Source organism: Suilimivivens sp. (assembly GCF_037359455.1).
Classification (GTDB): domain Bacteria; phylum Bacillota; class Clostridia; order Lachnospirales; family Lachnospiraceae; genus Suilimivivens; species Suilimivivens aceti.
In genome coordinates, this window is the sequence record NZ_JAXXXI010000059.1 from 57,672 (window position 1) to 115,072 (window position 57,401).

The 57,401-nt window shown below is 44.8% G+C and carries 54 protein-coding genes and 1 tRNA gene (1 of these 55 only partly in view); 49 read left to right on the plus strand and 6 right to left on the minus strand.

All coding sequences use genetic code 11. The features are described 5' to 3' along the window. The 3 genes from WJQ40_RS13630 to thiI form a co-directional block, all read left to right on the plus strand. Positions 1-95, plus strand: the end of a protein-coding gene (locus WJQ40_RS13630; RefSeq protein WP_337540862.1) for a 16S rRNA (uracil(1498)-N(3))-methyltransferase. It extends 646 nt beyond the left edge of the window; 95 of the gene's 741 nt are visible here — the last part of the coding sequence; the start codon falls outside the window, past its left edge; its stop codon occupies positions 93-95. A gap of 79 nt (positions 96-174) precedes the next feature. After that, positions 175-1,329 carry a cysteine desulfurase family protein gene (locus WJQ40_RS13635; RefSeq protein WP_337404759.1) on the plus strand — a complete coding sequence of 385 codons (1,155 nt, stop codon included), beginning with the start codon at positions 175-177 and terminating at the stop codon, positions 1,327-1,329. Between the two features lie 47 nt (positions 1,330-1,376). Beyond that, positions 1,377-2,561, plus strand: coding sequence for a tRNA uracil 4-sulfurtransferase ThiI (gene thiI / locus WJQ40_RS13640; RefSeq protein WP_337404757.1), 1,185 nt, complete (start codon positions 1,377-1,379; stop codon positions 2,559-2,561). A gap of 90 nt (positions 2,562-2,651) precedes the next feature. Here thiI and WJQ40_RS13645 read toward each other — a convergent pair whose 3' ends face one another. Beyond that, entirely contained in the window at positions 2,652-2,882 is a 231-nt protein-coding gene (locus tag WJQ40_RS13645; RefSeq protein ID WP_262574467.1) for an HPr family phosphocarrier protein, read from the minus strand. Between the two features lie 102 nt (positions 2,883-2,984). Between WJQ40_RS13645 and mtaB the strand changes: the two genes are divergently transcribed. From mtaB to WJQ40_RS13695, 10 genes are all read left to right on the plus strand, one after another. Beyond that, positions 2,985-4,358 carry a tRNA (N(6)-L-threonylcarbamoyladenosine(37)-C(2))-methylthiotransferase MtaB gene (gene mtaB / locus WJQ40_RS13650; RefSeq protein WP_337540864.1) on the plus strand — a complete coding sequence of 458 codons (1,374 nt, stop codon included), beginning with the start codon at positions 2,985-2,987 and terminating at the stop codon, positions 4,356-4,358. A gap of 76 nt (positions 4,359-4,434) precedes the next feature. Then, positions 4,435-4,695: an IreB family regulatory phosphoprotein gene (locus WJQ40_RS13655; RefSeq protein ID WP_118799008.1), complete on the plus strand. Its 261-nt coding sequence runs from the start codon at positions 4,435-4,437 to the stop codon at positions 4,693-4,695. A 5-nt stretch (positions 4,696-4,700) separates the two neighbouring features. After that, complete coding sequence (gene ruvX / locus WJQ40_RS13660) at positions 4,701-5,141, plus strand: Holliday junction resolvase RuvX (RefSeq protein ID WP_262574471.1); 441 nt, start codon at positions 4,701-4,703, stop codon at positions 5,139-5,141. 2 nt (positions 5,142-5,143) lie between these two features. Further along, positions 5,144-5,401 (plus strand): DUF1292 domain-containing protein, encoded by a 258-nt coding sequence (locus WJQ40_RS13665; RefSeq protein WP_118799006.1) that lies wholly within the window; start codon positions 5,144-5,146, stop codon positions 5,399-5,401. 172 nt (positions 5,402-5,573) lie between these two features. Beyond that, positions 5,574-7,247, plus strand: a complete 1,674-nt coding sequence (locus WJQ40_RS13670; RefSeq protein ID WP_262574473.1) for a ribonuclease J — start codon at positions 5,574-5,576, stop codon at positions 7,245-7,247. A 19-nt stretch (positions 7,248-7,266) separates the two neighbouring features. Further along, complete coding sequence (locus tag WJQ40_RS13675) at positions 7,267-7,608, plus strand: YlbF family regulator (RefSeq protein ID WP_337540867.1); 342 nt, start codon at positions 7,267-7,269, stop codon at positions 7,606-7,608. 18 nt (positions 7,609-7,626) lie between these two features. Further along, the gene (locus WJQ40_RS13680) at positions 7,627-8,115 is read left to right on the plus strand and encodes a solute-binding protein (protein WP_337540869.1); all 489 of its coding nucleotides are present in this window, start codon (positions 7,627-7,629) and stop codon (positions 8,113-8,115) included. Positions 8,116-8,130: 15 nt separating this feature from the next. Then, positions 8,131-8,772, plus strand: coding sequence for an O-methyltransferase (locus WJQ40_RS13685; protein ID WP_118799002.1), 642 nt, complete (start codon positions 8,131-8,133; stop codon positions 8,770-8,772). Between the two features lie 27 nt (positions 8,773-8,799). Continuing rightward, on the plus strand, positions 8,800-10,038 hold the full coding sequence (locus WJQ40_RS13690) for a U32 family peptidase (RefSeq protein WP_118799001.1): 1,239 nt from the start codon (positions 8,800-8,802) through the stop codon (positions 10,036-10,038). A 221-nt stretch (positions 10,039-10,259) separates the two neighbouring features. Then, entirely contained in the window at positions 10,260-12,371 is a 2,112-nt protein-coding gene (locus WJQ40_RS13695; RefSeq protein WP_262574480.1) for a glutamine synthetase III, read from the plus strand. A 92-nt stretch (positions 12,372-12,463) separates the two neighbouring features. On the opposite strand, the gene WJQ40_RS13700 is transcribed toward WJQ40_RS13695, so the two are convergent. Further along, a complete protein-coding gene (locus WJQ40_RS13700; RefSeq protein ID WP_337540874.1) occupies positions 12,464-13,771 on the minus strand; it encodes a diguanylate cyclase in 1,308 nt (435 codons plus the stop codon). Positions 13,772-13,852: 81 nt separating this feature from the next. Beyond that, positions 13,853-14,524: a hypothetical protein gene (locus tag WJQ40_RS13705; RefSeq protein WP_337540876.1), complete on the minus strand. Its 672-nt coding sequence runs from the start codon at positions 14,522-14,524 to the stop codon at positions 13,853-13,855. Positions 14,525-14,780: 256 nt separating this feature from the next. Here WJQ40_RS13705 and WJQ40_RS13710 point away from each other — a divergent pair. From WJQ40_RS13710 to WJQ40_RS13725, 4 genes are all read left to right on the plus strand, one after another. Then, positions 14,781-14,852 (plus strand) — tRNA-Gln (locus WJQ40_RS13710). A gap of 87 nt (positions 14,853-14,939) precedes the next feature. Further along, positions 14,940-15,752: an acyl-ACP thioesterase domain-containing protein gene (locus WJQ40_RS13715; protein ID WP_262574483.1), complete on the plus strand. Its 813-nt coding sequence runs from the start codon at positions 14,940-14,942 to the stop codon at positions 15,750-15,752. Beyond that, entirely contained in the window at positions 15,752-16,603 is an 852-nt protein-coding gene (locus tag WJQ40_RS13720) for a S1-like domain-containing RNA-binding protein (protein ID WP_262574496.1), read from the plus strand. Before WJQ40_RS13715 ends, WJQ40_RS13720 begins: the two co-directional genes overlap by 1 nt. Then, on the plus strand, positions 16,593-17,510 hold the full coding sequence (locus WJQ40_RS13725) for a type II CAAX endopeptidase family protein (RefSeq protein WP_337540878.1): 918 nt from the start codon (positions 16,593-16,595) through the stop codon (positions 17,508-17,510). The genes WJQ40_RS13720 and WJQ40_RS13725 overlap by 11 nt, the downstream gene beginning before the upstream one ends. Positions 17,511-17,551: 41 nt before the next feature. Here the strand turns inward: WJQ40_RS13725 and WJQ40_RS13730 are convergent, their stop codons facing one another. Then, on the minus strand, positions 17,552-17,740 hold the full coding sequence (locus WJQ40_RS13730) for a YjfB family protein (RefSeq protein ID WP_118798996.1): 189 nt from the start codon (positions 17,738-17,740) through the stop codon (positions 17,552-17,554). A 295-nt stretch (positions 17,741-18,035) separates the two neighbouring features. Between WJQ40_RS13730 and WJQ40_RS13735 the strand changes: the two genes are divergently transcribed. From WJQ40_RS13735 to WJQ40_RS13830, 20 genes are all read left to right on the plus strand, one after another. Next, positions 18,036-19,121 (plus strand): helix-turn-helix domain-containing protein, encoded by a 1,086-nt coding sequence (locus WJQ40_RS13735; protein ID WP_337540880.1) that lies wholly within the window; start codon positions 18,036-18,038, stop codon positions 19,119-19,121. A 70-nt stretch (positions 19,122-19,191) separates the two neighbouring features. Continuing rightward, positions 19,192-19,881: a cell division ATP-binding protein FtsE gene (gene ftsE / locus WJQ40_RS13740; RefSeq protein ID WP_118799026.1), complete on the plus strand. Its 690-nt coding sequence runs from the start codon at positions 19,192-19,194 to the stop codon at positions 19,879-19,881. Then, positions 19,871-20,767: a permease-like cell division protein FtsX gene (gene ftsX, locus WJQ40_RS13745; protein ID WP_118798994.1), complete on the plus strand. Its 897-nt coding sequence runs from the start codon at positions 19,871-19,873 to the stop codon at positions 20,765-20,767. The genes ftsE and ftsX overlap by 11 nt, the downstream gene beginning before the upstream one ends. Positions 20,768-20,775: 8 nt before the next feature. Further along, positions 20,776-21,996 (plus strand): peptidoglycan DD-metalloendopeptidase family protein, encoded by a 1,221-nt coding sequence (locus WJQ40_RS13750; RefSeq protein ID WP_337540882.1) that lies wholly within the window; start codon positions 20,776-20,778, stop codon positions 21,994-21,996. Positions 21,997-22,017: 21 nt separating this feature from the next. Next, positions 22,018-23,316: a S41 family peptidase gene (locus WJQ40_RS13755; RefSeq protein ID WP_337540884.1), complete on the plus strand. Its 1,299-nt coding sequence runs from the start codon at positions 22,018-22,020 to the stop codon at positions 23,314-23,316. 202 nt (positions 23,317-23,518) lie between these two features. After that, on the plus strand, positions 23,519-25,510 hold the full coding sequence (gene uvrB / locus WJQ40_RS13760) for an excinuclease ABC subunit UvrB (RefSeq protein WP_337540886.1): 1,992 nt from the start codon (positions 23,519-23,521) through the stop codon (positions 25,508-25,510). Between the two features lie 24 nt (positions 25,511-25,534). Beyond that, positions 25,535-28,432, plus strand: coding sequence for an excinuclease ABC subunit UvrA (uvrA, locus tag WJQ40_RS13765; RefSeq protein WP_337540888.1), 2,898 nt, complete (start codon positions 25,535-25,537; stop codon positions 28,430-28,432). Between the two features lie 163 nt (positions 28,433-28,595). Beyond that, the gene (locus WJQ40_RS13770; RefSeq protein ID WP_118798992.1) at positions 28,596-29,591 is read left to right on the plus strand and encodes a rod shape-determining protein; all 996 of its coding nucleotides are present in this window, start codon (positions 28,596-28,598) and stop codon (positions 29,589-29,591) included. Between the two features lie 13 nt (positions 29,592-29,604). Further along, positions 29,605-30,381 (plus strand): flagellar basal-body rod protein FlgF, encoded by a 777-nt coding sequence (gene flgF / locus WJQ40_RS13775; protein ID WP_118798991.1) that lies wholly within the window; start codon positions 29,605-29,607, stop codon positions 30,379-30,381. A gap of 15 nt (positions 30,382-30,396) precedes the next feature. Beyond that, the gene (locus WJQ40_RS13780; protein WP_118798990.1) at positions 30,397-31,215 is read left to right on the plus strand and encodes a flagellar hook-basal body protein; all 819 of its coding nucleotides are present in this window, start codon (positions 30,397-30,399) and stop codon (positions 31,213-31,215) included. Between the two features lie 20 nt (positions 31,216-31,235). Then, positions 31,236-31,586: a rod-binding protein gene (locus tag WJQ40_RS13785; protein WP_118798989.1), complete on the plus strand. Its 351-nt coding sequence runs from the start codon at positions 31,236-31,238 to the stop codon at positions 31,584-31,586. Between the two features lie 139 nt (positions 31,587-31,725). Further along, positions 31,726-33,972, plus strand: a complete 2,247-nt coding sequence (locus WJQ40_RS13790; protein WP_337540891.1) for an ATP-dependent RecD-like DNA helicase — start codon at positions 31,726-31,728, stop codon at positions 33,970-33,972. Further along, complete coding sequence (locus WJQ40_RS13795) at positions 33,926-34,732, plus strand: ComF family protein (protein WP_337540893.1); 807 nt, start codon at positions 33,926-33,928, stop codon at positions 34,730-34,732. The genes WJQ40_RS13790 and WJQ40_RS13795 overlap by 47 nt, the downstream gene beginning before the upstream one ends. A 14-nt stretch (positions 34,733-34,746) precedes the next feature. Beyond that, positions 34,747-35,157, plus strand: coding sequence for a flagellar protein (locus WJQ40_RS13800; RefSeq protein WP_337540894.1), 411 nt, complete (start codon positions 34,747-34,749; stop codon positions 35,155-35,157). A gap of 22 nt (positions 35,158-35,179) precedes the next feature. Then, entirely contained in the window at positions 35,180-35,566 is a 387-nt protein-coding gene (locus WJQ40_RS13805) for a hypothetical protein (protein WP_118798985.1), read from the plus strand. Positions 35,567-35,583: 17 nt separating this feature from the next. Continuing rightward, the gene (locus tag WJQ40_RS13810; protein WP_337540895.1) at positions 35,584-36,543 is read left to right on the plus strand and encodes a hypothetical protein; all 960 of its coding nucleotides are present in this window, start codon (positions 35,584-35,586) and stop codon (positions 36,541-36,543) included. A 30-nt stretch (positions 36,544-36,573) separates the two neighbouring features. After that, entirely contained in the window at positions 36,574-37,443 is an 870-nt protein-coding gene (gene cdaA / locus WJQ40_RS13815) for a diadenylate cyclase CdaA (protein WP_337540897.1), read from the plus strand. After that, on the plus strand, positions 37,433-38,710 hold the full coding sequence (locus WJQ40_RS13820; protein WP_337540898.1) for a CdaR family protein: 1,278 nt from the start codon (positions 37,433-37,435) through the stop codon (positions 38,708-38,710). Before cdaA ends, WJQ40_RS13820 begins: the two co-directional genes overlap by 11 nt. 2 nt (positions 38,711-38,712) lie before the next feature. Then, positions 38,713-40,062 carry a phosphoglucosamine mutase gene (glmM, locus tag WJQ40_RS13825; protein ID WP_262575494.1) on the plus strand — a complete coding sequence of 450 codons (1,350 nt, stop codon included), beginning with the start codon at positions 38,713-38,715 and terminating at the stop codon, positions 40,060-40,062. A gap of 41 nt (positions 40,063-40,103) precedes the next feature. Beyond that, on the plus strand, positions 40,104-40,367 hold the full coding sequence (locus WJQ40_RS13830) for an HPr family phosphocarrier protein (RefSeq protein WP_118798980.1): 264 nt from the start codon (positions 40,104-40,106) through the stop codon (positions 40,365-40,367). A gap of 43 nt (positions 40,368-40,410) precedes the next feature. On the opposite strand, the gene WJQ40_RS13835 is transcribed toward WJQ40_RS13830, so the two are convergent. After that, the gene (locus tag WJQ40_RS13835) at positions 40,411-41,568 is read right to left on the minus strand and encodes a DUF3048 domain-containing protein (protein WP_337540899.1); all 1,158 of its coding nucleotides are present in this window, start codon (positions 41,566-41,568) and stop codon (positions 40,411-40,413) included. Positions 41,569-41,790: 222 nt separating this feature from the next. On the opposite strand from WJQ40_RS13835, the gene rfbD reads away from it, so the two are divergent. The 12 genes from rfbD to WJQ40_RS13895 all read left to right on the plus strand — a co-directional run bounded on the left by rfbD (position 41,791) and on the right by WJQ40_RS13895 (position 56,887). After that, positions 41,791-42,633: a dTDP-4-dehydrorhamnose reductase gene (gene rfbD, locus WJQ40_RS13840; protein WP_337404721.1), complete on the plus strand. Its 843-nt coding sequence runs from the start codon at positions 41,791-41,793 to the stop codon at positions 42,631-42,633. 18 nt (positions 42,634-42,651) lie between these two features. After that, a complete protein-coding gene (locus WJQ40_RS13845; RefSeq protein WP_118798977.1) occupies positions 42,652-43,107 on the plus strand; it encodes a divergent PAP2 family protein in 456 nt (151 codons plus the stop codon). Positions 43,108-43,138: 31 nt separating this feature from the next. Then, entirely contained in the window at positions 43,139-44,215 is a 1,077-nt protein-coding gene (gene gmd, locus WJQ40_RS13850) for a GDP-mannose 4,6-dehydratase (RefSeq protein WP_337540902.1), read from the plus strand. 31 nt (positions 44,216-44,246) lie between these two features. Beyond that, entirely contained in the window at positions 44,247-45,920 is a 1,674-nt protein-coding gene (locus WJQ40_RS13855; RefSeq protein ID WP_337540903.1) for a hypothetical protein, read from the plus strand. A gap of 54 nt (positions 45,921-45,974) precedes the next feature. Beyond that, positions 45,975-46,919 carry a GDP-L-fucose synthase gene (locus WJQ40_RS13860; protein WP_118798974.1) on the plus strand — a complete coding sequence of 315 codons (945 nt, stop codon included), beginning with the start codon at positions 45,975-45,977 and terminating at the stop codon, positions 46,917-46,919. Positions 46,920-47,059: 140 nt separating this feature from the next. Then, a complete protein-coding gene (locus WJQ40_RS13865; protein WP_337540905.1) occupies positions 47,060-48,601 on the plus strand; it encodes a response regulator in 1,542 nt (513 codons plus the stop codon). A 12-nt stretch (positions 48,602-48,613) separates the two neighbouring features. Further along, a complete protein-coding gene (locus WJQ40_RS13870; RefSeq protein ID WP_337540907.1) occupies positions 48,614-50,359 on the plus strand; it encodes a histidine kinase in 1,746 nt (581 codons plus the stop codon). Between the two features lie 174 nt (positions 50,360-50,533). Next, on the plus strand, positions 50,534-51,901 hold the full coding sequence (locus WJQ40_RS13875) for an extracellular solute-binding protein (protein WP_262575507.1): 1,368 nt from the start codon (positions 50,534-50,536) through the stop codon (positions 51,899-51,901). Next, positions 51,894-52,820 (plus strand): sugar ABC transporter permease, encoded by a 927-nt coding sequence (locus WJQ40_RS13880; protein WP_262575508.1) that lies wholly within the window; start codon positions 51,894-51,896, stop codon positions 52,818-52,820. The genes WJQ40_RS13875 and WJQ40_RS13880 overlap by 8 nt, the downstream gene beginning before the upstream one ends. After that, on the plus strand, positions 52,813-53,643 hold the full coding sequence (locus WJQ40_RS13885; protein ID WP_262575510.1) for a carbohydrate ABC transporter permease: 831 nt from the start codon (positions 52,813-52,815) through the stop codon (positions 53,641-53,643). Before WJQ40_RS13880 ends, WJQ40_RS13885 begins: the two co-directional genes overlap by 8 nt. Positions 53,644-53,674: 31 nt before the next feature. Then, on the plus strand, positions 53,675-55,423 hold the full coding sequence (locus WJQ40_RS13890; protein WP_337540909.1) for an FAD-dependent oxidoreductase: 1,749 nt from the start codon (positions 53,675-53,677) through the stop codon (positions 55,421-55,423). 198 nt (positions 55,424-55,621) lie between these two features. Next, positions 55,622-56,887 (plus strand): DUF5067 domain-containing protein, encoded by a 1,266-nt coding sequence (locus WJQ40_RS13895; protein ID WP_262575512.1) that lies wholly within the window; start codon positions 55,622-55,624, stop codon positions 56,885-56,887. A gap of 126 nt (positions 56,888-57,013) precedes the next feature. Here WJQ40_RS13895 and WJQ40_RS13900 read toward each other — a convergent pair whose 3' ends face one another. After that, positions 57,014-57,190 carry a hypothetical protein gene (locus WJQ40_RS13900; protein ID WP_337540911.1) on the minus strand — a complete coding sequence of 59 codons (177 nt, stop codon included), beginning with the start codon at positions 57,188-57,190 and terminating at the stop codon, positions 57,014-57,016. Positions 57,191-57,401: the final 211 nt, after the last annotated feature.

The window sequence follows — 57,401 nt, forward strand, 5'->3', positions numbered from 1 at the left end:
AGATTAAGCCGGTCACGCTTGGAAAAAGGATCCTGCGCACAGAGACAGCCGGGATGACAGTGCTTGCTTTTCTGCTGTATCAGCTTGAGCAGTAATTATATGGCGGAGCCGCACGACTTCCCCGTGTAACACATAAAATATAGTAGTATTACAATAAGAAAGACTGGTGATACCATGGAGGTTTATCTGGACAATTCAGCCACCACGAGATGCTTTGATGAGGTGGCACAGCTAATGACAAAGGTGATGTGCGAGGATTATGGAAATCCATCCAGTCTGCATAGAAAAGGTGTGCAGGCGGAGCAGTACATCCGTTATGCAAAGGAAACCATAGCCAAAAACCTGAAGGTGAATGAAAAGGAGATCTTCTTTACTTCAGGAGGGACAGAATCGGATAATCTGGCGATCCGGGGCTGTGCATACGCCAACAGCCGCAGGGGAAAGCACCTGATCACGACACAGATCGAGCATCCGGCGATTCTGCAGACCATGAGGCAGCTTGAGGAAGAGGGCTACCGGGTAACTTATCTTCCTGTAGATGAAAAGGGCTGTATCCGCCTGGAGGATCTGGAACGTGCCATTACAGGGGAAACCATTCTGGTGTCCATTATGCACACCAATAATGAGGTCGGTTCCCTGCAGCCCATAGAAGAGGCCGGAGCCCTGATCAAAAGAATGGACAGCCGGATCCTGTTCCACGTGGATGCGGTACAGGGATACGGTAAGTTCCGGATCCATCCGAAGAAAATGAATATTGATCTGTTGTCGGTCAGTGGACACAAGATCCATGGACCCAAGGGCATCGGATTTCTGTATATTAATGATAAGGTAAAGATCAAACCGATCCTGTTTGGTGGCGGACAGCAGAATGGTATGCGTTCCGGTACCGAAAATGTGCCCGGTATTGCGGGCATGGCAAAGGCCATTGAGATCATTTACAGCGGGCTGGATAAGGATGTGGAAAGGCTTTACTGTATGAAGGAAGCCTTTGTCAGGGGCATACAGGAATTGCCGGATGTGACTGTAAACGGACATCCGGGAAGAGATGGGGCACCCCATGTAGTCAGCGTATCCTTTGCCGGTGTCAGGAGCGAGGTGATCCTGCATGCACTGGAGGATAAGGGCATCTATGTGTCGGCCGGAAGCGCCTGCTCTGCGCATAAGCCACAGCCCTCTGCAACGCTGCAGGCCATGGGGATCCACGGAGACCAGCTTGGTTCAACGATCCGTTTCAGCTTTTCTGTAGAAAACACGATGGAGGAAGTGGACTATACTTTGCAGACTTTGTATGATATAATTCCTGTGCTCAGGAAGTTCACACGAAAATAAAAGGAAGACCGGCCTGGGGATCCGGGCCGGAGCATAAGAGGAAGCATATGTTTACAGCATTTTTAATTAAATACGCTGAGATCGGCGTAAAAGGAAAAAACCGCTATCTGTTTGAAGAAGCCCTGGTAAAGCAGATCAGATATGCACTGAAGAGATGCGAGGGAGAGTTTTCTGTAACCCGTACACCGGGAAGAATCTATGTGGAAGCGGCCTCTGATTTTGATTATGATGAAACCATAGATAATCTGAAGACAGTATTTGGTATTTCCGGCATCTGTCCCATGGTTCATGTGGAGGATGAGGGCTTTGAGAAGCTGGGAGAAGCGGTAGTAAAGTATATGGATGACGTATATCCGGACAAGCACTTCTCTTTTAAGGTACAGGCAAGAAGAGCCAGAAAGAATTATCCATTGAATTCCATGGAGCTGAATGTGGAGCTCGGCGCTGTGATCCTGGATGCATTTCCGGAGCTGACCGTGGATGTGCATAAGCCGGATGTGATGCTGAATGTGGAGATCCGTGAAAAGATCTATCTGTATTCAGAGGTGATCCCGGGACCCGGCGGTATGCCAGTGGGAAGCAATGGTAAGGCTATGCTGCTCTTATCCGGTGGTATTGATTCCCCAGTAGCCGGTTACATGATTGCAAAGAGAGGTGTGAAGATTGATGCAGTTTATTTCCATGCACCGCCGTATACCAGCGACAGGGCAAAGCAGAAGGTGGTGGATCTGGCAAAACAGGTATCCCGTTATGCGGGTCCGATTTACCTTCATGTCATCAATTTTACAGATATCCAGCTTTATATTTATGAAAAGTGTCCTCATGATGAACTGACGATCATTATGAGAAGATATATGATGAAGATCGCAGAGCAGATCGCCAGGGAAACAGAGTGTCTGGCATTGATCACCGGTGAAAGCATCGGACAGGTGGCCTCCCAGACAGTGCAGTCCCTTGGTGTGACCAATGAGGTCTGTACACTTCCGGTATTCCGCCCGCTGATCGGCTTCGACAAAATGGAGATCGTAGATGTATCCGAGAAGATCGGTACCTATGAAACATCCATACTGCCCTATGAGGACTGCTGTACGATCTTTGTGGCAAAGCATCCGGTGACCAAGCCGAATCTGAATATTATCAAACGTCATGAGCAGAATCTGGAAGAGAAGATTGATGAACTTATGAAGACAGCACTGGAAACGGATGAAGTGATCATTGTAAAAGAAGAGTGAAACAAAAAACGACACATTCGATGAATGTGTCGTTTAAAAATCTTCTGGTCTGAGTGGAAGAATGCATGCATCCTTCCGTGGCTCATTAAACTATACCATGTAAGGCTTTAATACTGCAAGAACCTCTTCAGCATTGTCTTCTGCATGGATATTTAAGTCGATCGGCTTGGATAAGTCTAAGGAGAAGATACCCATAATAGACTTAGCGTCGATTACGTATCTGCCAGAAACTAAATCGAAGTCATAATCAAACTTTGTAATATCGTTTACAAAAGATTTTACCTTGTCGATAGAATTTAATGAAATCTGAATTGTTTTCATTGTAATTACCTCCTTAATTTTTTCATACCTTCATGCTATTATAGTAAGGGTTGAAAAGGAAAAAGTCAATGATAAAACAACACAAAAAAAGTGGAGAATAACATGAAAAGTGTAGCATTACACAATCTTGGCTGTAAAGTAAACGGCTACGAAATGGATTATATGCAACAAATGTTACAAGAAAAAGGATATAAAATTGTACCTTTTGATGAGAAAGCAGACATTTATATTATCAATACATGTACGGTAACAAATATTGCAGACAGAAAGAGCAGACAGATGCTGCACCGTGCCAAAAAGAAGAACCCGGATGCTGTAGTGGTGGCGGTTGGCTGTTATGTACAGACCGGTGGGGAACAGGCTCTTCTGGATGAGGGCATTGACCTGGCAGTTGGTAATAATAAGAAAAAAGACCTGATCCCGATTCTGGAGGAGTTCCTTGCAGCAAGAGAAGAGGGCACTGCAGATATGGATAAAACGCTGGAAGGCCGGACTGTGATCGATATCAGCCATACCTGTGAGTATGAATCCATGCAGTTGAAGCGGACGGCAGAGCATAAGCGTGCCTATATCAAGATTCAGGATGGCTGCAACCAGTTCTGTTCCTATTGTATTATTCCCTATGCAAGGGGAAGAGTCAGAAGCCGACAGATGGAAGAGATCCTTGAGGAGGTCAGGACACTTGCCGGAAACGGCTATAAGGAAGTGGTGCTGACCGGGATCCATATCAGCTCCTATGGTCTTGATCTGGATGGCAGGACCAATGTGGGAAAGGGAGAGGATTTTCCCTGCGACAGACTGCTTGCCCTGATCAGTGAGATCCAGAAGACAGAAGGGATCGAGCGGATCCGCCTTGGCTCGCTGGAGCCCAGGATCATTACCGGGAAGCTTGCAGAGGGGCTTGCAAAGATGGACAAATTTTGTCCCCATTTTCATCTTTCCCTGCAGAGCGGCTGTGACAGTGTGCTGGAGCGCATGAATAGGAAATATACGGCAGGGGAATACTATGAGCGTGTAGAGATCCTGCGCCGTTTCTTTGAAGATCCGGCCATCACCACAGATGTGATCGTTGGCTTCCCGGGGGAAACAGAGGAGGAGTTTGCAGAAACAGAACGTTTTCTTGAGAAGGTCGGATTCTATGAAATGCATGTGTTTAAATATTCCATGCGTCAGGGAACCGTGGCAGCAGCAAGGAAGGATCAGGTGCCGGAGGATGTCAAGGCTGCAAGAAGTGACAGATTGCTTGCCCTTGAGCAGAAGCAGTCCGCAGCATACCGGGAGAGACATTTACATAAGGAAACCAGTATTCTTTTTGAAGAAGAGAAGGAAATTGACGGAAAGCGATATCAGGTAGGACACAGCAAGGAGTATATCCGTGCTGCGTTTGAGACAGTGGAGGAGGTCAGCGGACAGATCCTGAAGGGACAGTTTACGCAGATGCTGAAACCAGATATTCTGCTTTTCACGAAGATGTGAAAACAAGCACCATTGAATTTTAGGGGAAAATAGAGTAATATAGTAAAATACAGGGTTTACTATAAGGGGTGAAACTATGCAGGATTTAGGAAATACACAGTTTTTCAGAGTAGAGACAGACAATAACAGTGTGAAGATGATCCTTGATGAGGTTTATCATGCACTGACAGAAAAGGGCTATAATCCGGTTAATCAGATCGTAGGATATATCATGTCCGGAGATCCCACATATATCACCAGCTACCACAATGCAAGAAGTCTTATCATGAAGGTGGAGAGAGATGAGCTTGTAGAGGAGCTTCTGACAGAATATATTAAGAATAACGGCTGGGAATAACGGGTATGAGAATTATGGGACTGGATTTCGGAGCGAAAACAGTCGGGGTTGCCATCAGTGACCCGCTGCTGATTACCGCTCAGGGAATAGAGATCATCAGAAGAAAAGAAGAGAATAAGCTGCGCAGGACGCTGGCAAGGATTGAGGAACTGATCGAGGTATATCAGATCGGAGAGATTGTTCTTGGCCTTCCGAAGCATATGAATGATACAGAAGGTACAAGAGTGGAGCTGACGAAGGAGTTCGCAGAGAAGCTGGAGAGACGGACTGGTCTTCCGGTACATCTCTGGGATGAGAGACTGACCACGGTGGCGGCAGATAAAACGATGATGGAAGCCGGTATCCGGAGAGAACACCGTAAGGAATATGTGGATAAGATTGCTGCAACACTCATTCTGCAGGGATATCTTGATCTGCAGCAGAGAAAAGCACAGGAAGAGGTTTAGATTTGGAAAAAATAGCATTTACTCTGGAAGGAGAAGGCACTGCCTGGTTTTATGTCCTGGAGCAGACCATGATCGGAGGCAGGCATTATCTTCTGGTAACAGAGGAAGAAGAGGGAGACTGTGATGCACTCATTTTAAAGGAGATCCCTCAGGAAGAAGATACGGATAGCATCTACGAGATCGTAGAGGAAGATACGGAGCTGGCTGCGGTTGCGTCAGTTTTCGAAAGCATGCTTGAAGATATAGAAATTGAACCCTGAAATAGCAGGTAACAGTGAGACCGGGCGGGCATAGACCGGATGACAGATAAGGGATCAGCAGCAGGAAACATACCATGCAGGCGGAGGAAACAGAGGTATGGGACGTGCTGATACTGCTTTCTGCCACAGGAGAATGCATCAGCCGGTGGACGGAGTATGGAGGTAAGTATATTTGAAAAAAAAGGAACAAAATAAGGGTTCCAGACTGAAAGTGATCCCACTTGGCGGTCTGGAACAGATTGGTATGAACATTACTGCCTTTGAATATGAGGACAGTATTGTTGTGGTAGACTGCGGTCTTTCCTTCCCGGAGGATGACATGCTGGGAATTGATCTTGTCATTCCGGATATTACCTATTTGAAGAACAATATCGAAAAGGTAAAGGGATTTGTGATCACGCATGGACATGAGGATCATATCGGTGCACTTCCTTATGTATTAAAGGAGATCAATGTACCGGTTTATGCGACCAGACTGACGATGGGTCTGATTGAGAATAAGCTGAAGGAGCACAACCTGACCGGACAGGTAAAGAGGAAGGTTGTGAAGTTCGGACAGTCCATCAACCTTGGGCAGTTCCGGATTGAATTTATCAAGACCAATCACAGTATTGTAGATGCAGCAGCGCTGGCTATTTATTCTCCGGCCGGTATTGTTGTGCACACCGGCGATTTCAAGGTGGATTACACACCGGTATTTGGAGATGCCATCGATCTGCAGAGATTTGCAGAGCTTGGAAAGAAGGGAGTCCTTGCCCTTATGTGCGACTCCACGAATGCAGAGCGTCCTGGCTTTACCCCTTCTGAAAGAACCCTTGGCAAGACATTTGATGCCCTGTTTGAGGAACATAAGAATACAAGGATCCTGATCGCCACCTTTGCGTCCAATGTGGACAGAGTGCAGCAGATCATCAATTCCGCCTATAAGTTTGGCAGAAAGGTAGTCGTAGAAGGCCGCAGCATGGTCAATATCATTGAGGTTGCGACGAACCTCGGATGCCTGAGCATACCGGATAAGACACTGATCGACATCGAGCAGCTCAAGAATTATCCGAGAGAAAAGACTGTCATCATCACTACGGGAAGCCAGGGAGAAAGCATGGCAGCCCTGAGCCGTATGGCAGAGGACAATCACAAGAAGATTTCCATAGGCCCGGGGGATACAGTTATCTTTTCCTCCAATCCGATCCCGGGAAATGAAAAGGCAGTCACCAATGTGATCAATGAGCTTCTTGTCAAGGGAGCGGATGTTATCTTTCAGGATGTCCATGTTTCCGGACATGCCTGCCAGGAAGAGATCAAGCTGATCTATTCTCTGGTTCATCCCAGATATGCAATCCCTGTCCATGGAGAATACAAGCATCTGATAGCACAGGCGAAGATCGCAAGGGAGCTTGGCATTGATAAGGAGAGGATCTTTATCCTGCGATCCGGTGATGTACTGGAAATGTCAGAGGAGTCTGCAGAAGTAACCGGCAAGGTACCGGTAGGTGACATTCTGGTGGACGGCCTTGGTGTCGGGGATGTTGGAAATATCGTTCTCCGTGACAGACAGCATCTGGCAGAGGATGGTATCATGATCGTAGTCCTTTCCCTGGATGGAGCAACGGATCAGCTTGTCAGCGGCCCGGATATCGTATCCAGAGGATTTGTATATGTAAGAGAATCCGATGAACTGATGGAAGAAGCACATGTCGTAGTCAGCGAGGCGGTAAATGGCTGTCTCGACAGAGGTATTTCAGACTGGGGCAAGCTGAAGAGTGCCATCAAGGATTCCCTTGGGGATTATGTATGGAAAAAGACAAAACGCCGGCCAATGATCCTTCCGATCATTATGGAAGTATAGGAAAGCAGGGACTTTTACCATGGAGCAGAGTTTAATCGACGCAACAGAAAGGTATGCAGAGACGATCAGGAATACCGATGTTTACAAAAACTATCAGGAGCAGCTTTTTCTGATCCGGCAGAATCCTGAAAAATACCAGAGAGTGAATGAGTTCTGCAGGAAAAACTATGAACTCCAGCAGAGTGATGGCAGAGATATGGATGAGAGGATCGAAGCTCTGGCAGAGGAACTGGAAAGATTCCGGGAAGATCCGGTGGTAGATGATTTTTTCAGGGCAGAGCTGGCTTTCTGCAGAATGATGCAGGAGGTTAATCTGCGGGTAACAGAGGCAATTGATTTTGACATGGAATTTCCCCTGTAAAGAAAGGAAAAGAGGCTTATGAATGGAAAATATCTGGTAGGAGCTGTAGTAGAAGCTATCATAAAGGCGATTGTTCTTGTGATCGTTATTATGTTTGTATTCCGGACAGCTACTTCGGCCTATGAATTCGGATACAGGGTATTTGCCGATCAGCCGGTTTCCCAGTCAGAGGGGAGAACGATCACGGTAGGTGTTGCGGAGGATGCGGATATTAAGGATGTGGCACAGATGCTGGAAGAGAAGGGACTGATAGAGGATGCAAGACTGTTTTGTGTACAGGAACTGCTTTCCGGTTATCACGATAAGATTCTTCCGGGAATATATGATCTGAGCACATCCATGACGGCAGAAGAGATGCTGGCAGTTATGTCTACACCGGTAACCGCAGAGGATAATACATCCACAGACGGAGATGACGGGGATCCTGAAGAAATGGGAGAGGAACCGGAAGAGTATTATGAAGAGGGAAGCATAGAAGAAGGTGCCGAAGGAATGGTAACAGAATAAAGGAGCAGAACAGTTATGATCACGGAAGAAAGAATCAGCACGTTTATCAATTCCTTCGATACAGGGAATACCCCCTTTTTAAATGAACTGGAACAATATGCAAGAGAGACCAATGTACCTGTCATCAGACCACAGATGCAGAGCTTCTTAAAGCTGCTTCTTTCCATGAAGCAGCCTGAGCGCATTCTGGAGGTTGGGACGGCCATTGGTTTTTCTGCGTTATTTATGAGTGAATATGGCAGGCCTGACTGCCAGATCACCACGATAGAGAATTATGAAAAAAGAATTCCAATCGCCCGTGAGAATTTCAGGAAAGCGGGAAAGGAAGAGAGTATTACCCTGTTGGAAGGGGATGCCACAGAAATTCTGAAGACATTACAGGAACCCTATGATATGATCTTCATGGATGCTGCCAAAGGACAGTATATCCATTTTCTGCCGGATGTGATGCGGCTTCTGAAAAAGGGAGGTATCCTGGTGTCGGATAATGTACTGCAGGACGGGGATGTTATGGAATCCCGTTATGCCGTGACAAGGAGAAACCGCACGATACACAGCCGGATGAGGGAATACCTGTATGAATTGAAGCATAATGACCAGCTTGTGACAGATATCCTGCCTGTGGGCGATGGTGTGACCGTAAGCGTAAAGCTGTAGGATTTGAAAACGTAAGGAGTAGGAAGAATGAGAAAACCGGAATTACTGATCCCGGCAAGCAGCCTGGAGGTTTTAAAAACAGCAGTCAGGTTTGGAGCAGATGCTGTATATATTGGAGGAGAAGCGTTCAGCCTTCGTGCAAAGGCAAGAAACTTTTCCAGAGAAGATATGGCGGAGGGAATTGCTTTTGCCCATGCAAATGGGGTGAAGGTACATGTGACCGCCAATATTCTTGCCCATAATAAGGACATTGATGAGGCAGAGAAGTATTTTGAAGAGCTGAGGGAGCTAGCACCGGATGCCCTGATCATTTCTGATCCGGGTATGTTTACACTGGCAAAAAAGATCTGCCCTGGGATAGAGATCCACATTTCCACACAGGCCAATAATACCAATTATATGACCTTCCGTTTCTGGCATGAAATGGGAGCAAAGCGTGTTGTCTGTGCAAGAGAGCTTTCCCTTGCAGAGATCGCAGAGATCCGGGAGAGAGTACCGGAGGATCTGGAGATCGAAAGCTTTATCCATGGAGCTATGTGTATTTCTTATTCCGGAAGATGCCTGCTCAGCAATTATTTTACTGGAAGAGATGCCAACCAGGGAGCCTGTACGCATCCCTGCCGCTGGAAATATGCAGTAATGGAAGAGAGCAGACCTGGAGAATACCTGCCAGTATATGAGAATGAAAGGGGAACCTTCCTGTTCAATTCCAAGGATCTTTGCATGATCGAGCATATTCCGGAGATGATAAAGGCCGGGATCGACAGCTTCAAGATCGAAGGACGGATGAAAACGGCACTTTACGTGGCGACGGTGGCAAGAACCTACCGCAAGGCCATTGATGATTACCTTGAATCAGAGGAGAAATACCGGGAGAACATGGAATGGTACAAGGCAGAGATCGCCAAGTGTACCTACAGACAGTTTACTACAGGCTTCTACTTCGGAAAGCCTTCCGAGGAAGCCCAGATCTATGATTCCAATACCTATATTAATGAATATATTTACCTTGGTATTATTGAGGAGACCAGGGAGAGAGGGGAGAGAAAAGGGTATCTGGGAAAAATCACGCAGAGAAACAAGTTTTCTGTGGGTGATGAAATCGAGATCATGCGTCCGGATGGAAGAAACACAGAGGCTGCTGTGCTTGCAATCCACACAGAGGAAGGAGAAGAGATGGAAAGTGCCCCACATCCGAAGCAGAGTCTGTGGATAGAGCTTTCAGAAGAACCGGAAATGTATGATTTACTGCGCATCAAAGCGTAAATGTGCAATTTGCATACTTGTATACAATAATTGATGAGGCATTTTATCGAAAACAACCAAAAATAAAAAAGGGTATTGCTTTTTTTATATGAATGGGGTATCTTTAAGGAAACGAAGGGAAAAGTCCTTTCAACATGAATCGAACGAAGATGTTCCAAATGGTTTGTTTGGGGCATTTTTTTGTACCGATTTTTATTCAAACAGGAAAGGAAGATTAAAACATGAGTGAAGTACTGAACATCGAAGAACTTTTCGGAAGCAAAGTATTTACCAGGGCAACTATGAGAGAGCGTTTACCGAAGAGCGTTTACAAGGAAGTTGTTAAGATCATGGATCAGGGCGGCGAGCTTAGCCTTGAGACGGCAGATGTAGTTGCCAAAGCAATGAAGGACTGGGCAATTGAGAATGGCGCAACCCATTATACACACTGGTTCCAGCCTTTGACAGGAATTACGGCAGAAAAGCATGATTCATTTGTTTCACATCCGGATGAAAACGGAAAGATGCTGATGGAGTTCTCCGGTAAAGAGCTGATCAAGGGTGAACCGGATGCTTCTTCCTTCCCTTCAGGTGGTCTGAGAGCTACCTTTGAGGCAAGAGGATATACAGCATGGGATATTACCTCCCCGGCATTTTTGAAGGAAGATGCTACAGGTGTGATCCTATGCATCCCCACAGCGTTCTGCTCCTATAAAGGTGAAGCACTGGATAAGAAGACACCTCTGCTCCGTTCCATGGAAGCGATCAGTGAGCAGGCACTTCGTATTGTAAGACTGTTTGGTAATACAGGGGCGACCAAGGTAGTGGCGAGTGTAGGACCTGAGCAGGAGTATTTCCTCGTTGACAGAGATAAATATTTAAAGAGAGAAGACCTGATCTTTGCAGGGCGTACCCTTTTCGGCGCACCGGCTCCGAAGGGTCAGGAGCTGGAGGATCATTACTTCGGCACCATCCGTGAAAGAATCGGTGCATACATGAAAGACCTGAATATTGAGCTGTGGAAGCTTGGTGTAACTGCCAAGACACAGCACAATGAGGTGGCACCGGCACAGCATGAGCTGGCACCGATTTATGAGACAGCAAATATTGCAGTAGACCATAACCAGCTTGTTATGGAAACCATGAAGAAGGTGGCAGGACGGCACGGACTGACCTGTCTGCTTCATGAGAAGCCTTTTGCCGGTGTCAATGGCTCCGGTAAGCACAATAACTGGTCACTTGGAACAGATAACGGGGTAAATCTTCTGGATCCCGGTGATACACCGAATGAAAATATCCAGTTCCTGCTGGTACTTGCCTGCATTATCAAGGCAGTTGATGTCCATGCAGATCTGCTCCGTCAGAGCGCATCTGATGTAGGAAATGATCACAGACTTGGCGCAAACGAGGCACCTCCGGCTATCATTTCCATTTTCCTTGGCGAACAGCTTGAGGATGTGGTAAAGCAGCTTGTGGAAACAGGTGAAGCAGCTCATGTATTACAGGGCGGCAAGCTGGCAACAGGTGTATCCACACTGCCCGATTTTGAAAAGGATGCAACCGACAGAAACAGAACCTCACCTTTCGCATTTACCGGAAACAAGTTTGAGTTCCGTATGGTAGGATCTGCAGATTCTATCGGAAGTCCGAATACCACACTGAATGCGATCGTTGCAGAAGCTTTCTGCGAGGCTGCCGATATTCTGGAGAAGGCAGATGATTTCGATGTTGCTGTTCATGATCTGATCAAAGAATATCTGACAGAGCATCAGAGGATCATCTTTAATGGTAATGGTTATTCAGATGAATGGGTTGCAGAAGCAGAGAGAAGAGGACTTCCAAACATCAGATCCATGATCGAGGCAGTAGAGACTCTGACTACCGATAAGGCAGTTAAGCTGTTTGAGAAGTTTGGTATTTTCACCAAGGCTGAGCTGGAGTCCAGAGAAGAGGTCTTATATGAGATCTATGCAAAGACCATTAATATTGAGGCTCTTACCATGGTTGATATGGCAAGCAAGGAGATCATTCCTGCTGTTATCAAATACAGCAAGTCCCTTGCAGATTCTGTTCTTGCTGTTAAGGAGGCTGGTGCTGATGCAGAGGTTCAGACAGAACTGCTGAAGGAGGTATCTGCAAAGCTTACAGAAATGAAGACAGCGCTGGCAAAGCTGGAAGAGGTGGAAGCAAAGGCAGCGGCTATGGAAAATGCAAAGGATCAGGCATTCTATTACAAGGATGTTGTCAAGGCTGCTATGGATGCACTGAGAAAGCCTGCTGACGAACTGGAAATGATCGTTGATAAGAAGGTATGGCCGTTCCCGACCTACGCTGATCTGATGTTTGAAGTATAGGATTTATCCGAAAAACATAATATTAAGAAAGTAAAGAGGAGCACTGTCGGCTGGCAGTGCTCCTCTTTCAGTGAAAGATATGTGTTGGTGCCTCAGATCTGCAGACTTCCTTTCTGATGCTTTGCCAGATACAGGGCGGTGTCAGCCTGCCTGTAAAGGGAACGGAAATCTTCATTCTCCTTGCGGACCACACCACCTACACTTAAGGAAATGGAAAGCTCGTGATAGGCTTCTTTTGTAGCGGCAGCAAAGGTTGTCTGAATGGATTTCATGAGATGTACAGCTTCTTCTGTCTCTGTGGGAGATGGGAAAAACAGCATATATTCATCCCCGCCGAGCCGCGCAGAAATAGCAAGCTCTTTGGTCCGGTCACTGATCAGTCTGGCAAGGAATATAAGAACATGATCTCCTGCTATATGGCCTTCTGTATCATTGAGACTTTTAAAGTTATCTATATCACAGATAAAGAAAGTACCCTTTTGACCATTGGCGAAAGCCTCTTTATAGAGGCTGATAGCTTTTTTGCGATTGTAGAGGCCGGTCAGGGGATCATAGTATGCTTCCTGGATCAGCTGTTTTTCACGTGCCCGTCTGTCAGAAATATCTGTCATAATACTGATCATGGCTTCCCGGCCATCTTCAGTGACGATCTTTTTTCCAATGTCGTTGACCCAGGTGAGTTTTCCACCCTTGCCGACAATACGGTATTCTATTTCATATTCATTTCCATTCAAGAACTGCTGACTGATACTTTCTTCGACACGTTTCTGATCTTCTTCGTAGATAATGTTCATCATCTTTTCATCAGTTGCAGCTGCCAGTTCCTCGTAAGTATAGCCAAGAATTTCAAGCATTCTGTCATTAATCGTATAAAGAGGGAAGCCCGCTTCCAGATAGCCACCCATGATACCGCCAGGAAGAGACCTGGAAACCAGTTCCATCAATCTGGCACTGGACTCAGAGGACATTTTGGCAATTGCCTGTCCGCCGTAGCGCAATGGGAAAAATTCCTGATCCTCCTGTACCTGGTTAGAGGTGGACATATGGAGAGAAAGCAGCTTCCAGCCATCCTTTTCCAGACCGGCAACACCGGTGAAACGGGTATCCATTTCAATAAGATCGTCGCCTTCCTCAAACTGAACATGAATCCGGGCAAAAATACAATAGCCCTCAGAACCAACAGGAGTTTCCTGGTACTCGGTAAACTGAAAGTGCAGGGAGCCTGGCATTTCCTGAAATTCCTTTTTTAAAAGATCTGTCAGCTCTTCTTTGTTTTTGGCAATTTCCTGTTCACCGGTACCGATACTGACAATCTGATCAGAAAGCATGGCAAGGGTGGCATTTAGATTTCGATCTTCCAGATAATGCTGGAAAAATGTATGCAGTAATTCCTTCATCATAAACAGCTTTCGCCTTTCACACATTTAGAAAAATCCGTCAGATATATCTGCAATGATATATACCTGGCGGATTCTGCATCATCAGTTAACTTTGATTTCCAGATAACCAAGGAGCTGGCTCATGTCATATTCAGTCATAACGCCGAGGCTTGGATCATAAAATCTGCCATCAAAGTGGATCAGGTAGTGGCAGTAAAGTCCCATACGTTCCATAAGGATGCAGCATTTGGGGAGGGTAGCCTCCTGCCCTTCTGTGTAAACAATAACATCACTGTGATCAATGCCGTAGTGGTTCAGGGCGGAAATCATGCGTCCCATGGTCCCCTGCCATTCCCTACAGTCCATTACACTGATCACTTCTGCAATGGTCACACCGGCAAGCATGGCTACACAGGCCTGACCGCAGAGTCCGTCCCCAGGCTGGATGATGATCTGGATATTATCGATCTTGCGGATGGGATCATCAAAGCTGTAAGGACTGTTCTGATTAACCTGGATAATACTGCCCTGTATATGAAGGAGTAATTTATGGATGTCATTGGTATTGATATGGGCAACATCGTCTGCAGTCAGATGGATCTTGTAAATACCCTTCTCTTCAGGAAGAAGCTCACAGACTATGATCTTATTATCCAGCACCAGATCGGCCGGAATGACGTCACGCTGTTTGCAGACTTCCCATACATTAAAGGGAATGCGGATGCTGAAAATATTATCCTGTTTCTCTATTTTGCCATTAAAAAAATATCTCATGTATGTAGTGTGCCTCCTGTATTCCTGTAACTTATATAGTTGAATGCTTCTTATGGTTAAGAATAACAAATTTTGATACGCTTGCAAATCATTTTCAGGTGAAAACAGGCCAAGTATCTAAAAAAAAACATCTTGATAAAAAAGTAACAAAGATCAAGCCGGGAAAAAGAAAAAATTAAAAAAATTTAAAAAAGTACTTGAATTTATGATTGAAATGAGGTATTATATCCAAGTGCTCAAGCACAGAATAGTATATTGGGCTATCGCCAAACGGTAAGGCAACGGACTCTGACTCCGTCATTTCAAGGTTCGAATCCTTGTAGCCCAGCTTTGAAACCCCAAAGGAAAGACCTTTGGGGTTTTTGTTACCCGGTGCCCATAAGGAAGCTGCGGAGGCAGGTTCTGGAGGTGACAGATGACACAAAAACGTGATATACTAAGGGACATGGGTCTGCATAAAAGAAATGAAAGGGCAGACATAAGAGGAAAGGCAGAATCAGAATTTATGTACAGCTATCAGGCGAGGATCAGATACAGTGAACTGGATGAGTCCGGACATCTGAAACCGGAAGCGCTTCTGGATTATTTCCAGGACTGTTCCACATTCCAGTCAGAGGATCTGGGAGTTGGGATTGAATATTTAAGAGAGAAAAATATGGTATGGGTGCTCAGCAGCTGGCAGATCATAGTAGACAGATATCCGGTACTGGGAGAAGTGGTAACGGTAGGAACCCAGCCTTACGAATTTAAGGGGTTTATGGGTTTCCGTAACTTTGTGATGGAGGATGCATCAGGAAAGAGGATTGCCTGTGCCAATGCCCTGTTCAGCCTGATCAATATTGAAACGGCAGGTCCCATGCGTCCCACGGAGGAAATGCTGGAGAAGTATGTTCTTGGTGAAAAGATTGATATGGAATATGCACCAAGAAAGATCAGGATCCCGGATGGGGCGGTAAAGGGCGAGGAGGTTCTGATCAGACCGCATCATCTGGATACGAACCATCATGTGAATAATGGCCAGTATGTGAGGATCGCTATAGACAGCTTACAGAAGGATTGCCATATCAGCCAGCTCCGTGCAGAGTACAAGAAGCAGGTAAGGCTTCATGAGGTGTTAACTCCTTATATTGTAAGGACAGAGAAGGGTGGTTATGTGGTAGATCTGAGAAATCAGGAAAATGAAACCTGTTGTATCGTAGAGATTGAAGAGAACGGAGAAAACGCATGATAGAAGTAGGGAAAAAGCAGTTACTTACGGTAGTAAAGAAAGTGGATTTTGGTGTATATCTTTCTGACAGCCTGGATAAGGAAGCACAGGATCCGGCAGACCGGGTGCTGCTTCCGATCAAACAGGTGCCGGAGGGAACTGAGGTGGCAGACAGCCTGTCAGTTTTTATTTACAGAGATTCTGAGGACCGGCTGATAGCAACTACAAGAGAGCCCATGCTTCAGGTGGGAGGACTGGCAGTCCTTACTGTGAAGCAGGTGGGACGGATCGGTGCGTTTCTTGACTGGGGGCTGGAAAAGGATCTGTTCCTGCCCTTTAAGCAGCAGACTGCGCCTGTGAAGCCTGGAGAACAGTGTCTGGTAACTCTTTACGTAGATAAGAGCGGAAGACTGTGTGCATCCATGAAGGTCTATCATTTCCTGCGGACGGACAGTTCTTACCAGAAGGATGACAAGGTAGAGGGAATTGTTTATGAGATCAGTTCCAACTTTGGTACCTTTGTGGCAGTGGATGACTGTTTCTCTGCCCTGATCCCGAGGAAGGAACCGGCAGAAGGCATCCGCGTAGGTGACAGGATCACTGCCCGTGTGACAGAGGTGAAGGAAGATGGAAAGCTTTCCTTAAGTCTCCGCGAAAAGGCATATGTGCAGATGGGCGAGGATGCTGAAAAGCTCCTGACACTGATCCGGGAGGCAGGAGGCAGTCTTCCCATAGGGGATAAATCGGCACCGGATAAGATCAGGGAGCTGACAGGCATGAGCAAAAATGAATTCAAGCGTGCCGCCGGCAATCTTTATAAGCAGAGAGTGGCAGAAATTACAGCAGATAGGATCAGCAGTTATGAACAGTAAAAAAGTAAACCTTGCGTTTCTCATTTCAGTCATAGTTTATGTAGGAGGTGTATTTGCCATCAGTGCTTTCTGCCCCTATATATTGGAAAATGTTGTCCTGAATAATCTGATCTGCGAATCCATGATGGTACTGCCGGGATTTGTGATATTCCTGTTTTCCGAGAAGGAGAAAGCAGAGTTTCTTTCCTTTCACAGGATAAAGACCGGTACCCTGCTGGCAGTGATCCCATTTACCCTTTTCAGCATGCCGTTGATTTCCCTGGCAAATCTTCTGTCCCAGTTTTTTACCACAAATCGGGTGATAGAAGCCATGGAAACAACCGATATGGGACAGATCGCGTTTCTGCCATTACTCTTTTCTACAGGTATTTTTGCACCGTTTTGTGAAGAGCTTCTCTGCCGTGGTATTTATTACCGGGGCTATCGGAAATCAGGAAGTGCCTTCCAGGCCATGCTGCTGTCAGCACTGTTGTTTGCCCTGATCCATATGAATGTGAATCAGGCAATTTATGCTTTTCTCATGGGGGTACTGGCGGTACTTTTGGTGGAGGCTTCAGGAAGTCTGTGGGCATCCGTTTTTTACCATGTGCTGATCAATTCCAGCCAGGTATTCCTGATGCGCATTATGATGACAGCAAATCCGGATATCTACAGTGATTCTGCAACGCAGCTTACAAATGGAACACTGGCCATGGCAGCGGGAAGCTTTCTGATCATAGCGGCGATCATGGCACCCTTTGCATGGATGATCCTTGTGTGGATGAGTAAGAATGAAAACCGCAGGGGCGTGCTGATGGAGATTCTTGAGAAGCGGAAGGAAAAGAAGGAGAAAATGATTTCTGTACCGTTAGTGCTGGCAGTTCTGTTCTGCATCATAATGATCATATATACGGAGATCGTAGGATAAAAATTCCCCACAGACCATATGATCTGTGGGGATCAGGTTCCCTAAATAAGAACGTCAATATTGCTTCCTACCGAAGGATTCACAGACAGCTCCATGGAACGGTCCATCATCTGAATCATGCCTGCGCCTGCCGATTCTGCATCGTCGAGAGATTTGCTCAGCATGGCAGTTCCAACCTGGTTTAAAAGCCTGCTGCTGGACAAGGCTGTAGATAATTCGGGAATATTCATAACGACACCATCCTTTCTCCGTATCGTGGATTGCATTTCTTTTGCCTCTATAGTATAGCACATATTTCCCATAAATAAAACAGGAAATCATTTTGTTTATCTTGTATAAGGAAAAAACAGGATTTTTTTGAGAAAAAACATGAATAATTCACAAATATCATTGAAAAATAAGTAGATTTATTTGTACATTTGTTTTAAAATAGAAAAGAAGTTTTTTCTTGGGGTTAATTTCTGGGACAGAAGTATTGTGAAAAATGTATAAGTGAAAAAAACGTGCAGCTAAAGGAGTGGGGATATGATATCAAATCAAACATTACAGAGCACGATTGAAGGACTGAAAGCCATTGCACGGGTGGAGTTCTGCATTATGGATACCGAGGGCAAGGAGGTTGCTTCTACAGGAAATATCAGTGTAAATGGAGGTGCCGTAGCTGAGTTTGCCAAGTCACCGGCAGATTCCCAGGAGATCCAGGGGTGTCAGTACTTTAAGATTTATGATGAACAGCAGCTGGAGTATGTCATGGTTACAGCCGGAACCGGTGAGGATGTATATACGATCGGCAAGATGGCGGCATTCCAGGTACAGAATCTGATGGTAGCCTATAAGGAGCGGTTTGACAAGGATAATTTTATCAAAAACCTGCTGCTTGATAATCTGCTTCTGATTGATATTTACAGCAGGGCAAAGAAGCTTCATATTCAGACAGATGTCAACAGAGTGGTCATGATTGTTGAGACAGAGAATGGAAAGGACAGTAACATCCTGGAGATGATGCGTTCCTATTACAGTAATAACAGTGGAGATTTTGTTACGGCAGTTGATGAGAATAATGTTATTATTGTAAAGGATCTTTCAGAAGGCGAAAGCATGAAGGAGATCGAGAAGACGGCGGCAGGCATTGAGAAGTTCCTGCAGAAGGAGCATATGACGGGTATCCATATTGCGTATGGAACTGTTGTGAAGGAGATCAAGGAGGTAAGCCGTTCCTACAAGGAGGCAAAGATGGCACTGGATGTCGGTAAGATCTTCTTTGATGAAAAGAATGTGATCGCTTACAGTGAGCTGGGAATCGGGCGACTGATCTATCAGCTTCCCATTCCGCTTTGCAAGATGTTTATCCGTGAGATCTTCGGTGATAAGAGTCCGGATGATTTTGATGAAGAAACACTTGTTACGATCAATAAGTTTTTTGAAAACAGCCTGAATGTTTCTGAAACGTCAAGACAGCTGTTTATCCACAGAAATACACTGGTATACCGTCTGGATAAGCTGCAGAAGAGAACAGGGCTTGACCTTCGGGTATTTGAGGATGCGATCACATTCCGTATCGCACTGATGGTCGTGAAATATATGAAGTACATGGAAAGTTTTGAGTATTAAGATACAGGTGGTGAAAAAAGTGGCAAGAGAGCAAAGGAGCAGAAGAAGAAAAGGAACTGCAAGTGATGAGATCATCACAATGAATCATGTCAGCAAGGCTTATGCAACAGGTGCTCCCGCACTGAATGGGGTAGATCTTCATATTAAAAAGGGAGAGTTTGTATTTATTGTAGGAGATAGTGGATCAGGAAAATCAACCATGATCAAGCTCCTTCTCCGGGAGCTTGTGCCTACGGAGGGAGAGATCAATGTTATGGGATATGATCTCGTCAGGATCAGGCACCGAAAAATTCCCATGTTCCGCAGGAATCTGGGGATCGTGTTCCAGGATTTCCGTCTTTTAAAGGACAGGAATGTATATGAGAATGTTGCCTTTGCACAGCGAATTATCCAGAAACCGACCAAGGAGATAAAGAGAAATGTACCAAGCATACTGGCAACGGTAGGACTTGCAGGCAAATATAAGGCGAAGCCGAGGCAGCTTTCCGGTGGTGAGCAGCAGAGAGTGGCGATCGCAAGGGCACTGGTCAACAGACCGAGCATTCTTCTGGCAGATGAGCCTACCGGAAATCTGGATCCTAAGAACTCATGGGAGATCATGAAGCTGCTGGAGCAGATTAATGAGAACGGTACGACAGTGCTGGTCGTAACCCATAACCGTGAGATCGTTAATGCCATGCAGAAAAGAGTCGTTACAATGAAGAAGGGTGTCATTGTAAGTGATGAAGAGAAGGGTGGTTATATAGACGATGAGGATTAGTACATTTTTTTATACCATCAAACAGGGATTTATTAACATTTTCAGAAATAAATGGTTTTCACTGGCATCTATAGCTACGATCAGTGCCTGCCTGTTTCTGTTTGGTCTTTTTTATTCCATTCTGATGAATGTGCAGAATATTGTGAAGACTGCGCAGGAGGGTGTATCTGTAACGGTTTTCTTTGATGAAGGTATCAGTGATGACCGGATTCAGCAGATCGGGGATGAGATCCAGAAGAGACCTGAGGTTTCCAAGATCAATTTTATCTCAGCAGATGAAGCATGGGACAGCTTTAAGGAGGAATATCTTGGTGAATATGCAGACGGATTTACAGAAAATCCGCTGGAAAATTCTGCAAGCTATGAGATCTATCTGAATGATGTATCCATGCAGCCGGCGCTTGTTTCTTTCCTGGAAGGGCTTGACGGGATTCGTGAGGTAAACCGGTCTGAAATCACGGCAGCATCACTGACCGGCATCAATGCGCTGATCGCCTATGCATCCATCGGTATCATAGCGATCCTGTTTGCGGTATCTATTTTCCTGATCAGTAATACTGTTACGATCGGTATTTCAGTCAGAAAAGAAGAAATTTCTATTATGAAATATATCGGTGCTACAGACTTCTTCGTCAGATCTCCCTTCGTCATTGAGGGTATGCTGATCGGAGCAATCGGAGCACTGATCCCCATGGGAATCATCTACAGTGTTTATAATGAAGTGATCGGTTATATCATAGGTAAGTTTTCCAATCTGTCAAAGCTGCTTGCCTTTCTGCCTGTAAATGAAATCTTTGCGAAGCTCCTGCCGGGATCACTGATCATGGGCATAGGAATCGGTTTCCTTGGAAGTATCATTACGGTTAGAAAGCATTTGAGAGTGTGATCATATTCATGAAAAAATGGAAAAAAGGACTCTGCCTTTTGCTGAGTGTTCTGCTGGTAAGTTCAGCCGGAAGCGCAGGCACACTTTCTGCCAGTGCACAGGAGCTGACGAATGACAGCATCAGGCAGAAGGAAGAAGAGATAAAAAAAGCAAAAGAAGAAAAGAACAGCCTTCAAAGCAGTCTGAGTAATATAAAAGAGATCAAGAAGCAGCTTGAAACCTCCAAGAATAATCTGGCCAATTATATTACGGAGCTGGATGCTAATCTGTCTACGATACAGGCCAAGATAGAAGAACTTAAGGGTCTGATCACAGAGAAGGAAGAGGAAATTGCTGCCAAGGAAAAAGAGCTGGAGGAGGCTGTGGCGGTACAGGAAGCCCAGTATGAGGCAATGAAGGCCCGGATCAAGTTTATGTATGAAAAGGGAGATACGGTATACCTTGAACTCCTTTTTGCGGCAGACAGCTTTGGCGAGGTGTTGAACAAGGCTGAGTATATTGAGATGCTTTCCTCATATGACAGGAAAAAGCTGGATGAATATGTAGCACAGGCTGAGTATGTTTCCCTGTGCAAGGAAAGCCTGGAGGAGGAAAAAAGCGTTCTGGATGAGGCCAGGAGGGTACAGGAAGAAGAAGAGGCTTCCATGAATGCACTGATCTCGGCCAAAGAACAGGAGATCAGTAATGTAACATCTGATATCAAGAATAAAGAGGCTGCCATTGCGGAATATGAGGCTGATATTGCAGAACAGAATCAGACCATTGCGGCATTGGAAAAGGCAGTCGCAGAGGAAAGAGCCAGACTGGCAGAGGAGCAGGGCAGAAGATATGATGGTGGAGTATTCACCTGGCCGGCGCCGTCATATACGAGGATATCGGATGATTATGGAAACCGTATCCATCCTACCCTTGGTATTCAGAAATTCCATAATGGAATTGATATGGCAGCACCGGGAGGCAGTGCGATTCTGGCAGCCTATGACGGTAAAGTAGTTGCTGCTGATTACAACAGCAGTATGGGAAATTATATCATGATCGATCATGGTGACAGCCTGTATACGATTTATATGCATGCATCGGCACTTTATGTTTCCAAGGGGACCGAGGTTTCCAAGGGGCAGAAGATAGCTGCGGTGGGAACTACAGGGCGATCCACTGGCAATCATCTGCATTTCAGCGTGCGGAAGGGTGGAAGCTATGTGAATCCATGGAGTTACCTGAAGGGTTGATAACAGACGGGAGTGTGTGGATTGGAAGAGCAGGAAACAGAACAGACATTACAGGGAGAACAACAGACTGAGCTGCGGAAGGGAGAAAAAGACAGGAGACTGCCACTTTTCTTTGGAGGAATGGCAGCAGGAATTGCTGTATGTGTGCTGGTTGGAGCCGGGGTTTTTGCGGGAAAAAGCATTTATGGATTAGTGAAGACCCAGGGGGGTGCGCAGAGTGAATCCAGTGTTGTGAATGCAGAAACCATACAGAAGATGAGGAGCCTGGAGAGCGTAATCGAAAAATATTACTACGATTACAAGGATGAGCCTACGACAGAGGAGAACCTGCAGACAGGTATCTATAAGGGTATGACAGAGGCGTTGAATGATCCTTATTCTGAGTACTATACCGCAGAGGAACTGAAAGAGGTTGTGGATGGCAACAATGGTGTTTCCTACGGGATCGGGGCTTATATTACGCTGGACAAGGAGCAGGATATGGCGGTGATCGCCGGTGTCATGGAAGGAACGCCTGCCGAGGAGGCTGGTCTTAAGGAAGGCGATGTGATCTATGAGGTAGATGGGGAAGAAACCAGGGGACTCAGCACCAGCAGGGTTGTTTCCATGGTCAAGGGAAAAGAAGGGACTACCGTTCATCTGACCATTTACCGGGAGGGAGAGGCTGACTTCCTTGAAGTAGATATTGTAAGAAGCAAGCTGATCGAAACAACTACAGTGCGCTATGGCATGGTGGAAGGTGAAGAAGGAATCGGCTATCTGCAGATCACAGAGTTTGATACAGTTACTCTGGATCAGTTTAATGAGGCTATGGCAGAGCTTCGTGCTGATGACATGAAGGGACTGATCCTGGATCTTCGGAGCAATCCGGGCGGAGATCTTTCTGTGGTAGTTGAGATTGCAAGACGTCTTCTGCCGGCAGGACTGATCACTTATACAGAAATGCCTTCCGGACAGCGGACAGAATATACCTGTGATGGTGAATATGAAATTGACATACCCATGGTGGTACTGATCAATGGGTATTCGGCGAGTGCAGCGGAGATCCTGGCCGGAGCGATCCAGGATCACAATAAGGGAACTGTTGTGGGAACAACCAGTTACGGCAAGGGTATCGTACAGAGGTTGATCACACTGGAGGATGGCAGCGCTGTGAAGCTGACTGTCAGCGGCTGGTTCACACCGGATGGCAATAATATTCAGGGAAGTGGAATCGAGCCGGATGTTGAAGCAGAATATGACACCGATCTGGCAGAAACAGAAGGTCTGGACAGCCAGGTGGAAAAGGGAATCGAAATTCTGAAAGAAAAGATTGGATAAAAATAATATTGTTTTGATTTAGAGCCTGCAGGTTATGGATCTGCAGGCTCTTTTTCTAGAGTTTCATCGGTTTGTATGAATAGATCTCCGATTGGTACATCAAGGAGATTACTCAAAACACAAACAAATGTTCTGATCCTCCTGTACAAATATAATTTACCGTGGTATATTAAAAAGGTAGATTTAAATTAGGAGAAAACATATGGGTCAGTTTAAACTGCATTCAGAATATCAGCCGACCGGAGACCAACCACAGGCGATCGCAGAGCTTGTGCAGGGATTTCGAGAAGGCAATCAGTTTGAGACGCTGTTAGGTGTTACCGGATCCGGTAAGACTTTTACGATGGCTAATGTGATCGCAGCGCTGAATAAACCTACTTTGATCATTGCACATAATAAGACACTGGCAGCACAGCTTTACGGGGAGTTCAAGGAATTTTTCCCAGAGAATGCAGTGGAATATTTTGTGTCGTATTATGATTATTACCAGCCGGAGGCTTATGTGCCTTCGTCAGATACTTATATTGCCAAGGATTCTTCCATCAATGATGAGATCGATAAGCTGCGTCTGTCCGCAACGGCATCCTTGTCAGAGAGGAAGGACGTGATCGTGATCGCAAGTGTGTCCTGTATTTATGGACTGGGCAGTCCGGAGGATTATCAGGACATGATCGTTTCCCTGCGTCCGGGTATGGTGAAGGACAGGGATGAGGTGATCCGGGAGCTGATCGATATCCAGTATGACAGGAATGATATGGAAGTGAGCAGAGGATGCTTCCGTGTACGTGGAGATGTTCTTGAAATTTTTCCGGCACAGGGTGGAGATTATCTGATCCGGGTGGAATTTTTCGGGGATGAGATTGACAGGATCGTGGAAGCAGATCCGCTGACCGGGCAGGTGCATGCTTCTCTGCAGCATATTGCTATTTTTCCGGCATCCCATTATGTCATTCCACAGGAGCGCATCAATACAGCCTGTAAGAATATTGAAGCTGAGCTGGATGAGAGAGTGCGCTTTTTCAAAAGTGAGGATAAGCTGCTGGAAGCCCAGCGTATTTCGGAACGTACTAATTTTGATATAGAGATGCTGCGGGAAACAGGCTTCTGCTCCGGTATTGAGAACTATTCCAGACATCTGTATGGGGCACAGCCGGGAACACCGCCACATACCCTGCTGGATTATTTTGGAAATGATTTTCTGATGATCATAGATGAGTCCCATATGACAGTGCCGCAGATTGGGGCTATGTATAATGGAGACCGGTCAAGGAAGACGACACTGGTAGATTATGGTTTCCGGCTTCCTTCCGCACTGGACAACAGACCTCTCTGCTTTGAAGAGTTTGAACAGCATATCGATCAGCTCCTTTTCGTGTCGGCAACACCTTCAAAATATGAAGAAGAGCATGAGCTGCTCCGTGCAGAGCAGATCATAAGACCTACCGGACTTCTGGATCCGGAGATCGTAGTGAAGCCGGTAGAGGGACAGATCGATGACCTGATCAGTGAGGTACGTAAGGAGACAGATAAGCATAATAAAGTGTTGGTCACCACACTGACCAAGCGTATGGCAGAGGATCTGACCGGCTATATGAAGGAAGCCGGGATCCGGGTGAAATATCTCCATTCGGATATTGATACGCTGGAAAGAGCGGAGATCATCCGGGATATGCGTCTTGATGTATTTGACGTGCTGGTGGGGATCAACCTGCTGAGGGAAGGCCTGGATATTCCGGAGATTTCACTGGTAGCAATCCTGGATGCGGATAAGGAAGGCTTTCTGCGTTCTGAAACATCCCTGATCCAGACAGTAGGCCGTGCTGCCCGTAATGCGGAAGGCCATGTTATCATGTATGCTGACAATATGACAGATTCCATGAAGGCAGCTATTGAGGAGACTGCCAGAAGACGGAAGCTGCAGCAGAAGTATAATGAAGAGCATGGTATCACACCACAGACCATCAAAAAGGCTGTCCGGGATCTGATCAGTATTTCAAAGACAATTGAGAAGGAAGAACTCCGGTTTGAGAAGGATCCGGAATCTATGGGCAGGGAGGAACTGCAGAAGCTGATCAGCAAGGTGGAGAAGCAGATGAAGAAAGCGGCAGCGGATCTTAACTTTGAAGCGGCAGCAGAGCTTAGGGACAAGATGGCAGAGCTGAAGAAAAAGCTCCATGAGCTTGAAGAAGAATAGAGAAGAGAAAGTACAGGTAATAAAATGAGTTTAGCAGATAAGCATATAGAAACACCCAGAATACGTCCGAGAGAATATATTAAGATCAGGGGCGCAAATGAACACAATCTAAAAAATATAGATGTGGATATTCCGAGAAACGAGCTGGTAGTCCTGACAGGACTGTCAGGTTCCGGCAAATCTTCCCTGGCATTTGATACAATCTATGCGGAAGGACAGAGAAGATATATGGAGTCATTGTCTTCCTATGCAAGGCAGTTCCTGGGTCAGATGGAAAAGCCTAATGTGGAGAAAATCGAGGGACTGTCTCCTGCAATTTCCATTGATCAGAAGTCCACAAACAGAAATCCCAGATCTACAGTGGGAACTGTTACAGAGATTTATGATTATTTCAGACTGTTGTATGCGAGGGTAGGCGTTCCACATTGTCCCAAATGTGGCAAGGAGATCCGTAAGCAGAGTGTCGATCAGATGGTAGATCAGGTGATGGAGCTTCCGGAAGGGACAAAGATCCAGCTTCTTGCACCTGTAGTCCGTGGCAAAAAGGGAGAACATGCCAAGGTATTTGAACGGGCGAAAAAAAGTGGCTATGTACGTGTTATGGTTGATGGCAGCATGTACGAGCTTTCTGAAGAGATCAAGCTGGATAAGAATATCAAGCATAATATAGAGATCGTAGTAGACAGACTGGTAGTGAAGCAGGGGATTGAGCGGAGACTGACAGATTCTATTGAGAATGTACTGGCACTTACGGAAGGACTTTTCCTACTGGATGTGATCGGCGGTGAGCAGGTGACCTTCAGTCAGAGCTTTGCCTGCCCGGACTGTGGCATCAGCATCAGCGAGATTGAACCGAGAAGCTTTTCCTTTAACAACCCGTTTGGCGCCTGCCCGGTCTGCTTCGGACTTGGCTATAAGATGGAATTTGATCCGGAGCTGATGATCCCGGACAGACATTTGAGCCTGAATCAGGGAGCAATCCAGGTAATAGGCTGGCAGTCCAGTACGGATAAGGGAAGCTTTACCAATGCGCTCCTTCGGGCGCTTTCAAAGGCTTACGATTTCAGCCTGGATACTCCCTTTGAAGAGCTTCCGGAAAAGATCCGGCATATGCTCATTTATGGTGGCTTCGAAGAAGTCAAGGTACATTATGTCGGACAGAGGGGAGAAGGAACTTATCCTGTCACCTTTGAAGGACTGATCAAAAATGTGGAGCGCCGGTACCGGGAAACGGGATCTGATACCATGAAGCAGGAATATGAAAGCTTTATGCGGATCACGCCCTGTAAGGAATGTGGTGGCATGCGTCTGAAAAAGGAAGCGCTTGCTGTTACTGTATGCGATAAGAATATTTATGAGATCACAGCCATGTCCATTGGTAATCTGCAGCAGTTTCTGACGGATCTAAAGCTCACAAAGCAGCAGATGCTGATCGGCGGCCAGGTGCTTAAGGAGATCCGCGCAAGAGTCGGCTTTCTGATCGATGTGGGACTGAACTATCTGTCTCTTGCCAGGGCAACAGGTACTCTTTCCGGCGGAGAGGCACAGAGAATCCGTCTGGCAACCCAGATCGGATCCGGACTTGTGGGTGTATGCTATATCCTGGATGAGCCAAGTATCGGCCTGCATCAGAGAGATAATGATAAATTGCTGAATACGCTCAAAAACCTCAGGGATCTTGGCAACAGCCTGATCGTTGTAGAGCATGATGAGGATACCATGCTGGCAGCGGATCATATTGTGGATATCGGACCGGGAGCCGGCTCTCATGGTGGAGAAGTAGTAGCACAGGGAACCGCAGAAGAGATCATGCAGATCCCGGATTCTGTTACGGGACAGTATCTCAGCGGCATACTGCAGATTCCGGTTCCAGATACCCGGAAGAAACCGACAGGTTTTCTTAAGATTATAGGAGCTGCAGAAAATAATCTGAAAAATGTGACAGTGGATATCCCCCTTGGTGTGATGACCTGTGTGACCGGTGTTTCAGGTTCGGGTAAAAGTTCTCTTGTCAATGAGATCCTTTATAAGCATCTGGCAAAGAGCCTGAACCGGGCAAGAACGATTCCCGGTAAGCACAAGGAAATTCGGGGCATTGACCAGCTTGATAAGGTGATCAATATTGATCAGTCTCCGATCGGAAGGACACCGAGATCCAACCCGGCCACCTATACCGGAGTATTTGACCAGATCAGAGATCTGTTTGCGGGAACACAGGATGCCAGAGCCAGAGGCTATAAGAAGGGAAGGTTCAGCTTTAATGTTAAGGGAGGCCGATGTGAAGCCTGCGGTGGTGACGGGATCATCAAGATCGAAATGCACTTCCTGCCGGATGTGTATGTACCCTGTGAGGTCTGTGGCGGAAAGCGTTATAACAGGGAGACACTGGATGTTAAATATAAGGGAAAGAGTATTTATGATGTGCTGGAGATGACAGTTGAAGAAGCAGTTCCCTTTTTTGACAGCATTCCTTCCATTAAAAGAAAAATTGAAACATTGAATGATGTGGGACTTTCTTATGTAAAGCTCGGACAGCCGTCTACTACCCTTTCGGGAGGAGAAGCACAGCGGATCAAGCTTGCCACAGAGCTGAGCAGGCAGAGTACCGGCAAGACTATTTATATTTTGGATGAGCCTACTACCGGACTGCATTTTGCAGATGTACACAAGCTGGTGGAGATCCTGCAGAGGCTGGTAGAGAATGGCAATACAGTTGTGGTGATTGAACACAATCTGGATGTGATCAAATGTGCAGATTATATTATTGATATGGGACCGGAAGGCGGAGATGGCGGTGGACAGGTTGTCGCAAAGGGTACACCGGAAGAGGTTGCAGAAAATCCTGATTCCTATACCGGACAATATATTAAAAAAATGTTGGAGAAGTATAAAGAAAACCAGGAAAAATACCGATTAAAATAATAAGCATGGACGCAGGAGTGAAAAACGAACGGATTCGTTTTGCATTGCTGCGTCTTTTTCCATTAAAATTTTATGAAATCCCTTTGAAAATGCAAATCTATGGGTTATAATAATTCCGTAGCGCCTTTTTAAGGTGGAAAGTAGCAGAAAGGGGTATCGTAATATGCAGTATACAGATATCGGAATTGATTTGGGAACAGCCAGCATTCTGGTTTACATCAGAGGAAGAGGCGTTGTATTAAAGGAGCCCTCTGTTGTAGCTTACGATAGAGATACGAATAAGATCAAAGCAATCGGGGAGGATGCCAGACTGATGCTGGGAAGAACACCCGGTAATATTATGGCAGTCCGTCCTTTGAGACAGGGTGTTATTTCTGATTATAGGGTCACTGAGCAGATGATGAAATATTTCATCCAGAAGGCACTGGGTAAGAAGGCTTTCCGTAAGCCGAGAATCGCTGTATGTGTACCAAGTGGCGTCACAGAAGTAGAAAAGAAGGCAGTTGAGGATGCAACGCTGCAGGCGGGAGCCAGAGAGGTTTCTATCATAGAAGAACCTATTGCAGCGGCAATCGGTGCAGGAATAGACATTTCCAAGCCCTGTGGAAATATGATCGTTGATATTGGAGGAGGTACCTCTGACATTGCAGTTATTTCCCTCGGAGGAACAGTTGTCAGTGCTTCTATTAAGATTGCAGGTGATGATTTTGATGAAGCACTTGTCCGTTATATGCGTAAAAAACATAATCTTCTGATTGGTGAACGTACTGCAGAGGATATCAAGATCAAGATCGGAACCGCATTCAAACGTTCCGAGGTGGATTATATGGATGTCCGTGGAAGAAACCTGGTAACAGGACTTCCAAAGACAGTTACCGTTTCTTCTGAAGAAACAGAAGAGGCATTAAGAGAAGCAACAGCACAGATCATCGAAACGATCCACAGCGTTCTGGAGAAAACGCCTCCGGAGCTTGCTGCAGATATCGCTGACAGAGGAATTGTCCTGACAGGAGGCGGAAGTCTTCTGCGCGGGCTGGAGGATCTGATCTGTGAAAAGACAGGTATCAATACCATGACAGCAGAGGATCCCATGACAGCGGTAGCAATCGGTACCGGTAAATATGTGGAATTTCTGGCGGGCTACAGAGACGAGATTTAAAGAGGAAACGTAAATGGTAAAAGGACTCTATACAGCATATTCGGGTATGGTCAATCAGGAGCATCGCATGGATGTCCTGACAAACAACCTTGCCAATGTGAATACCAATGGTTATAAGAAGGAAGGGGCAACCAGCCAGTCCTTTGATGCCGTACTTGCCTATAAGATCAAGGATGCATCGGAAGGATACAATCTGGCGAAAAGAATCGGTATCAATCAGCCGGGAGTTAAGATAGGAGAAGGATATACCGATTTTGAGCAGGGGGCTATCAAGACCACAGGGAACACCTTTGATCTGGCACTGACAGATTCTGGATTCTTTGCTGTAGAGTTTACAGATAAAAGCGGAAATACATCCGTGAAATATACAAGGGATGGTGATTTTACCCTGACTCAGGACGGTGAGCTGGTTACAAGAGATGGAGATCCGGTACTGAATACCAATGGTCAGGCAGTGAAGATCAATCCTAATCTGGATACACAGATCAATGTCAGCGGACAATTGATCCAGAATGGACGTGTTGCAGATACGATCCAGGTGACGGACTTCGCTGACTATAATTATCTGGAGCATTATGGTGAGAATTATTTCCAGCCGATCGAGGGTGCAGAGGAGACAGATCCGAAGGCACAGGTTTATTCCGGCTATCTGGAGACATCCAATGTATCTGCTGTTACTGAGATGGTAAATATGATCAGTGTGCAGAGAGCATATGAATCCAACCAGAAGATCATTACTACAATAGATTCAACGCTGGACATCGCAGCGAATCAGTTAGGTAAGCTGTAAGGAGGACTACAATAAATGGTAAGAAGCTTATGGTCAGCGGCAACGGGAATGAATGCCCAGCAGACAAATGTTGATACAATTGCAAATAACCTTGCTAATGTAAATACTACGGGATATAAGGCGCAGACGGCACAGTTTAAGTCACTGCTTTATCAGACACTTCAGACGGCTACTACGACGGCAAACGGAGATCCGAAGCCTACTACTTCCCAGGTGGGGCTTGGTGTAAGAAATTCTTCTATCAATTCCAGCTTTAACCAGGGAAGCCTTTTAGCATCCAGCAGTGATACAGCCTTTGCCATTGAAGGCGAGGGATTCTTTGCTATTCAGGGAAGCGATGGCAATACCTACTATACAAGAAACGGTGATTTTACCTGGGCTACCAATGGCAACAGAGGAATGATCCTGACCAATCAGGACGGACTTCCGGTTCTGAGCTCTACCGGACGGACGATAACTCTTGGCAGCAATTATATTACCAGCAAGATTACGATCTCACAGGATGGAACGGTCTGTTATCCGGATGCCAATAATAATGCACAGTCTCTGGGCATTAAGATCGGTATGTATCAGTTCAATAATCCCGGTGGACTGCAGAGAACAGGGGACAGCCTTTTTCAGGCAACAGCGGCAAGTGGTGCAGTATTGAATGAAGCAACCAACCGGAATGTAACGCCAAGCCGTATGGTACAGGGATATCTGGAAGGCTCCAATGTGCAGGTGGCTGATGAGATGGTAAATCTGATCGTTGCACAGCGTGCTTATGAGATGAATTCCAAGGCAATTACCACTACAGATGAAATGATGCAGACAGCGAATAATCTGAAACGGTAAGGAAAGTAAGGGCATAAATTATGGATGTTAGCAGTATCAGTACATATACAGATTATCTGACAAAGCAGAATACGAAAGCTGACGAGCTGAGGAATACACTGAACAAAACAGATTATTCAGACGCAGATGATGAGAAGCTGTTAGATGCCTGTAAGCAGTTTGAATCTTATCTGCTGGAGCAGGTATTTAAGGAGATGCAGAAAACCGTAGATTGTATCAAATCAGATGATGACAGCGATCCGAACCAGAATCTGGTGGATTATTTCAGAGAGAATACACTGCAGGAGCTGGCAAGTACTTCAACAGAGAAGGAAGGACTTGGGATTGCACAGATGCTTTATGAACAGATGAAGCGAAATTATAATTTATAAAAATGAATCATATGGGGTTGCTGATGTGAGATGGTTGATACCGTCTTGCAAAGGCAGCTTTTTTTACGCAAAGCCGGGCATATATTGACAAAAATGGATAGAACCGGGCAGCGCAGAAAAATAGGGAAGAGGAACAGAAATGGACAAGGTTCATGGATATGTAGACCATATCATATACCAGAACAGGGAAAATGGATATGGAGTACTGAGTGTAATAGAAGAGGAAGAGGAGGTCATATGTGTTGGATTCTTCCGGAATGTAGAGGCGGGAGAAACACTGGATATACAGGGAAATTATGTGGAGCATCCCATGTATGGCATGCAGATGAAGGCAGAAAGCTACCGGGTGGTTCCGCCTGATGATGCGCTTAGTATGGAACGCTATCTGGGTTCTGGAGCCATCAAGGGAATAGGGGAGGCTCTTGCCAAAAGGATAGTGAAAGCCTTTGGAAAGGACACATTCCGAATTATAGAAGAAGAACCGGAGAGACTTTCGGAGATCAAGGGTATCAGTGAAAGAAAGGCTTCGGAGATTGCAGACCAGATGATCGAAAAGAGAGAGCTGCGCCAGGCCTTTGTTTATCTGCAGCAATATGGAATCTCCAATACTCTCGCAGTGAAGATTTATGAAAAATATGGCTCGGCCATGTACGGAGTCATGAAGGAAAATCCGTATAAGCTGGCAGAAGATATCAGTGGAGTGGGATTCAAGATTGCGGACGAGATCGCAGCCAGACTGGGGATCTGTCCGGACTCTGATTATCGGATCCGGAGCGGCATCCTTTATGCACTGATGCAGGCGGCGGCAGAAGGACATACCTATCTGCCGGGGGATCTGCTTGCGGAACGCACGGCGGGGCTTCTTGGCATTGGGAAGGAAGCAATATGGCCGGGAATCAATAATCTGGCTATGGATAAAAAACTGGTGATCAAAACCCTCAAGGAAGAAAAAAGAGTATACGCAGGAGCCTATTACTATGCAGAACTGAAATGCGCACGAATGCTACATGACCTGAATATATCTTTTGGGGATGGGCTGACAGGAAAAGAAGAAAAAAGACTTCTTGGTATTCTGGAGCAGATGGAAGAACAACAGGGGATATTGTTGGATGACCTTCAGAAAAAAGCAGTGATCACCAGTGCCGTTAATGGTATCATGATCCTTTCCGGAGGTCCCGGTACAGGGAAAACGACAACGATCAATACGATCATCAGGCTTTTTGAGGCAGAGGGAATGGATATTCTGCTTGCGGCACCGACAGGACGGGCTGCCAAACGTATGACAGAAACTACAGGGTTTGAGGCCAGGACGATTCACAGATTACTGGAGATCAATGGCACTGTGGAGGAAGGCAGGGGGGCAGAATTTGAACGGAATGAAGAAAATCCACTGGAAGCAGACGTTATTATTATAGATGAAATGTCCATGGTAGATATCCATCTTTTCAAAGCACTCCTGGAGGCGGTCAGTGTGGGAACCAGGCTGATCATGGTGGGGGATGTGAACCAGCTTCCCAGTGTGGGGCCTGGACAGGTGCTTCATGATCTGATTGAGAGTGACTGCTTCCCGGTGGTTATTCTGCAGAAAATCTTCCGGCAGGCGCAGGAAAGTGATATTGTCCTGAATGCACACAGGATCAATGCCGGGGAAAGGATCAGCTTTGATAATAAGAGCAGGGACTTCTTTCTTCTGGAGAGAACAGAACCCGGTGTGATCTATAAGCACATGATACAGCTGATCCGGGAGAAGCTGCCAAGGTATGTAGATGCAGATCCATTTGATATACAGGTACTGACACCCATGAGAAAAGGGAGCCTTGGAGTGGAAATCCTGAATGGGATACTGCAGAAATATCTGAATCCGGAAAGCCCTCAGAAAAAAGAATATCAGACCGGGGAACGTCTTTTTCGTGAGGGAGATAAGGTGATGCAGATAAAAAATAACTATCAGATCGCCTGGGAAGTCAGAAGCCGCTACGGAATCCCCGTTGATAAAGGAATGGGGGTATTTAATGGAGATATGGGGATCATCAGGGACATCAGTGAACCAGCACAGACCATGACGGTAGAGTATGATGAACATAGACTGGTAGAATATCCTTTTTCCCAGCTGGACGAGATTGAACTGGCTTATGCTATCACCATCCATAAAGCCCAGGGAAGTGAATATCCGGCGGTCATTCTGCCGCTGCTTACGGGCCCAAGGCTTCTTCTTAACAGAAATCTGCTGTATACCGGAGTGACCAGAGCAAGAAAGTGCGTTACCATACTTGGCAGCAGCAGACTGGTGCAGGAGATGATCGACAATGCAAGAGAAAACAGGAGGTATACCAGTCTGAATGATAGAATCAGGGAAATCCAGTGTGAAGAAATGGAAAAGGACTGACGGCAGCGGAAACCGGAGAAATACGGGATGGAAGGAGACGGTAAAATGGCTGACAGAGGTAGCAGCCGATCTTGTTTTTCCAAAAAAATGTGTCCTATGTGATGAGATCATTCCGTTTGATAGAAGAAAAGAGGGGATATGTGACAGATGCCGGTCAAAGATCCGGTATATCAGAGAACCCTTCTGTATGAGGTGCGGAAGGCAGCTTGGGAAAGACCAGGAAGAGTATTGTAAAGACTGCAGCAGCAGGGAACACGTTTTTTTACAGAATGTGACATTATATGATTATGGAAGTATTGCCGATTCACTGTTCCGGTTCAAATACAGAGGGCGGCGTGAATATGCAAGGTTCTATGGAGAGGAACTGTACCGGGGATACCGGGAGTGGCTGGCTGTAAGAAAACCGGATGCACTGATCCCTGTGCCATGCCACAGCTCCAGAAGAAGACAGAGAGGATATAATCAGGCAGAGCTTCTGGCAGAAGCTCTTTCTGCGGTGTCGGGAATTCCGGTAAAAAAAGACCTGATCCAAAGAATCCATAAAACTTGGCCGCAGAAAAACCTTACCCTCAGAGAAAGGCAAAATAATTTGAAAAAGGCTTTTAAAATCTGCCAAAATGATGTAAAATTAAGTACGATTGTAATTATAGATGACATATATACCACGGGCAGTACGATGGATGCTATGGCAGAGGAACTTCACCGGAACGGTGTCAGGAAAATATATGGCATGGCGTTAGCATCTGGCCGAGGAGTATAAAGAGGACTACGACTATGAACGATATACGTAATTGCAGAATCTGTGGAAAAATTTTTAACTATGTTATGGGACCGGTAGTATGTCCCAGATGCAAGGAAAAGCTGGAGGAAAAATTTCAGGAAGTAAAGAAATATATCCAGGACAATCATGGGGCAGATATTCCGGAAGTATCTGAGGCGTGTGATGTAGATCCTGCACAGATCCGGCAGTGGATCAGGGAAGACCGGCTGCAGTTTGCTGATGATTCACCGATCATGATCCCCTGTGAAAAATGTGGGAAGATGATCCGTTCAGGACGTTTCTGCGAGCAGTGTAAGGCAGAGATGACCAATACTTTCCGTAATGCATTTACACCGGCTGTAAAGCCTGTGAACCAGAAGCCGGAAGGACTTCGCTCAGAAAGAGACAGAATGCGTTATCTGTAGAGATATCCGGAAAGGAAAGATTATGATTAATGAGGAAAAAGTCATCATGATGACGAAGCTGGCCTCTTATGAATCCGGCGAAGGAAAAAAAGATATCAGCATTCTGAACTATTTTCGGAACGATTATATAGGATTTCAACTATTAAAGTCAGTCATTTCGGCAACCATTTCCTTTTTGGCGATATTTGCAGTTTATGCTTTTTATAACTTTGAAAACATCATGCAGGATATTTACAAGCTGGATCTGCTGGCTTTTGGAAAGAGTATTATTATACTGTATCTGTGTGTAACTGCGGCTTATGGAGTGATCTCTTATGTGGTGTATGCAAACAGATACAACAAAGCGCAAAAGCATTTGCGGACATATTATGCCAATCTGAAAAGGCTGGCCAGTATGTATGAACGATAAGATATGAGGATGACAGAATGACAACTTTACTTGTTGCGAAGCAGTATATCAAACATTTTATTTCCAAGTATGAAGTATATCTAAAACCCCTGTTAAAACTGATATTAGCTCTTACATCGCTGATGCTGATCAACGGAAAGATTGGATATATGCATCGGCTTGACAGTATTTCCATAGTGCTGATCGCAGCACTGATGTGTTCCTTTATGCCAATGAATTTTATTATTGTTGTGGCAGCGGTGTTTACAGTATTACATATGTATGCACTGTCACTGGAATGTGCGGTTGTGACACTGGTGCTGCTGCTGGTGCTGTTTTTATTGTATTTCAGGTTTTCACCGAAGGATACGATCGTGGTACTGCTTACTCCGATGAGCTTTATTTTAGGAATCCCTTATGTAATGCCGCTGGCAATGGGACTTCTTGGAAGTCCGGCCTCCGCAGTATCGGTAGGCTGCGGTGTGATCGTAACTTTCTTTATCCGGAATATAGCAGATGGATCTTCCACATTCTCAGCAATGGAGGCGGAGGATATGGCATCCAGGTTCCGCTATATTATTGACGGATTTATCAGTAATAAGGGAATGATCCTTACGATTGTGGCCTTTACGGCAACAATCATCATTGTATATCTGATCCGCAGACTTTCTGTAGATTATGCATGGACAATCGCTATTATTGCCGGTGCACTGGCAGATGTCATGATCCTTCTGGTAGGGGATCTGATCTTTGATACCAATGTTTCCATTCTGGGACTGATTATTGGTACGGTTGTTTCAGGGCTTCTGGCGAAGGTGATCGAATTTTTTGCTTTTCATGTAGACTACAGCAGGACAGAAAAGGTGCAGTTTGAGGATGATGAATATTATTACTATGTGAAAGCAGTACCTAAGATCACGGTTTCTGCACCATCCCGCACCGTGAAAAAGATCAATACCGCCCGAAGAAGACCAGCTTCCACACAGGGACGGAGATAACGGAAAACGTTTGTGAAACGGGGAACATAAATGTCTCAGCTAAATGATTTTATAGCAACATATATAGCGAGGATGCCAAGCATCAGGTGGGTAGATATTGTGGAGATCCTGCTGATTGCATTCCTGATGTACCATATTCTGGTGTGGGTAAAGAATACCAGGGCATGGTCACTTCTTAAGGGAATTATTGTGATCGCAGTTTTTATCCTGATAGCTGCCTATTTTCAGATGAATACAATTCTGTGGATCGTGCAGAATGCTTTTGGAGTAGCGGTAACGGCGGTAGTAGTTATCCTCCAGCCTGAACTGCGAAAGGCACTGGAGGAGCTTGGACAGAAAAATATTATCAGCTCCATTATTCCCTTTGAAACCTATAGAACATCAGAAGAAGGAAGATTTTCGGATAAGACCATCAATGAGATTACTAAGGCCTGTGTGGAAATGGGAAAGGTGAAAACAGGTGCACTGATCGTAATTGAGCAGAACCAGTCACTCAGTGAATACGAAAGAACCGGTATTGATGTAGATGGTATCGTTACCAGCCAGCTTCTGATTAATATTTTTGAAAAGAATACACCTCTTCATGACGGGGCGGTTATTGTGAGAGGAAACAGGGTCACCTCGGCAACCTGTTATCTGCCTCTCTCTGATAATATGGCACTGAGCAAGGATCTGGGGACCAGACATAGGGCTGGTGTCGGGATTTCAGAAGCCACAGATTCCATGACAGTGATCGTATCAGAGGAAACTGGTAAGATCAGTGTAGCTTATAAGGGAGAGCTGGAAAGGAGCCTGGATGGTGACAGGCTTAAGGAAAGACTGAAGTCGATACAGAATAAGCCGGAGGAAGAGCCAAAGAAGCGTATTCTGTGGAAAGGACGGTCAAAGAGTGAAAAATAAGCTTACGGCAAATCTGGGTCTGAAAATTATATCACTGTTTTTTTCCTTTATGCTCTGGCTTGTTGTAAATAACATGAATGATCCGACCATTGACCGCTCATTCAGCAACATCCCGGTGAAGCTGTTAAATACAGAGCTGATCACAGATTCCGGTCAGGTGTATGAGGTGCTGGATGATACAGCAGTAATTGACAGAGTTACGATATGGGCACCGAGGTCGGTTTTCAGTTCACTGACAGCCAGTAATATCATAGCGACAGCGGATGTCAGCGAGCTCAGTAGTCTTGATACGATCAGTATTAAGCTGACAACGAATTTAAGCTCAGGTGATATTGAAAAAATCAAGGCAAGCAATGATACAGTAAAGCTGCATATTGAAAACAAGAAGACGAAAACGCTGGCTTTGGGAGTGACTACTTCAGGAATGACAGAATCAGGATATATGATAGGTGAAATTTCCACAGATCAGAATCTGGTAAGGATTTCGGGACCAGAATCTGTGATCAGTAAAGTCAGCCGGGCAGTTGTAGATGTGCCAGTAACGGGATTTACCAGTGATATCAGTGATAATGCAGAGATCAGGCTGTATGATGCAGATGACAATCTGATCCAGGACAGCAGGATTGTCCAGAATATCAAGACAGTTGGTATCAGAGTGACCATTTATAAGACAACAGAGGTGCCTATCATATTTAATTATGTGGGTAAGCCGGCTGACGGTTATGAAGTAAATGGTGATGCAAAGGGAAGCATAAGCAGTGTGAAGCTGGCGGGAAAAGAGAGCATTCTGAAGAATGTTACGGCCATAGAGATCCCGGCTGAGGAGATTGATATATCTGATCAGAGAGAGGATTATATGGTTACCATTAATCTGGAGGATTATCTGCCTACAGGAACGTTCCTGGCAGATACATCTGACAAGAATGTGGAAGTAACCATAAAGATAGATCCGCAGATCACCAAAGAGCTGGTGATCTCTGGCGACCGGGTGGAAGTAACTGGTATTCCAGACGGATACAGAGCTACGATTTCAGAACTGGACAGCAGTATTACAATCCAGGTAAAAGGGCTTTCTGAGGATGTGGCAGGCTTGCGGGCATCAGAGATCCGGGGAACTGTGGATGTAACGAAATGGATGGAAAGCGAAGGAATGACAGAGCCGGTAGCGGGTTATTATCAGGTAGAGGTTGATTTTGGCCTGCCTGGAAGTGCTGTTGTGGAAGATCCGTTAATAGTGACAATGCATTTATCAAAGGTGGAGGAATAAAAATGGGAAGATTATTTGGAACAGACGGTGTGCGTGGTGTGGCAAATGATGAGCTGACGCCGCTTCTTGCCATGCAACTTGGCCAGGCAGGTGCCTATGTACTAACGAAGGAAAACGAGCATAAACCAACAATTATGGTAGGATGTGATACACGTATTTCCGGTGATATGCTGGCAAATGCCCTGATGGCAGGCATATGCTCGGTAGGAGCAAACGCTGTTTATGTTGGTGTGATCCCAACACCGGCGGTAGCTTATCTTACAAGAAAGTATAAGGTAGATGCAGGTGTTGTCATTTCAGCATCCCACAACCCGGTTGAGTTTAACGGGATTAAATTTTTTGATGGAAATGGGTATAAGCTTCCGGACGCACTGGAAGATGAAATTGAAGTACTGATCAAAAATAATATGAATGGAATCAAATTCCCGATTGGCGCTAACGTAGGAAAAATCAAGTACCGTACGGATGCCAGAGAGGAGTATATCAATCATTCCATTCAGTCTGTTAATGTGGATCTTACGGGATTAAAGATCGTGGTAGACTGCGCAGAGGGTGCATCCTATTATACGTCAGTAGAAGCATTAAAAGAGCTTGGTGGCAATGTAGTTGCCATTCATAATATGCCGGATGGCACAAATATCAATGCCAACTGTGGTTCCACACATATGGAAGAGATCAGGGCAAGAGTGGTCTATGAAAAAGCGGATGTAGGTCTTGCCTTTGACGGTGATGCAGACAGATTAATGGCGGTTGATGAGCTTGGTAATGTAGTTGATGGTGACCAGATCATGGCTATTGTAGGTAATCACATGAAGAGTAAGGGAGAACTTACCGGAGATGTGATCGTGGCAACGGTAATGAGCAATCTGGGATTTTTCCTGATGGCTGAAAGGAATGGAATCCAGGTGGATCAGACCAAGGTGGGAGACCGTTATGTTTTGGAGCACATGAAGGAGATAGGTGCAAGCCTTGGAGGAGAGCAGTCAGGACATATTATTTTCCTGAAGGAGAATACAACCGGGGACGGACTTTTAAGTGCACTGCATCTGCTGCAGGTTATGGTGGAAACAGGAAAGCCGCTTTCAGAGCTGGCGTCTGTCATGGAGGTGCTGCCACAGGCACTCGTGAATGCAAAGGTGCCAAATCACAAGAAAGAAAAATATATGGAATATCCTGAGATTGCAGGAGCCATTGAAAAACTGACAGAGAAATTTGCCGGAGAGGGAAGGGTGCTGATCAGACCGTCCGGAACAGAGCCTCTTGTGCGCGTTATGATAGAGGGCAAGGATCAGCAGATGATTGAAAAGGATGCCAGGGAGCTGGCAGATCTGATTCAGAACATTATGTTGTAGTTATAGCAAAGAATGATATGGGATGTTAGGAGGATGTTGTTATGGTAAGCCAGAAGGTGACTATCAAAAATCCCACCGGGCTGCATTTAAGACCGGCAGGTATTTTATGCAAGGAAGCGATGCAGTTCAAATCCTTGATCACGTTTACATTCAGAGGGAATACAGCAAATGCCAAAAGTGTACTCAGTGTACTTGGTGCCTGTGTGAAAAGTGGGGATGTGATTGAGGTGATCTGCGATGGTGAGGATGAAGAGATAGCCTTGAAGACATTAGTAGATGCGATTGAGGGTGGACTTGGTGAATAGCAAATAAAAAAGAGAACAGCAGCGCTGTTCTCTTTTTTTAATCCTAATTGGATTCGATTGACTTATCATCTACGTTAAAGGTGTCACCGTCTTCAACAATACATACCATGGTCTTGCCGGTGTTGAGCTTGATCTCATTTCCATTATCATCATAGTATCTGGTAGCACCGTAGTCAGATGTCTTTTCCCAGGTTACGTGGATTCCTTTTCCATTTGTAAAGAACCAGCCATCTCTTGTAGTATCATGACACTGGAAGGAAAGGTAGCCCTTCTGGTCTCTTACCTCAAAGTAGGTATTCTGGATCAGGACATTCTTGAATGCAAGCTGCTTATTGTTAGCCAGATCAATATGCGGACCGTCACTGTCACCGGAAAGGTGCTGATATCTGTCATACAGACCGGTTTCTTCGTTATAAATGAAGTAGCAGTTTGTCACAGGGTATGCAGGTGAAAGATCGATCTTGGAAGCATTGATCGCGTCACTGTACTGCTCCAGCGTATTCGGTTCAGAGCTGCCTGCAAACTGATAATGGGTTGCATCGGAATATCCATCTCTGTATGTCAGAGGATAGCCGTAGTGGTTTATGGCATCCTGAATCAGAGATCCACTTGTAAAGGCGTTGTCTGTAGAATTCTTGGCTGTGTCTCTGAAGGAGGCTTTGCCATAATCAATGCAGTTAATATTCTGGGTATCGGAGCGGCCGACAAGATCATCTATGTAGAAAGGTCCGCCGTAATGGATATAAATAGCATCCCATTCGAACGCCCAGTATAAATAATAATCACGGCAGCTTCTGATATTACCGACCTTTTCAAGGTTCTTCCAGTCTTCAAACACAGCCATAAGACGTGTCATGCTTCCTTCTACATTACATTCATAAAGAATGGATGCATCTGAAATACTGTACTGGCTTGCTGTTTTGGAGTTGGGGATCATGATAGCAACAGGACGTGTATTTGCAACATCCTCGTCAACCCATTCATTTGTCAGACGGCTTCTGACCATACCCTCTGCGGGAGGCGTATCGAGATCTGCTTCTGTCTCAGCCTCTTCAGAGGAACTGTCTTCTTCCTTTTCCGGCTGTTGTTCAACAATAGGCTGAACAATAGGCTGTACTGCAGTTTCTTCTGACTTGCCACAGCCGAATAATAAAAGAGATGAAGACAAGGCTACAAGAAAGAGCACTTGTAATCTTTTCATCTTTTAAATCTCCTCACTTTCTTCTTGGTAGCAGCATATGCGATTATGCCACATAACCGTTATTATAACACAGAAGAAAATGACCGTCACTAGAAAATGTGTAATTTGTTATACAAAAATATTAAAAAATTGTTACAACGAAGGAAGGCTTGTATTAATACGTAAATAAGGGTAAAATAGAAACAACTGAGCTTATAGCTTTTGAAGGAAAGGATATATGGGATGAAGAAAATAATTGTTACAGGCTGTAACGGACAGCTGGGAAGAGCAATTAATCAGGAGCTTGCAGGAAATACAGAGATCAGTATTGTAAATACAGATGTGGCAGAGCTGGATATTACGAGTGTGGATGAGGTACTTGCACTGGTCAGGGAGGTTAAGCCTTATGCAATAATCAACTGCGCAGCCCACACGGCTGTAGATGCCTGTGAAACAGATCTGGATAATGCCTACAGGATCAACGCCATTGGTCCGAGAAATTTAGGTATTGCAGCGACAGAAACAGGTGCAAAGCTGATCCATGTTTCCACAGACTATGTTTTTGATGGAAAGGGTACAAGACCTTACGTAGAGTTTGATACGCCAAATCCCCAGGGGGCTTATGGAAAGACAAAGCTGGCAGGAGAAAACATGGTAAAGGATTTTGCGGACAGATACATGATCTTCCGTACTGCATGGCTGTATGGAGATGGCAGGAATTTTGTAAAGACTATGCTGAGGCTTGCTGAAAATGGGGACAAGGTCAGAGTGGTAGAGGATCAGGTAGGAAGCCCTACCAGTGCCAGAGAGCTGGCAAGAGCTATTACTTCACAGCTTTTTACCGATAATTACGGACTGTTCCATGCAACCTGCGAAGGAAACTGCAGCTGGGCAGATTTTGCAAGGGAAATTTTCCGTCTGGCAGGCAGGGATACCTATGTGGAGGGAATCACATCAGCGGAATTTGCTGCAAAGGCACCCAGACCGGCGTATTCTATTTTGGAGAATTATATGCTGAAGCTGACCGGTGGTTATCAGTTTGCAGACTGGCATGACGCACTTGATTATTATATGAAGGCACAGTAACCAAAGAAGGAAAAAGGAATGACATTTTTAGCAGATTTATTTCATAATACGATCTTTCTTTCAGCAGTAACCGGCTGGCTGGTGGCGCAGGTGATGAAGACAGTGATCCACCTGATCCTGACCAAGGAGTTTGTAGCTGAAAGAATGGTAGGCAGTGGAGGTATGCCAAGTTCTCATTCTGCGACGGTATGTGGTCTGGCTACTGCTGCAGGGATCACTTATGGAGGCGGTAGCTTTGAATTTGCCATTTCCGTGATCCTCGCAATCATCGTTATGTATGATGCCATGGGTGTGCGCAGGGAAACGGGGATCCAGGCGAAAGTTTTAAACGAAATGCTGGAGGCTTTCAGTACTATGGGCAAAAAAATGAGCCCGGAAGAGAAGCTGAAGGAATTTGTGGGACATACACCGCTGCAGGTACTTGCCGGGGCAATTCTCGGTATTGTGATTGCAGTGGTCATCTGTTACTTATAAAGGATAAAGAACAAAGAATAAGGAGATCAGAATGCAGAATCAGAACATAGCATTAATTACAGGTATTACAGGACAGGACGGCTCTTATCTTGCGGAGTTCCTGCTGGAGAAGGGATATGAGGTACATGGCCTTGTGAGGAGACACAGTATCAGCAACACGGCACGTATCGATCACATCCTTCAGTCAGAATATAATAAGGTAAAGTTTTTCCTTCATTATGCAGATACTACAGATTCCAGTAATCTGATGAGACTGGTAGCAGAGATCAGACCGACTGAGGTTTACAATCTGGCAGCACAGTCCCATGTAGGTGTTTCCTTTGAAGTACCTGAATATACAGCAGAGGCAACCGGTGTCAGCACACTGAAGCTTCTTGAGGCACTTCGTGTTAACGGCGGAAACTGCCGTTATTATCAGGCATCTACCTCAGAGCTTTTTGGCGGACTTCCGGAGACAGCACCTCAGAGTGAGAAGACTCCTTTTTATCCCAAGAGTCCTTATGGTGTGGCAAAGTTATATTCCTACTGGATCACTGTAAACTACAGAGAGTCCTATAACATGTTTGCATGTAATGGTATTCTCTTTAATCATGAATCACCCAGAAGAGGTGAGAATTTTGTTACCAGGAAGATCACACTGGCGATTGCAAACATCATTGCAGGAAAGCAGGAGAAGCTTTCTCTTGGAAATATGAATGCCAAGAGAGACTGGGGATTTGCCGGAGATTATGTAAAGGGTATGTGGCTGATGCTGCAGCAGGATAAGGCAGATGATTATGTACTTGCAACCAATGAGACACATACAGTACGTGAGTTTGTAGAGGCATCCTTCGCTGAGCTTGGCATTTCCATAAGATGGGAAGGAACCGGAGTCAATGAGAAGGGCTATGATGCAGAGACAGGCAGACTGTTAGTTGATGTAAATCCCGAGTTTTATCGTCCGGCAGAGGTTGAATTCCTCTGGGGCAATGCAGAGAAAGCACAGAAAGCTCTTGGCTGGGAGAGAGATGTGGATTTCAGGGGGCTTGTAAGCATGATGATGGATGCTGACCTGCGTGCGATTGCAGGAATGAGCTGCGAAGAGTACAAAAAGAGCAGAAAAGGCTGAGAAAAAGCGGCCGGTAAGAGGCTTTTTATAGATGGTATCAGTAATTCTTATATGGATTTATATGACGGTTACCTGTTACATTACAGGTTATCTGTGCCTGACAGGAATCTGCAGGAAGGGAAACTATCAGATCAGGAAAGAGAGCAGTTATCTTTTCACGGGGATCGTCCTGATGACGGTATATGCAGAGATATTCAGCCTATTTGGAGGTGTTTCGTTTCTTGCCAATGCGTTGCTTCTGGCGATCTGCCTGATATGTTTTTGGTTCAAAAAGGAGGAACTGGCAGGACATTTTAGGAATATACGGCTTACGGTAACACCACAGAGAGTAATACTGATCCTGGTTCTGTTTTTCCTATTTGCGTATGGGACGGCGAGCGGACTGGAACATTATGATACAGGACTGTATCATGCGCAGAGCATCCGGTGGATAGAGGAGTATGGTATTGTTCCAGGACTTGGAAATCTTCATTCAAGACTGTCCTATAACAGCGCAGCCTTTAGCTTATCTGCATTGTACAGCATGGCTTTTCTGACAGGAAGATCCTTTCACTGCTGTACAGGGTATTTTGCATTTTTGCTGGCTGTATGCTGTACAGACGCATGCTGCAGGGAAAGAGAAAAAAAGCTGCTGTTATCGGATCTGATCCGCGTGATGGCGGTATACTACCTGTTGAATATTTTTGATGAAATGATATCCCCGGCATCGGATTATTTTATGGTGCTTACAGTATTCTGGCTGGTGATCCGCTGGCTGGAGCTGCTCGAAAGAAAAGAGGAATCTACAGTACCTTACAGCCTGCTGTGTATCCTTGGTGTATATGTGTGTACCATCAAGTTTTCGGGAGCACTGATCGTATTGCTCACGATCTGGCCGGCAGTAAAACTGATCCAGGGGAAAAGGGTGCAGGAGATCCTCCGTTATATTGTATGTGGACTGATCGTGCTTGTACCGTTCCTGATCCGGAATGTGATCTTATCGGGGTGGCTGCTTTATCCATTTACAGCCATAGATCTTTTTGACCTGCCCTTTAAGATCCCAAAGGGAGTGGCGGAATATGATTCCCGGGAGATCCAGGTGTATGGGAGAGGCTACAGTGATGTGGAACGGTTTGGGGAATCTGTTGTAAAATGGTTCCCGGACTGGTTCAGAAACCTGGATATGATAAATCAGGTATTCCTTCTGGCGGCACTGGCAGGGCTTCTGATTCTGGGAATGCTTGTCATATGGAACATATTCAGAAGAAAAAAAGAAGCTTATGGTGTACTTTTTCTTACGTGTATACTGGGGTGCTGTTTCCTGTTCTGGCTTCTGAGTGCACCGCTGATCCGATATGGATGTGTATTTCTGTGGGTTTATCCGACACTTCTGTATGGATATCTGTACCAGGAGATCAGTCCAAGGTGTGACAGATATAAGCTGGCAGTGATAGCACTTGGGCTGTTTGGGATATACAAGGGAGCCATGTTTGGCAGGGAGCTGATCCGGGATGCAGATCATGCCGGGCAGTATTTACTGGTACAGCAGGATTACGAAATCTTTGAAACTACGTCCTATGACCTTCATGGTTATACATTTTATTATCCAAAGGAAGGTGACAGGACAGGATATATTGATTTTCCGGCATCGCCGGTAAAGGCTGAGGATATCTTCATAGGTGATACGATAGAGGACGGTTTTCACGATGTGATCCATACAAAGTGAAAACGGAGTCTTAAAAGATAAGAATTGCAAAATGCAGGAAAAGAGGAAAAAGCTATGTTAAACAAAAACGACAAAATATATGTGGCAGGACACAGAGGCCTTGTAGGAAGTGCTATTGTGAGAAATCTGAAATCCAAAGGCTATGAAAATGTCATTGGAAGAACCCATAAGGAACTGGATCTGACCAATCAGGCTGCTGTCAGAGATTTTTTTGAAACAGAAAAGCCGGATGTAGTAGTACTTGCTGCTGCAAAGGTTGGTGGTATCAATGCCAATAATACAACCCCTGCAGAATTCGCCTATGAGAATATGCAGATCCAGTGTAATGTGATCGAATGCTGTCACAGATATCATGTAAAGAAGCTGCTGTTCCTTGGAAGTACCTGTATCTATCCCAGAATGGCACCTCAGCCGATCCCGGAGGATGCGCTGCTGACAGGACCTCTTGAGACAACAAATGAAGCATATGCCATTGCCAAGATCTCCGGTCTTGAAATGTGCAAGTTCTATAAGAGACAGTATGGGGATGATTTTATCAGCTGTATGCCGACGAATCTTTACGGACCCCATGACAACTATGATCTGTCCGGTTCCCATGTAATGCCGGCAATGATCCGTAAGTTCCATGAAGCCAAGGTAAATGATGCACCTTCCGTAGAACTCTGGGGAACCGGTACACCGCTTCGTGAATTCCTTTATGTGGATGATATGGCAGATGCGTGTGTATTCCTGCTTGAGAATTACAGCGGTGAGCAGCACGTAAATATCGGCACCGGAAAAGAAGTAACGATCAGACAGCTTGCAGAAACTGTAAAGGAAGTAGTCGGATATCAGGGAGACATCGTATGGAATAAGGACATGCCAGATGGTACACCAAGAAAGCTGACCGACGTAACGAAGCTGCATGGACTTGGATGGACACATAAGGTAGAACTGAAGGAGGGCGTGGAGCTGGCTTATCAGTGGTTCAAGGATAATGTGGAAAATGCAAGGATGTAATTTAAAAATGCAGAGGAAATAAGGATCAGGAACCTGTGTACACTGGAAATTTCAGCGGTGCAGGTTCCTTTTTGGTTACCATGTATATGAGGAAAAGATCCGGTTGGTCTTTTTGAGTTCCGGGGATGGGAAGGTTACAGATGATAAAGGTATTGATCGTTGATGATGAACGACTGGTGGTTGAGAATATTACAGAGTCAATCCAATGGGAAAGCATGGGATTTGTATTGAGCAGGCCCGCATATAACGGTAAAAGTGCAATACGTATTTTTGAAGAGGAGAGGCCGGATCTGGTGATCACGGATATCAAAATGCCAGGTATGGATGGACTGGAATTAAGCCGGGAACTGTTAAAACGGAAGGCTGATATCCAGATCATACTGCTTACAGCTTATAAGGATTTTGAATATGCTAAAAAGGCGATTGAATTAGGTGTATCCAGGTATATTGTCAAAAATGACATCCAGCCAGATTTCATGAGAGAACTTTTAATGGAGGTCAGGGAAGATATCAGGGATCACAAGACAAATGATCGTATTCTCAGGAGAGAAAAGTGTAAAAACCTACTGGAAAAAGGGGCAGCTGACTCTGAACTCCAGAAGGAACTGATGACGTCATCTATGAGAATTGCACAGTATATGATAATACTTCCATATGGTTATTTTGATGACCTGTTACGGCAGACGGAAGAACTTTCAGAGGATACAAGGGTACTGGATTCTCTGATACAGGAATATGATGGAATCTGCGGTTTTTTTATTCGATTTCAATGTGTATTTCTTATGGAAGAGGTACCGGAGGAAATAACCGGAGAGATGCAGATCAGACAGTATATGTATGAAAAAGCCGGAGAATTTCAGGGCAAATTGAGGGAGGATGGAGAAGACAGTGGCCTGATCATTATGGGATACAGAAAACAGAAAGAAAAAGGCTGTATGGAGCTGTATCAGAGGCTGAAGAAAATGTCAGAATACTTCCGGTTTATGCAGGAAGGGAAAATATACATGGAATCGGATCTGCAGGAAAAGGTGAGCCCAGGTGTGACAGAGAAGGAATGGGATATGGAGGTACTGAATGATAATTTCAGGAATCACCAAGCTGAAAAAATCACAGAGGATATAGGACAGATGTACCAGACGGTCAGAGAACCTGTATGGGATAAAAATGGTCTGATAACATTAACAGAAAAACTGAGGAATCACTTGAACGATTTGTGCAGGAGATCGCCTGGTGTCCGGTTTGAGATGCTTCTGCAGCAGGAAGCCGGGAGAAGTATATTTTTAGACGAAATCCGTGACAGAATGACAGAAATATACAGAAAAGCGAACCGGATGGTGCAGAATGGAAAAGAAGCACAGTACAGTATCTATATACGAAAATGTATACAGTATATAGAGGAACATTATAGTGAGAAAATAAACATTGAAACGGTTGCCGGGACACTGGATATCAGTGGAGTATATCTGAGCCAGTTATGCAGAAAGGAATTATCGCAGAGTTTTCTGGAACTGCTGACAGGTACCAGGATCAAAATGGCAAAGAAATTGCTGCAGCAAATGCCTCAGATGAAAATGTATGAAATAGCAGAAGCAGTTGGATACCGTTCCAGCCAGTATTTTGCAAGTGTTTTTAAAAAAGCAGAAGGAATGACGCCATGGGAATATCGTAGCAGGAACAGTTGATGAGGAATGCAGATGAAAAAAGCGAAAAAGAGCATGAAAAGAAAAATGCTGGTGCCGATCTGTGGGATCCTGATAGGGGTACTCGTACTGACTGGAATTATAACGTACAGGTATTTCTGGGATGTATTGAAGGAGAAAGGAATCAGTGATGACCAGAAAAATCTGGAGCAGGCAGGACAGCAGATCAATTATGTAGGAGAGGAACTGGAGTATTTTACAAGAATGCTGCTGATGGACGAGGAGATCCAACAGTATATTACGACGCAGTATTACGAGGATGCGTTTGATGAAGTTTTTACTGTGCTGCAGATCCGGGAGCGACTGATCTGGTACACCTTTATGAGAGAAGATGTGAAGGATATCCTGCTTAACATGCCGGAAAAGGATGTCATCTGGAGTCTGGAAAAGGACAAGGATCGTTCAGCGATGGAGGTGCAAACTGAGTGGTACAGGGAATTTAAAGAAGAAAAACAGTCCGGTTTTTCAAGATCTCATAAGAATGCACTTAATGAAGGAAATGAGTATATCAGTTATGTATATCCTTTCGTCAGCTATTATATGCCAAAACGGCCACTTGGTGATCTGATCGTGGACTTAGACAGAAAATCCTTTGATGATATCCTGAATCTGACAGCAAAGGAGTATGATGCGTTTTACTGGATCCTGGACGATAAGGATATTTTATACAAGCAGGACGAAATAGGAAAAAAAGTAAATATTTCTGATGTTGTAACAAAGGAAAACGAAAAAAGTAAATGTTATGTATTAAATGAAAAGGATGGTTACTGGATCATATACCAGATTCCAAAGTACGGATGGAAGCTGGTAGCTTTTACTGGAAATGAGCGGATTAGTGACAGACTTGATTATTTGAAAAGCTTTTTTCTGGCATCTATTTTTCTTGGGGTTTTACTGGTACTGATCGTTATGGTTCCCATGATTTCCAAAATTGCAAAACCGATCCAGGATTTATCCGAAGAAATGAATAAAGTTTCCAAAGGAGATTTTCAGGCACATTTTCAGGCAGATAACTATATGGAACTGACTGTTATGAGCAATAGCTTTAATTACATGGTCAGTGAATTAAATGCTTATATAAAGCGGATCGAAAGAACAGAAGCAGCCAGGTTTGAGATGGAGGAGAAACTGCTTCTTTCACAGGTAAATCCCCACTTTATCTATAATGTACTGAATACGGTGATTTTCCTGGCCAGAAAGGGGAAAAATCAGGAGGTGGTAGAAGTAACTGACTCATTTATACATCTTCTGCGTGATGCAGTACGGCCTGGAAAAGCAGATATGTTTGCAACGATCAGTCAGGAAATTGACATACTGGAACATTATCTCAAAATACAGGAATACCGGTATCAGGATGCATATCAGGTGATCCTGGATGTGGAGGAAGAGACTCTGCAGGCGACGGTTCCAAGGACGATACTCCAGCCTCTGGTGGAAAATGCGATCATACATGGTATTTTGTCAGATGAAAAGGAAACAGGTATTGTCAGGGTGTGTATAAAAGACTGTCAGGATCACATTCTGATGGAGGTGGAAGATAATGGAACAGGAATGGAAGAGAAGCGGATGCAGGCATTTCAGATGGGTGTGAAAATGGACGGTGGAGATTCTAAAATGAAAAGTATTGGAATTCCCAATATTCTGTCACGGCTTCGTTATCTTTATGGTGACAGGACCCGCTTTATAATGAGTAAAAGTGAAATGGGCGGAGTGCTGATCCATATTGAGATACCAAAATAAAAGTTGGACAATTCTTACAAAGAAATCGTGAGAAAAAGAGAAAAAACAGGAATGTATAACAAAAAGTATTGGATTTTATACAATATTATTGTTATGCATTCTTTTTCTGATTTTACCAATTGTGTAAGATAAAGTTGTTCCGGAACACAGAAAAGAAAAGTGGAGGATATGTATATGGGAGTAAGAGGGAAAAAACTTACAGCATTATTAGGTGTAGCAGTAATGACAGCATCTTTGCTTAGTGGATGCGGTTCTGCTTCTGAAAACAGTGAAAGTACGGCAGATACGCAGACAGCGCAGGAGAACGCAGCTGCTACAGAAAACCAGGAGAACACCGGGGATACTGTGACGATATCCATGTGGGGATGGGATGAAGGAACCATCACCAATGTAGCCAAGGAATTTAATAAGGAATATCCCAACATTCAGATCGAATATATTCCGGTATCCGGTGGATCAGATTATACACAGAAGGTACAGACATCTGTAGCAAGTGGTATGGAGCTGCCGGATATTTTATGGCAGGATTACAAGCAGCGAGGTGTGCTGTATGAAATGGATATCTGGGAAGATCTTTCAGCAGATCCCTACAATTATGATACAGAAAAAATGTTCCCATACTGCGTACAGTCAACATGTACCAGAGATGGAAAGATCGTAGGTGTGGAATGGTTTATGAATGCAACAGGTTTAAGCTATAAGAAGGATCTGTGTGAAAAATGGATCGGAACTGCTGATTCTGCGGAACTGGAAAAAATGATCCAGTCATGGGATGACTTTATTGAGATTGGCAAGAAGGTCAAGGAGGACAGTAATGGAACGGTTTATATGTTCTCCAGTGCAGAAGATGCAATGGCTATGATTTCCGGTAATTTCTATGAATCAGCCCCTTCTGTAATAGATGAAAATAACAAACTGGACCTGGAAGGAACCTATGGAGAATCTCTGGCAATTTTGAAGAAGATGATCGATGCAGGTATCGTTAATAATCTGTCCCAGAATTCTGCAGCAGCCAACGCATCCTATGCAGATGAGAATAATATTTTCTATTGTGGAGCAACCTGGTCACCTCATTACAGTATTGAACCCAATGATCCAAACAGTGCTGACAGATGGGGACTCATGGTATCTCCCGGAGTAGCATTTAACCTTGGTGGTACAGCAATGGGTATTACCAATACCAGCCAGCATAAAGAAGAAGCATGGACATTTATCCACTGGCTGACCCAGACAGAAAATGGCGCCTATGCGTGCAGAGACAGCAGTTCCTATCTGACGAACCTGATGAGCATTTATGAAACAGATGATTATCTTGATTATACGATTAGCTGCTATGGAGATATCAAGGCAGGAAAGGTATGGGCTGATGATATTTCCCCGTATATTGAAGGAGCACAGGTATCCCAATATGATGCCCTTCTGGATGAGGTGGGACATGCCGTTTGCGAGGCGATGATAAAAGATCCTTCTTTGACAGTAGAAGATGCACTTGGACAGATGGAAGAGCAGATTAAGGCGAAGGCACCGGAATTATATGAATAAAAAAGAAAAGAGAAAGATGCAAATTTCTCCATACCTGTTTATAGCACCCTTCTTTCTTGTTTATATCGGATTTAACCTGTTTCCTATTCTGTATTCCTTTTACATCAGCTTTACAGATTGGGACGGAATCCATACGCCACAATTTATAGGCGTTAAGAATTATATCCGGCTGTTTACCGTAGACCCGTATTTCTGGAAATCGGTGTTAAATACATTCCTGTTTGTAGCAGTATGTGTTCCTGCACTGGTATTTGGCGGAATGCTGATGGCAGTGATGCTGAATGCAAAATGGGTAAAGGGCAAAAGGACTCTGCAATGTCTGAGTTTCCTGCCCTATCTGACCACACCTGTAGCAATAGGTCTGATCTTTGCCCTTATTTTTGACTGGCAGACAGGAATCTTAAACAGGGTGCTTCAGGCGGCAGGATGGATGGATACAGCATACGACTGGCTTGGAAGTCCGGGGACTGCAAGGGTGATCGTGATTCTGATGGTAGTATGGAAGTATCTCGGATACAATACCATGTTTTTCCTGTCGGGAATGGCGGGAATATCATCAGATATATATGAAGCAGCGGAAATTGAGGGCGCCGGTACTGTACAGATCTTCTTTAAGATCACTGTACCGCTGTTAAAAAATATTATGGTATTTGTTATGCTTACCAGTATCATAGGAGGACTGCAGCTACTGGAAGAACCGATGCAGTTGTTTTCCGGATGGGCAACTTCCTCAACACAGCTTGGAGGACCTGGATCATCTTGTCTGACAGTGATGTGGTATTTATATGATACTGCATTTGGAACAACCATGCGGCAGGGACTGGGAGCAGCGATATCGTATTCACTCTTTGTTATTATTGCTGTTTTTGCATTCTTCAGTTACCGATTATCTTACCGTGGAGAGGATGCATATGAATAAAAGCAGAAAACACAGACTGCAAAGTGTCCTGGAAACTTTCTTTGCAGCGCTGATCGTGATTATTTTAATGTTGCCATTTTATATCATGTTTATGATGGGAACTTATTCTACAGCAGAAATATTTCGGATACTCCCCTTTAAACCGGGGAGTCATCTGCTGGAAAATTTAAAGCAGCTGATGGCAAGTAATTTTCTGCAGTATTATTGGAACAGCACAAAAGTAGCTGTTTGTACAACAGTTGGGTCGGTACTGATCTCCACAATGGCTGGATTCGGATTTGCCAAGTTTCATTTTAAGGGAAAGGGATTCCTTTTTTCCATGGTGCTTGTGACGATGATGATACCAACACAGCTGGGACTCGTTGCATTTGTAAAGGAAATGAAGGTTCTGGGCTGGATCAATACGCATCTGGCTCTGATTTTTCCCAGTATGGCACATGCATTTGGTGTGTTCTGGATGACCCAGTTCATGAAAGACAATGTACCGGATGAGGTTTTGGAGAGTGCCAAAATTGATGGGTGCAATGATATAAAAGCATTCATCTTTATCGTAATACCCTTTGTAAGATCAGCAATGGTAACACTTGTTCTTCTGGTATTCATTGCGTCATGGAACAGCTTTCTTGTACCACTGATCTTATTGAATAAACAGGAAATGTATACGATCCCGCTGGGAATTACAACCCTTGGAAATTTTTTCCGGGCAGATTATGCCGTTCGTATAGCAGGACTGGCGATGGGGACGATTCCGCTGATCCTGATCTTCGCACTTGGATCCAAATACTTTATTAAAGGGCTGATGGCAGGTGCTGTGAAAGGATAGACGGATGGCAGGAAAAGGAGATGAATTATTTATGAAGACAAAAAACATAAACGCAGATTTCTGTGTTGTGGGAGGCGGTCTGGCAGGGAGCTGCGCAGCCATTGCAGCAGCCAGAAAAGGACTTAAAACAGTTCTGATCCAGGATCGTCCAGTGCTTGGAGGAAATGCTTCCTCAGAAATCCGGATCTGGCCGATCGGAGCTGAGGGAGATGAAAATCATGAAACAGGAATTGCAGAAGAACTTCTTTTGGAAAACAGTTACAGAAATCCGAACGGAAACTGGACGATCTGGGACAGTATCATATACGGAAAAGTAAGGTTCTGTGAAAATCTGACATTACTGCTGAATTGCTCCTGCAATGGTGCAGAGATGGATGGAAAGAAGATCCGTTCTGTAAAGGCATGGCAGACGACAACAGAAACCTGGTACATAGTAGAAGCTGATTACTTTGGAGACTGTTCCGGAGATGGAATCCTGGCACCACTGACAGGGGCGGAGTACAGAGAAGGAAGAGAAGCTAAAAGTTTATATGGAGAATCATGGTGTAAAGAAGAGGCAGATAATCTGCGGATAGGACAGGGAATCATGCTGCAGGCCAGGGAAATGACTACACCTCAGCCGTTTATTGCACCGGAATGGGCATATTCCTATCCGACAGATGAAAGCTTCCCGACAGGGACATCCCATGATTTCCGTGAACAGAATTTCTGGTGGTTTGAAGTAGGTAATCTGCAGGACACGATTTCAGAGGCAGAAGACATTCACACGGAACTGCTGAAAATGGCATTTGGTATGTGGGATCATATTAAAAAGGATCCTAAGCACCATGCAGAAAACTGGGCGTTGGATTGGGTTGGATTTTTACCGGAAAAACAGGAGTCCAGGAGATATGTCGGTGATTATACGCTGAATCAGAATGATGTTGAAAACGGGGTGCGATTTGAAGATGCAGTGGCTTATGGAGGATGGCCGGTGGAAGATCACCCGGACTATCCTTATCTGGAAAAGGGACTTCCGATTGGTATGTATTCTGTAAAGCGGGAGTATCACATTCCCTTCCGTTCCTTATATTCAGCAAATATTGAAAATCTTATGTTTGCCGGAAGAGATATCAGTACCTCTCATATGGCACTGACATCCACAAGAGTGATGCTGACCTGTGCGATCTGTGGACAGGCAATTGGAACAGCAGCTTATCTCGCAGGAAAATATCATATGACACCGAGAGAACTGGGCCAGAACAGGATACAGGAGTTACAGGATATGCTGATGACAGATGATTGTTATCTGCCTGAGTTTATTGCACCTGTGTGCGAACTGACGAAAGAAGCAGCCCTGACAGCAACAGAAGGAGATGCAGAGGCACTCAGAAATGGAAAAAACAGGGTTTTGAAGGATGTGGACTACGGATGGTGCGGCAAGATAAATGATGAGATCACCTATACGTTTGAGAAGGAAGAGAATGTTCAGGAAGCCGTTTTGATCTTTGACAGCGAGTTTACAAGAAATGGTTCGTGGAAGGAACATCACCCACTGAATATGCCGAATTTCTATCCACTGGAGGGCGGTCATTATCATGTGCCAGATTGTATGGTAAAGGGGTTTGAACTGAAAGGGAAAAAGGATGGAGAATGGTATACCATTCAGAAAATACCTGAAAACTATCAGAGATTTGTAAAGATCCCGATACACGAAAAATTGCAGGCAGTGAAACTGATTCCTCAGAAAAACTGGGGTGAACAGGAAAAAGTTCATATTTTTGCGTTTGAAGTAAGATAGTGCAGAAGAAGATGGTGAAGATATTGTTATCTTCACCATTTTTAATTGCCATGCATATGAAAAACGATCCGGTGGATCCTTTTTGAATTTACAGTAAGTAAAAAGAAAAATTGCCAAATCAGCGGGGGTATTGTATAGTAAATTTATCTTATGAATGGGAAAGGAAAGGATAGTGAAATGAAAAACAGGAAACTACAAATGATACTTTTGGCTGTATTTGTCATGTTATGCATGGCTACCGGCTGTGGAAAGAGCGGCAAAGCACCTTATGAAGCAACGATGAGTAAGGTATTTATGTGCGATGATGCATATACAGGAAGCATAATAGCAATTAATCTTGATGTGACCAATAACACAGGTGATTATATATCAGCCTACACACCGGTTTATGAAATGACAGCTTCTCTGGATGGAGCAAATCTGGAAACAGCTTTTCTGCTTTCTGATAATCCGGAGGCTATTGACAACAGTCAGATGATCGCAGAAGGTGAAACAGGACAGGCACAGGCGGCTTATCTGCTGCCGGATGGAGTGACTGAAGGAACACTTTCTGTTCTGGTTGTGGCACTCAGCACGGATGGAAAGTCGCAGATTACCGTGCTGGAACAGGATATTGATCTTTCGACAGTAGAGAAGGTGGTATCAGAGGCTGTATATGATGTTACCCTTGATGATAAAAAACTTACAGATGATGAAGATGGAAATCCGCTTTTGGTACTGGATCTTACTTTTACCAATAACAGCAGTAAAGCTACCAGCTTTGGCAGTGCAGTGGAAATGCAGATGTTTCAGAATGGAGTAGGACTTACGAGTGCGTATCTGCCATACAGACATCCAATGTATGATGAAGAAATGTACGGAAGCGATTATACGGATATTCAGCCAGGTAATTCTATTGCGATAAGAAGAGTATATGGGCTGAATGATCTGGATTCCGATGTAGAACTCAGCTGTATTGATTTTGATTCATTTGATCAGAAGAAGATCCTGGAGGAAACAATTGATTTATCCGGGGTAGAAGCAGTTGTTGCTGAAAGCGCTTATGAATTTTCCATGGATGAAATTCTGATTGGCTATTCTGATTATAATGACGATTATGTGGTCGTTATGGTAGGAGAATTTACCAATAATTCTGATGAAGATATTTCCTTCAGTACCGCATTGGATATTACAGCAAGACAGTCCGGCATGGAAATGCAGTCTACTTATGTGCCGGGAGCAAGTTCTTATAACTCTAATAATATATCACCTGGTACAACAATCATGGTTGCTCTGGCATGGGAACTGAACAGCAGCGAGGATGATGTTTCCATTACGGTAATTGACAGATACAGCTATAATAAGATGACAGTATTTGAAGAGACATATACGATAGATGAGCTTCTGGATAATACCCTGAATTATATGGATGCAGATGAATTTACAGATGAAGCCATTGATGAAAGTGAATTTGAATCACTGTAAAATTTAGAATAAAAGGAATTCTGCTGTGACGGGCAGTTTCTTTACTGAGTTGTTTGGTAAAGAGGGTACATAGCGACAGCAGGATTCCTTTTTCACTTGAATGATGTGATGACAGTCAGCAGGACATTATTTTTCTGCCAGTTTTGCCTGCAAATTTGCAATGATGGCATCCTTTTCGGCAATCACCGTATCCTTTTCTTCAAGCAGAGCCTTTTGCGTATCCACTTCCTTCTGCAGCTCATCGATCATATATCTGACAGTATTCCTGTCCATTTCCCGTAATTCCTCAGAAAAGAAACCCATAACATTCTCCACATTCTGACACATGCGGTATAGTGTCTCAGTATCGGCTTATATATTGGCGTTTTGTGACTGCAAAGAAGCGATAAGAGCATCCTTCTTGGCAATAATGGCATCTTTCTCGGCAAGGACGGCAGCGTTTTCGGCAATCACCGCATCCTTTTCTTCAAGAAGAGCCTTTTGCGTATCCACTTCCTTCTGCAGTTCGTCGATC

Excerpts from the sequence above, each read along its gene's own strand:
- WJQ40_RS13730 (WP_118798996.1), bottom strand. The coding sequence starts at position 17,740 with ATGAATATTCCCGAATTATCTACAGCCTTGTCCAGCAGCAGGCTTTTA.
- WJQ40_RS13800 (WP_337540894.1), top strand. The coding sequence starts at position 34,747 with ATGAACGATATACGTAATTGCAGAATCTGTGGAAAAATTTTTAACTAT.
- cdaA (WP_337540897.1), top strand. The coding sequence starts at position 36,574 with ATGTCTCAGCTAAATGATTTTATAGCAACATATATAGCGAGGATGCCA.
- WJQ40_RS13895 (WP_262575512.1), top strand. The coding sequence starts at position 55,622 with ATGATACTTTTGGCTGTATTTGTCATGTTATGCATGGCTACCGGCTGT.
- WJQ40_RS13900 (WP_337540911.1), bottom strand. The coding sequence starts at position 57,190 with ATGGGTTTCTTTTCTGAGGAATTACGGGAAATGGACAGGAATACTGTC.
- WJQ40_RS13695 (WP_262574480.1), top strand. The coding sequence starts at position 10,260 with ATGAGTGAAGTACTGAACATCGAAGAACTTTTCGGAAGCAAAGTATTT.
- WJQ40_RS13750 (WP_337540882.1), top strand. The coding sequence starts at position 20,776 with ATGAAAAAATGGAAAAAAGGACTCTGCCTTTTGCTGAGTGTTCTGCTG.
- WJQ40_RS13655 (WP_118799008.1), top strand. The coding sequence starts at position 4,435 with ATGCAGGATTTAGGAAATACACAGTTTTTCAGAGTAGAGACAGACAAT.
- WJQ40_RS13810 (WP_337540895.1), top strand. The coding sequence starts at position 35,584 with ATGACAACTTTACTTGTTGCGAAGCAGTATATCAAACATTTTATTTCC.
- WJQ40_RS13885 (WP_262575510.1), top strand. The coding sequence starts at position 52,813 with ATGAATAAAAGCAGAAAACACAGACTGCAAAGTGTCCTGGAAACTTTC.
- WJQ40_RS13855 (WP_337540903.1), top strand. The coding sequence starts at position 44,247 with ATGGTATCAGTAATTCTTATATGGATTTATATGACGGTTACCTGTTAC.
- WJQ40_RS13865 (WP_337540905.1), top strand. The coding sequence starts at position 47,060 with ATGATAAAGGTATTGATCGTTGATGATGAACGACTGGTGGTTGAGAAT.
- WJQ40_RS13890 (WP_337540909.1), top strand. The coding sequence starts at position 53,675 with ATGAAGACAAAAAACATAAACGCAGATTTCTGTGTTGTGGGAGGCGGT.
- WJQ40_RS13790 (WP_337540891.1), top strand. The coding sequence starts at position 31,726 with ATGGACAAGGTTCATGGATATGTAGACCATATCATATACCAGAACAGG.
- WJQ40_RS13645 (WP_262574467.1), bottom strand. The coding sequence starts at position 2,882 with ATGAAAACAATTCAGATTTCATTAAATTCTATCGACAAGGTAAAATCT.
- mtaB (WP_337540864.1), top strand. The coding sequence starts at position 2,985 with ATGAAAAGTGTAGCATTACACAATCTTGGCTGTAAAGTAAACGGCTAC.
- WJQ40_RS13770 (WP_118798992.1), top strand. The coding sequence starts at position 28,596 with ATGCAGTATACAGATATCGGAATTGATTTGGGAACAGCCAGCATTCTG.
- WJQ40_RS13880 (WP_262575508.1), top strand. The coding sequence starts at position 51,894 with ATGAATAAAAAAGAAAAGAGAAAGATGCAAATTTCTCCATACCTGTTT.
- uvrA (WP_337540888.1), top strand. The coding sequence starts at position 25,535 with ATGAGTTTAGCAGATAAGCATATAGAAACACCCAGAATACGTCCGAGA.
- WJQ40_RS13795 (WP_337540893.1), top strand. The coding sequence starts at position 33,926 with ATGATAGAATCAGGGAAATCCAGTGTGAAGAAATGGAAAAGGACTGAC.
- thiI (WP_337404757.1), top strand. The coding sequence starts at position 1,377 with ATGTTTACAGCATTTTTAATTAAATACGCTGAGATCGGCGTAAAAGGA.
- WJQ40_RS13835 (WP_337540899.1), bottom strand. The coding sequence starts at position 41,568 with ATGAAAAGATTACAAGTGCTCTTTCTTGTAGCCTTGTCTTCATCTCTT.
- flgF (WP_118798991.1), top strand. The coding sequence starts at position 29,605 with ATGGTAAAAGGACTCTATACAGCATATTCGGGTATGGTCAATCAGGAG.
- WJQ40_RS13875 (WP_262575507.1), top strand. The coding sequence starts at position 50,534 with ATGGGAGTAAGAGGGAAAAAACTTACAGCATTATTAGGTGTAGCAGTA.
- WJQ40_RS13830 (WP_118798980.1), top strand. The coding sequence starts at position 40,104 with ATGGTAAGCCAGAAGGTGACTATCAAAAATCCCACCGGGCTGCATTTA.
- WJQ40_RS13705 (WP_337540876.1), bottom strand. The coding sequence starts at position 14,524 with ATGAGATATTTTTTTAATGGCAAAATAGAGAAACAGGATAATATTTTC.
- WJQ40_RS13680 (WP_337540869.1), top strand. The coding sequence starts at position 7,627 with ATGAATGGAAAATATCTGGTAGGAGCTGTAGTAGAAGCTATCATAAAG.
- WJQ40_RS13805 (WP_118798985.1), top strand. The coding sequence starts at position 35,180 with ATGATTAATGAGGAAAAAGTCATCATGATGACGAAGCTGGCCTCTTAT.
- WJQ40_RS13685 (WP_118799002.1), top strand. The coding sequence starts at position 8,131 with ATGATCACGGAAGAAAGAATCAGCACGTTTATCAATTCCTTCGATACA.
- WJQ40_RS13785 (WP_118798989.1), top strand. The coding sequence starts at position 31,236 with ATGGATGTTAGCAGTATCAGTACATATACAGATTATCTGACAAAGCAG.
- WJQ40_RS13690 (WP_118799001.1), top strand. The coding sequence starts at position 8,800 with ATGAGAAAACCGGAATTACTGATCCCGGCAAGCAGCCTGGAGGTTTTA.
- WJQ40_RS13780 (WP_118798990.1), top strand. The coding sequence starts at position 30,397 with ATGGTAAGAAGCTTATGGTCAGCGGCAACGGGAATGAATGCCCAGCAG.
- WJQ40_RS13675 (WP_337540867.1), top strand. The coding sequence starts at position 7,267 with ATGGAGCAGAGTTTAATCGACGCAACAGAAAGGTATGCAGAGACGATC.
- WJQ40_RS13700 (WP_337540874.1), bottom strand. The coding sequence starts at position 13,771 with ATGATGAAGGAATTACTGCATACATTTTTCCAGCATTATCTGGAAGAT.
- ftsX (WP_118798994.1), top strand. The coding sequence starts at position 19,871 with ATGAGGATTAGTACATTTTTTTATACCATCAAACAGGGATTTATTAAC.
- glmM (WP_262575494.1), top strand. The coding sequence starts at position 38,713 with ATGGGAAGATTATTTGGAACAGACGGTGTGCGTGGTGTGGCAAATGAT.
- gmd (WP_337540902.1), top strand. The coding sequence starts at position 43,139 with ATGCAGAATCAGAACATAGCATTAATTACAGGTATTACAGGACAGGAC.
- WJQ40_RS13635 (WP_337404759.1), top strand. The coding sequence starts at position 175 with ATGGAGGTTTATCTGGACAATTCAGCCACCACGAGATGCTTTGATGAG.
- rfbD (WP_337404721.1), top strand. The coding sequence starts at position 41,791 with ATGAAGAAAATAATTGTTACAGGCTGTAACGGACAGCTGGGAAGAGCA.
- ruvX (WP_262574471.1), top strand. The coding sequence starts at position 4,701 with ATGAGAATTATGGGACTGGATTTCGGAGCGAAAACAGTCGGGGTTGCC.
- WJQ40_RS13860 (WP_118798974.1), top strand. The coding sequence starts at position 45,975 with ATGTTAAACAAAAACGACAAAATATATGTGGCAGGACACAGAGGCCTT.
- WJQ40_RS13735 (WP_337540880.1), top strand. The coding sequence starts at position 18,036 with ATGATATCAAATCAAACATTACAGAGCACGATTGAAGGACTGAAAGCC.
- WJQ40_RS13870 (WP_337540907.1), top strand. The coding sequence starts at position 48,614 with ATGAAAAAAGCGAAAAAGAGCATGAAAAGAAAAATGCTGGTGCCGATC.
- WJQ40_RS13715 (WP_262574483.1), top strand. The coding sequence starts at position 14,940 with ATGACACAAAAACGTGATATACTAAGGGACATGGGTCTGCATAAAAGA.
- WJQ40_RS13845 (WP_118798977.1), top strand. The coding sequence starts at position 42,652 with ATGACATTTTTAGCAGATTTATTTCATAATACGATCTTTCTTTCAGCA.
- WJQ40_RS13725 (WP_337540878.1), top strand. The coding sequence starts at position 16,593 with ATGAACAGTAAAAAAGTAAACCTTGCGTTTCTCATTTCAGTCATAGTT.
- uvrB (WP_337540886.1), top strand. The coding sequence starts at position 23,519 with ATGGGTCAGTTTAAACTGCATTCAGAATATCAGCCGACCGGAGACCAA.